The organism is Lysinibacillus sp. FJAT-14222, from assembly GCF_001278875.1.
In the GTDB taxonomy this organism is placed as follows: domain Bacteria; phylum Bacillota; class Bacilli; order Bacillales_A; family Planococcaceae; genus Lysinibacillus; species Lysinibacillus agricola.
Genome location: NZ_LIYL01000044.1, coordinates 115,344 through 167,783, shown reverse-complemented (window position 1 = coordinate 167,783; position 52,440 = coordinate 115,344). Strand labels below are relative to the sequence as shown.

Sequence of the window (52,440 nt, the reverse complement as noted above, 5' to 3'; positions counted from 1 at the left end):
GACGACATTTGTGCTGCATTTAATGTTATTGTTGATGGTTCTAATTTATCTTCTAATGTCAATTTACTCATTTCAGTTACTTTACTTTTAAATACAATTGGTTCTTCCATCTCTTTACCATAACGATAGACTTTTCTCATTCCACGTTGTACATTTGGATTGTAGTTTAATTTACCGTATTTATATAACCTACCAAGCAATTGTCTTGTAATTGTTAAATTATAGTATCCATTTCCAAGATAAGTTACATTGGAAAGCGTTATAGGGAAATCTAGATCATCAATTGATTGCATATCAACAAATTGAAATCTTTCGAATTCTTTAATTTCTCTTTCAGTGAACCAAGTATTCATCCATTCAATATTATCAATTCCTAATTTTACAGTTAATTGTTTTCCGAATAATGCTAATTCTTCTAATGTTAATTTAGATACATTATTTGAGTTGTTAAGTAACATATAAACATTAGACTTTTTAATTCCATGTTTACTATTTAAATGCTCTACAATTAAGTCAAATTCTTTTTTATCTACAGTTGTAGCAAATAAAGAAATTAGACTTTTTACTTCTGTCTCTAAAGATTCTCTATCTTTATTGATTTTCATTTAAAAAACTCCTTTCAATACTATGTTGATTTTACCATTTATCATCTATAATGTCACATAAATTTATTCATTTTGTTATTTTATTCTTGATTTTATTATTTAGTAATAAAAGCATCTCTGGACGCATTTCTTCTAAACATTCTAATAATAATTCATGTGAAGCTGTTTTATATAATTCTTCAGCAGTAGTCATTTTTGCAGATATAATACCTGTAACATTCAGATTGGTTAATCTTAGATATCTCATAGTGGTATTTACATTTTTATGTCGAGCCTTTTTCATTGCTGAATCTATGCAATTTCCATTGTTTAAATAACACATCGTAACGGATAATTTTTTAAATGAATGGAAAGAGTATTCTAAATCTGTATTATTTAATAGCTTATTAGCCCTATCCATCATCCCGACTAATTTTTTGTAAGTCAAAGTAAATAATTTATTCGTATTTCCAATTTCTTTTAGTTGTAACAACTTATTATATAGTTCAAAGGATATCTTGTCTATCCATTCTTCATTGCCTTTTCCTTTATTGTAACCATGAGACTTCATAATAACTCCGTCTTCTACTGGTGTGAAATTTGACCATTCTATCTTTAATAATTCAGATGCTCTAAGTGCGGAGTCTATAGCTAATTCAATAATTAATGATTTCTCTAAGCCCTGTTCTTCTTTTCCAAAATATTCAATGTATTCCATTGATAATTCAAATGGTATCATTTCTATTTCTTCGCCTATGTTCTTAAGCGATTCAATTACTTTCAAATCATCTAAATCATACTTTATTAAATTTTCTCCATCTATTTTCTTTGTCTTTAAATAAGTGATCAATGACTTAATCGCAGATTGTCTACTATTAATCGTCTGATTAGCATACATCCTAGTACCATCTTCTTTTTCTGCATCATATAATGAATCGAAATATTCAAACAAAATTTCTGAACGTAAGTCATGTTCAATATTTTTATCTGTTATATAAATATAATCATTGTTACCTAAGATGTCCTTAAACACTTGATTCAAACTAGACCTATAAGTTTTTTCTGTATTAAAAGACTTTTTACCTTTTACTTTTAAAAACTCTTCTATATAATCTCCTATGTAGTTGCCCATATATGAAGTATTGTGATTAACCATAACCATTATTTGCAACCCCTTTATAATTTCTTTATTAATAATAGTATATCCATTATTTTGTGTATTGTAAAGCATTTTTTATGTATTTTATTATTTATTTTATTTAAGAGCCGACTTTTGATGATCGACTCTTAACGTTTTGTAATATGTTCCTATTATTTAATCTTCAATTAATTGCTTTCTGTCTAGAAAGTTCAATTTCATCATTAAACTCGTATACTGACATATAGATATTTGGACTATCATTCCATAATGATGATTTGCTGTCCAGAGATGTGATTTCCAAAACCCATCCTTCTTTGTCAAAGTTACTTACTACTACTTCAATTCCTTTGTATTTAAAAATACCATTCTCAAGATATTCTTCTAGTTGATTTAAAGAATCTAAATACTTCTTATGTTTTTCATACATAGTATCTAAATAATTTTTGATCATTATAATGACACCCTTTCAGTAAAAGTTAAATTTTATGAAAAGTTACTATCCAACATAATTCTAATTTCACGTAATAGCTCATCAGCATAGTAACTCTTCCCTAGTTGTATATAATCGTCCTCAGAAAGAGTTGAAGCGAAAGGGTTCGGAGAACGTCTTGAATCACTTTCTAATTTTCTGATGATATTTGCAATAATTACACGTTTCTTCATAAATTACATCAGTTCCTTTACTATTTAATTAATTGTTGTTTAATGTTACTGATGACTTTCTGATTGTCTTCTAAGTAACTGAATAAATGGTCAATGTCACCGTAACCATCTTCACTGAAGTCATTCTTAATTGGATTTATCCTTGCTACTTCGATATAACCGTTAGCATCATTATAGTACATGATTACTTTAATGAACTTCTTGCCGTTTTTTCGCTCACATAATATGTATTCAAAATCTTTTGGAGCAATCACATGACTAAATAAATGACCACGTATTACGTCATTTGTATCAATCGATGTCAAAGTTGATCCATTTTCAAAATTTATTTGCATTCTAACTCTCCTTTTCACTTTCCATAATACTTACCTTTTATGCAGTTTTGTTGATAACACCATGAATATCATTAAGTTAAGAGTTGATACCTTTAATCTTCATGTCTAATATATTAAGAGTGTCTCTAATGCCACTTTGGTAACAAGCACCACAAGGTTCAACTTCCATATCTCCTAACTTATAAGTCGATAACAACTTTTCTTCTGGCGATTCTTCGATCACGTAGCCTATCAAACAACATCTTGCAAACTCTTCTGTTGAAAGTTTTTTCAAAGGCAATTTAGGTTCGTAATCCCAACCTTTCACATGCTTTTCGATACAAGCGCTAATATTTCCATTTGGCAAAACTGTTTTCAGAGCCTCTGCAACCTCTTTCGATACTTTCACTTTTTCTGACATACTATTCTCCTTTTATGTATTTAATAATATTTAGTTTTTATTTAACATTACTGGATTTACTTTTTAAAAACTCATACATAGTAGGCGGTACAGTCGGTTCTTTCTCGCCATTAAAGAATAATTGACCGTTTTTTACTTCAAATTCACTGAGTATTTTATTCCCTAGACCTCCATTCAGAGTATATTCTCCTTCTTCTAGATACTGCAATCCAAATCGTACACCATTACTCATAAGTAGAAGCAGCTCCCATCTCCTGTGTCTTCAATTGATCCTTTAACCCAATATAATCATTTATAGCAAACAGTAAATTATCTAATTTTCTTTTAGAACATCGATTTGTTAGCGAGCCATTTAAGCGTACACTTAGCTTGTTTTCTTTTGTCATGGCTTTTCTACACACTCCATTTCAATCAAAGATTCCTATTATTAAATATTTAGTTCATTATCAAATTTTTTTATCACCATTCTCACTTCTTTTCTTAGACCATTGTAAGGTATTTCACAATTTTCACGTAGTCTCTTAATTAGATCAATCAATTCACAAGTCCTAGCTCGTTCTTTTTCAATAATTGTTAGATAGTGTTCATCTATTTCTTTTTTCATTGTAATAACTCCCTTCATTAATATATCTCTTTTATGTAAACATGTTGATATTTAATCTTCACTTGACTCTACATTATGTATATACCAAATTAAATCCAATAAACACTTAGCTTTTAATTCATCTGAACCTAATGTATTTAATTCCATAATGTAGTCAATCAAATCTACATAATTACACTGACTTTCTTCTCTAATATAATCAATTAATTTCTTTTTCAAATGTATTCCCCTTTTTATTTCTTTTAATATCCTAAAGCTCTTTTTGCAATATCTATGAATTCATACACTGTATTTTCATAGTTTTCAGGTTCATCTATTGGTACAGATACATGATGTGCAATTTCTTCTAATGAACTGATTAATTTCTTATTTCCTTCTTCTAAGTCTTCAATCTTATGCAGCAAAGCTAATACTGCATTATCTCCTATATAATTTCTCCAATGCTCTCCATAACGCTTTACTGTAATTACACCATTATTATTAGTAAATTCATATTCCTCTAATTTAATTTTATACATTAATATCCTCCTCATTTTTCATAATACATCTAATTTATGTAATTATTTATATCTCCCTTCTACATATATTTCTTTCATCTGTTTGTAATACTCATCAAATGTTATTTCCCTTACATAGAACTCTGAACCAAGAGTTGATGCTTGTTTTTCAGCTACATGTTTGTGGTCATACGTGTAAATATGGTCATCTCCTCTAAATAATTCATAACTCATTTTTACATATCATCCTCTACAATTTCTTCTTTATCTAATACATACATAGTATCAATTAACTTGAATTGCATACACTTAACACATTTATACTCAATTGACTCCGTGAACTCATCACATCTAAAACACATTGATTTATCCGATGTCATCGTCCCTTCCCTGTTATTTATTTTCGTAATAGATGGCTTTTATGATACTTGAACACTTAGGAATTCATTTAAGCCATCAAAATCCTTATTATCTAGATATCTATCAATCATATTTTCTTTATTAAATTGCATTATTTCAGAAAGTAACTTGATAATTTCATGACTGAACTTGTCTGGCATAGTGTGTTCGCATTTTCTTGACTCCTGAATATCTATAGTAAAATCTTCTCGACCTGTTACTTCAGCAGCATTCGCCTTTCTAATAATGAACTTTGTTGGGTTGCAATTGATCTCAGACTCATTAATATACCCTAGGAAATTTGCTAGTTGTTGTTTGCGTTGACTATCTACCCATACAATATCATTTATCTTAAGATCAGTATCATACGATCTAAAGTAATATGTTTTCTCACTTGTTGGCAAATCACTCAATCCTTCAAAGTTGACTTTAGCAATTAAAATTTTATCAAATGCCTTTAAATTGTTCTGATTATTTTTATTCTTTTCATTATGTATTATTGGATTTATAAAACTATGTATATTTGTAATTAATAATAATTGATATAACGGTAGTCGAATAAAACGTTTATCTTTCTGGAAAACAAAAACCTCAGATAAATTTTCAACTTGCTCTGTATCCAAGTTAACGATCATCTCTTTACATTCGATGGGAATGAAATGGAAAATCTCATTATCTTTTGAAACGGTTAAGTATTGATGAGCAAAAACTAAACGTAATTTATTACCAGTGACTTTTGTATAAAACGGTTTTAAATACTCAATTTTCATCATAATAATATCAGCTCCTTCTTTTATTGTATACATTTTATTTACATCCAGTTGGATTTAATACCATAATAATTTAACACAAATGTATATTCGCCATTCTTAATTTTTTCTTGATTTTGCTTCTCTAATATTTTAAAATCTAACTCTATGCCGAAATGCTCTTTATATTTTTGAGCAAATAATTCTCTACGTTTTCTAATAACTTCACTATATACTTCTTCCATAATCCATCTCCTCTCTATAAAATGCGACTATCATTTAGATATTTACTTTATATAGGCACCTATAGTCTTTGTGATTTTAATTTTTGCAATCCTAATTGGCATCTCAACATCAATATTGCCTTCCAATCCTTTTACAGATACCTCATTAAGAAAAGTACAAACAGTCTTAAAATAATCTAAATTACCACCTTCAAAATAGTCATTATCTTTAATAACTGAAATATCTACCTTCAACGTTTTTGTGTTCTGACTCCAATCAATAGAAGCTCCTTTTGAATCAACTAACCTGTATGCAAATTGCAATTTGAACACTCCTTTATTATGTATTTGTTTTTATAAAATGAAATTATTATTTAATATTTCTTCTAAAATCCTTTTTCCGAGGTGAATTCAATCCATCTAGCAGCTTCGTCTTCTAATACTTTGTTGTGTAAATTAATAATTTCTTCATATTTTTTCTTATCTTCATTAGACCCTTTGACTAATTCGCAGTCCATGAAATACTCAAAATCGTTACCAAATAAATGATAAATACTGTGAGCTTCCTTATTTTCTTTATCATAAATACCTGCATACGTAGATGTATAAACGTATATCCCATTATCTTCTTCAAAGTATTGAGGAGTCATCATGATGGTTTTACTAATTAAATCTTCTCGTTCAAACTCTTTACAGTATTCTTCACCAAATTTAATACTATCTCCACACTCAAATTTAAACATATAGTTACCTCCAATTTATATTTTCAAAACATCATTGTTTCACTTAAATTTAGCATTATTAATCATTTCGTTTTTATTTTTTTGAGCTTTTAATAAGTCTCCACTTAGCTCCATAAAATATTTACATTCAACTACACCAATTCCATTTACGACCTTAGTATCTTTAACTGAAACTCCACACCCACTAACTATCTTATCCATTTGACATTCATAACAAATTGACATTGTTCATTCCTCCTATTTTTATAATATCAACTTTTTATATAATAATCTTATTGCCACCAGTTTAATTCAATTAACCCATTATGATAATCGTTCAATAAACCAAGAAATACAGCACAGATGAATGCAGAGATAACCATTCTGATAAATCCTCTTCTTCGCTTCTTTTTCTTAGGAGGATATCCATCTTCGTCCATAGCACCCATGATATAAAGAAAATGAAATACAGTTGAAAACAAACTTGCTCCAAACAAAAATATAAGTATCGTTACCATCTACCTATCCTCATTTATGTATTTATTTAATTTTACTGTAATCAAAGTAGTTCAGCTCCGAATAACATCCTTTATACTTACTTAACTCGTCTTTCAATGGATTAATTCCTTTTCTAACTTTAGCTAATGCAATAGCTACATCCATTCCTAAATGTGTAAACTCATCAAAATCTACGATTGGCAAATCTTTATTTACTTTATTTACTAACCTTTTGTACTCTTTAGCGAACCCTCTACAAACTACGCCCACTTCACCATGACATCCCCAATTTACATTTTGTTTTCAGGTAAATCCAAAATTTCATTTACTGTTGGCAGACATCCTGTGTTTTCTGCATAAAACGCATCCTCATTTTGAGAAAATGGACATGTAACACATCCTCCTGAGCCGCAGCTTGATCGTTCTTTATTGTAATTCAAACTCATTCTTTATTCTCCTTTATAATATCGAATTATTTATTATTTATTATGTAGGTAATCCTTATTTAACCACTTATGAAAATGTTCATCTTTTTCTTTGTCTAAAACAGTAATTTGAGTCCAATACATCTTGTCGACTTCTACTCCATTAATGAAACCGCCATTTAACCAAACTGTATAATCATCTAAGCAGTATTCATCGATTAATTCTCTATGAAATATCAACTTCGGCTCTGTTTCCACTAATCTTTTTATTGAACTTACTATTTTAGCAACCTTATATTGAAAATCTACCAATAGATCAACATAGTATGCCTCTTTAATTTCTTTTGTGAATTGAATATCAAAGGTGTCTAGATCCTTTACGTACAACATTCCAACTTGAAAATAAATTTTAGAATTAATTACCTTCAAATATAAACCCCTTTCTTCAAATATGTATTTCTTATTTAATTGCACGTAATATTATTTCTTATATTAACAGTAGAATACAGTATATTTTCTTCAATACTGTCAACTTCTTCAACAATTACATTTATTCTACTTTCTTCTTTAAAATTGATATTTTTCATAGCAATAGCTTTTGCGCTTTTCCAATCCGTAGATTTTACAATAAATCCTTTTTCTTCAGTGTTACAGTACCAATCTTTTTTGTAGACATAAAACAATTTAATATCATTACTTACCACTTCTGAATTACTTAAAATATCACTTATTTCATAATAAGAACCTTCCAAGTGTAAAGTTAAATCACTATATCCTTGCTTTTTGATCATTAAGTTCATTGCGCTCCAAATTACATCCTTTGCCTGATTTAATTGAAGTGCAGCTTCTTTTGTAATTTTATTATCCATTGACTACCTCTTTCCAAAAGTATTATTGGTTGGTGATTTCTTTCACATAACCTATTGTTTCGTCTACTCCTTTCCTAAATCCATTGTTATGGACTTGAATAAGTAATTGATTAAAGAAATCTATTTTTATTACTGAATCATTAATTGAATTAAGAGTATTTACATCGTTTTCACTAAGTCCTAGTTTATATAACCTTTCTAATTATCATTTATTTTCTCAATTTCTATATTTAATTTAAATGTTTTATCTAAATTACCACCCATGAAGGTATTTTTATAAATCCACATTGTAACTTCTTTAACCATGGAATCCTTATCGATTATAAATTCCTTCTTACAGTCATTTCCAACATCATTATTATCTATTGACAAACTCTCCTTTCATAAATTCGAATATTATTAAATTACCTTATATACATTAACTGCATTAACTGTAATACTTTCAACAGTTAAGTTATCTTCATAGACTTCTGTAATTTTGAAATACTCATTGTTGTTTACGATAATGTCATTCTCATTTAAAATGTCTGAACTAAAAATAGTGAAGCAGTTATTCTCCTTACTTCCTGATCTCTTATCTACGTATACATAATACTCAAAAAAGTTTTTGCCATTTTTCATTTTAATTTCTCCATTCTATTTTTTATTTTGTAAAATACGAATATCGTTTAATGCTTTAATTCTTATTTAGCACCATTAAATTTTCATTATCATCGAAGTGAATTACAAATACCTCAAATTCCTTATCATAATAAATTTCTTCATCATCAGTTCCTTTTCTACTGATGAACTTTTTTACTAGAATAATCTCTTTTTTAATTTCTTTGATATTACTGTATCTGTGAGGCAATAATGATCCGACATTCCCAAGATATTTTGGTGTATCATATTCTTTGAGCTTTTTTAATCGTCTATTTAGATGATTCTCTCCAAGCTTATTTTCTCCAATTGGTACAATTTGATAAGGTTTACTGAAAGTAAATGCCCATACTTTATTGTCCACTCCGAACCCTTCTTTAATTTCAATCACGTGCTCTCCTCCTAATATTTAGTAATGTTTGACTTCTTAACCTAAGTATAATTAACAAAATACATAAAATCAAGTATTAATTATGTATTTCTTTATTTAATTTTATAAAAGGGAAATATTATAAAAAGAAAAGCCACCCATTTAATAATGAGTGACTGTTAATCATCTATTTTAGATACTTTCTTCATGAGCTTTATTAAAATTAAATCCTTTAAACGAAACGATTCTCAATGAACCAGTACTCGTTTTCTCAAGATACTGTACTTTACAGAATAAGCTTGGTTCTATCCACATTATATCACGTTCTACATTTGTTATTATCTGTTTAGCAATTTCCCTGAAAGCTGTTTTCTCTTCAGGTTTAAAGCCAAACTCTACATTCGCAAGAGGTCTATATTTACCGTTACTTAATTGAGTACCCACTATCATTGTAAAAGGATTCTCTTTATATCCTAAGATAACAGTATCCATTACTTTAAAGTGTTTATACTTCAACCAATCATGTGATCGATGGTTAGTTTTGTAAGTCGAATTACTTCGCTTTCCTACGATACCTTCCATACCTCTATCCTTAGTTAACTGAAATATATCGTTGCCATTGCCTGTGACCGATGGAGTAACAAGTAAACTATTTGAAGGTTCGATTATTGATGATAATATTTCCTTACGTTCTATAAGTGTTTTATTCATATGTGACTTACCAGTAGCTAATACATCAAATGCTATAAAAGTAGCCGCATTAGTTAAAGTTGCTTGATCAATCTTATCTTTATTTGAAAGTCTACCTCTGTAAGCAAAATCTTCAAATACTGATACACCATTTCTCAGTACTACGCCTTCACAATCAATAATTGCTGTGTCTTCCTTAATTGACTTTCCAACAGTTTGTAGCTCTGGAAACTTAGAAGTTACATTGTTGCCATGTCGTGTATATGCCTCTACTCGCTCACCTTGTTTATGCAAAAGGATGCGCCAACCATCCCATTTTATATCGTAAATCCACTCTGGATTATCTATTATTTCATTATTGTTACCCATGTGAAGTAACATTGGTTTAATTGGAGTAAATAACATTACTATTTCCCCCTCATAAACCATTATCTCATGCCATATATACTAAAAACACATGTAAATGAAGGTACTAGTGGTAATTACAAATTCAACTTTTCATTAATATAATTATTTATAAGTTGTTCAACCTTTGTTTTTAAGGCTTGTTGAGCATATCGTAAATCAACATCATCACCTGCTGTAGCAATTTTCACATCACTAAAGTACTCATCTATCTTAGTCCATCCCACAATTCGTATTTTTTGCTGTGCAAGCTGTCTTTTCAGATTAAAACATTCATTACGTAAATCCTTTAATAATGAATCCATTAATGGGAGAAATACATTTTTCAATTTAAATTGTTCTGTCTTCAGATAATCAACCTGCAACGATTTGACAGCTAAATCTAACAATAAAAATTTGTGTACAAGCTGTCGTTGCTCTGAATTAATCATCTATATTTACCATTGATACTTTTTGTATCTGATCAAATGTAATACGTTTTATTGAAATATCCATATCCAAGAGTAATTCCTTATGAAATGCATTAATAGCAGTAATCATTCCTACAACATCATGTAATTTATTGTCACTCCACAAGGTTATTTTGACTTCTTCATGTAATTTATAGGCTCTCTGCACTGTTTGTTCAATCTCTTCTAGTTCCCATTCAGTTAAATCACGTTGTTTATCATGGAATTGCTCTTGCTTCCATTCCTTAATTTTCACCAAATGCTCAGGCAGCATCAATGCTGTCCATTTCATATTTCCACGGTCATTTAACATAAACTCTCTCCTCCAGAAAAAGAACGTTTGTTTGTATATATTATAGAGTATTTGTTCAGATTTATGCAACGGAAATATTACAAATAAAAAAAGAGAGTCAAAAAGACCATCCTCCAAATATGTATTTATTTAAATAAAAGATAACTATTATCAAATCACTTATTCATCATCTCAATCACTTTGGTTAATTCTGACAAAGATATGCTAATTTCTTTACCATGTGAGGCGAAGAACAACACATCATCTGTACCGTCATATTTGGTAATGCTTAGTTTGCCATCTTCAATTTCTACATCATCTACATGTTCAACATTCAACAATACTTCAATCATACTTAATTACCTCTCATTTCTAAAAACTGATTTGTAATTGACTCAGTTCGATCATTCATTATTTGTAGCAGCTCATCAATATGTAACGGTTCTCCAAAAGGTTTATAACTAAGTAATGGTGAATCAACTCCTAAATTTAGCTGATTATCATATTTGTTAGGTTGTGAGTGAATATGACCTGAAACAGACCACTTATTAGGACGTAATCCAATTTCCATTGGGTAATGTGTAAGCCACATATTTTGCTTCTGATATTTCATTTTCATTCCTACAGTATGTAATTCCTTAATATAACCTTCTTCTAACATTCGTTTGACTACTTTATCATCATCATGATTGCCTTGAATCAACACTTTATCTCCGTTTAATCGTGGTAAAATATCAATCCATTTTGAATATCCTCCAAATACAAAATCGCCTAGATGGTAAACTAAGTCACCTTTCTTTACAACTTTATTCCAAGCTTCAATCATACCTACGTTCATTTCTTCTAAAGTTGAGTATGGTCGATTTTCAAATGTTAAAATGTTCTTATGATGGAAATGCGAATCACTTGTAAGCCACGTATTCATATTATAATTTCCTCCTCTATCGTTTCATTGTAATGCTTGTGCCTGCTTTTACATCTCCTTCAACATTACCGCAGCTAACTGAAGTTCCTGCTTTAACTGAACCTTTTATATTTTGGCATGTAATAGATGATCCACTTTTAACATCTCCAAGTACATCTCCTTTGATCGTTGCAGAAGATCCTGTTTCTAATTTATTTATATTTCCATCTACAATAATATGTACGTCTCCTGATAATTCATCTGTCTCAATGACATTACCATCAACATATATTTTATTATTTATTACTGAAATATTATTACCTTTTACATTTACTGTTTTACCATTAATTGTTACTGAATTAAATGATTTTCCAAACATGACTTCATCTCCTTATTGTTTTTCACAAACTATATCTTCATATGCTTCTGGATTTGTTGTTATTGAATATCCAGTAAAGAATACCCCTACAATAAATGATAACAACGCCACTAATATAAAAGCCGAAATCAAACCTACACTAATCCATGATTTTGCAAAATTGCTCATTATGTATTACTCCTTTTAATGTTTTCTAATCCTTCAATAAAGTACAGTAAGTCCTCATATACTTCTGCTTTGATTTCTGCCTTCTTATCATATCTAGCATTATCATATGTATGTGTTAGTGATAATTCAATGTGGTACTTTAACCATTCAAATTTTGTTTTCTTCATATCTCACTACCTTTTATGTATTTTTAACATTTAAATCACAAATATTTTTATCATTCCATTTAATCTTTTTAACGTATTTCTCTTTGTCATTTCTTACCAAATATGAATCTAACCAAATTTTTAAGCTTGTTTCGTTAGGATTTAATCTGCTGCTTATATTCACAGATGATCCTGTATAAACATACTTCTTTTTTAATTCAATTATTTCTCCATTAATCTCCATGCCTAACTTCTTAACATCTTCAACAGGTATTAATTGAAGTACGTATCCTAATATTGCATAAGTTGATGCTAGTAAGAATCCACCAATACCATTCGTATATGTAATTGATGATATATATCCATTTTTAAAATAGTAATCAACTTTAAATGTTTTAGACTTAATAGATGCAATGTGTGATCCCATATATTCTTGACCTTCTTTAGTAAATAATAAAGGGAATTTATATTTACTTTTTTCTCTCTTTTCTAAAAGTAGCTTCCTACCTGATTTAATCTTCAATATGTATATTCCCCCTAAATTTGTACTTCCCATAAATACAGTGCTGTATTGTAAATAAAGGATTTTTTATTGATTTCTACATTATGTATTACCTATAAATACATTATTTCTAATAATATTCTCATTTTATCTAACAATACCGTTCCACTCTTTAAATTTCTTTTTGTTAATAACATCTTCTTTATTTAACAGATAACTACAAGATGATTCGTATGCAAATACAGCACTTTCAGTAGCTAAAACAAAATCATAGTATTCCTGTGTATTTGATTTATATTTTTTAAAGTATAAAGTTGTTAACTTGTTCGAGAACCATGATTTCTTTTTGTAGATAGTGACATCTATACTAGAATAGCTGTGATCAATAGCATCTATCCATTTTTCAATTCCAATTAAATATTTATTACCTTTGGAACTAATGACAGGAAACTTTTTCAATAAAATTCTCTCCATTCAACTTCATAATAGGCTCGTATTATGTAATTATTAATAAGTAATATAAGATATGAGAGTGTCTGTAAATGACTGTTTATATACACTCATTATGTGCATCATCCAAGCTATATCCTTATTTGATTTTTGAAGTTTTAAAAAACGATTAAAATCTTCATCTGACAATTCTAAACTGTATTTGTTAGCATAATTTTTCACTTCATCGAAATGCCATTTCGAATAAGTATCCTTCACCAATTCATCTTCCAAGTGCTCATATTGAATTGCGTACTTCAAATCATCAACCTTCTTTCGTTTACATAATACTTTGTTTTTATTGAAACTCTTTCTTCAAATAATATAGTTGCTCGAAACACCAATCTAAATCAGAAAAATCAGGTTTTCTATAATTATTTTCAAAACAAATTTTACTTTTTTCTGTTTTTCGAACTGAAATACTCATCATAATCTGCTCAATGTTATGTAAAACTTCATTCACTTTATCTTTTATCTCATATTCTATATCGTCTATTTTCCTAACAATTGATACTTCACAATGATGTGTCTTTGGGTGAGACTTTACTTGACGTAATGCCTCATCAATAATGTCTTCTGGTGAAGTGTTCTTATTTAGAATTACACGTACATCCTTCCATAACTTCTTATATCCAACTCCTTTTAATCCACTAAAAATTGATACATTAAACTCGTAAAATTCCATAGTCAATCCTCCAAGTCGTCATAACAACAGCTGCATAATCCACTATGATACTGTTCAGTCCATATTTGTACTTCACAATCATCTCCGCAATTCTTACAAATTATTTCCTCGTGCATAAAATTAACCTCCTAAATTTTATAAAATGACTGTATTATAATAAACCGTATTTATTTACTAACGATAATAATTGTTTTGGTTCTAAGTAATACTTATCGTAATCAGAACGCACAATGAATACCTTGTCAAAATCATCGTATTTATTAATAGTAAATTTAATTTTATTAGAAAAATCCGACCATATTGCAACCTGATTACTAGGAGCATTAAAGCTCGTTCCTTCTAAAAATTTATATACTCCATATAGTTCATTATTTAATTCCTCTATCTTATTAATAGCTAAAATTGCTTCTTCTGTACTCACTCAAAACACTCCTTTTATGTATTTTTAATGATAGAGCGATATCATTGAAAAAATGTGTCTTTAACTATCTCCCAAAAAGAACGCTTATATAATTTATCGCTAATCATTTTTCTAAACTCTGGAATAAAGTTATTCATTTTTTCTATTTCTGCATTTAATAATTCACTGTGGTCTTTATTTTTATTAACTATATCCTTCATAACATAAACACTGTAGTTCTCATCATCATTATGTAAAATACTTTCAACTTTATGTTCTACATCATTTTTTATGTATTTGTCACCTATCTTCATTTCATTTCCTGTATATAACCACTTTTCCTCTTTTTCTTCTCTAACATATTTTATAAAAAGAGCATATCTAATTGAGCCGAAATACACATATTGTACGTAGTATTCCGAACCTTTATAATCTATCCCACGGTTACATTTGAAATAATTTTTCTTATCGTAACTAGGGTAATTTTCAATGTATTTTGCTAGTACATACCAATCTCTCATTGACTCCTCCATTTCTTTTTATAAAAATCCAATATTATTTAACTTCAAATGATTTAATTACATTCCATTCTAAGGCGAACTTCTGGCGTTCTTCTTTACTATATTCAAGTGGGTTCATATGATTCAACCATTCATTTGGATAGCCTAATGCATTGATATAGATATTTGTTCCATCCGTATTGTAATATTTATTTTGTTCATGAACATGTCCTGTTACTACATGTTTAGCTTTGATATTTTCTAATTCATTTAAATAACATGATGTACTATCATATTTAATATGACTCTGCAAAATATCCGGTGGAACATGGGTAACAAGAATATCTACTTCTTCCATGTACTCGTATTTGAAAGTTTCATATGAATGTTCTGCAACGACATCAAGCTTTTTTATTAATTTAGAATCATTAGAAATATTGTTAAAGAAGTCAATGTCTTTTTGTTCTTGCAGAGGATACCACAAAGTTGATCCGGCTATTTTTATGCGATTATATGAGAACTCTTCAAAATCATATAAATGAGTTACATTATTTAAAGATGGTATCAGCTTCATTAATTCAAACTCTCTATTTATACTATTGTTCTTATATTTTTTATTCTGACCTCCACTAATTAAATAGTAATCATGATTACCCATTACAAAGAATACATGCTCATACTGCTTTGAAAAGTATTCTAAGCACCACTTAGATTGAATATTGTAATGAGATAAATCTCCTGCAATAACTAATACTTCCCCTTTGTTATCCGGCAACAACTTCTCTAAAAATAAATGAGTTTTGTTTTCCCATTTACCGTAATTTCCGTTATGTCGAATATGAAAATCCAAATGCAAATCAGAAATGTAGTCTACTTTCATTTTGCCAATCCTTTAATATGTATTTTTAATAATAAATCTAATTTATTCAATTCTTGGTAAGTGCTCTTTAAATCTTTCATAATTATCAATAACCCATTTATCTGGTGCTACCCATCCATTAGAAGTATACCTAACCTCTTTATCATATGGCGGTAATTTTGAAATTAAGTAAAGTGCAGAACCATGTTCGAACGGTACATTTTTCTTATTCCAAATTGACTCGTACCCATAACATTTATCTGCATCTGAAGATATAAGTGATTGAGAATAAGGAATGTGCTCATTTAAATTAAGATTTCTTAGGACTATTTGAAAATTAACATCTAACCATTCGTAAGTATTCACTACAATAACCTCCTGCCATTTCAATAATAAGTCTCTTTAATTAATTTTAATTATTCTCATACATCTCAATTAATTTGTCGAATTGTTCTTCCAAGTCTTTCAATTTGTTTTGAAATTTGATATTTTCACAAGTAGCTCCAATACTATATCCAATAATTAACGTAGATATAATAAGTATTATTCTTTTTATTTTTTCTAATGATAATCTAATTTTCATTATTTTTTCCACCTTATTTTAATTTAAAATGGACAGAAGTTTCTATTATTAGTGATTTCTTTATACGTTTCTTCTGTTACATTCGTTACTATATATCCGACATCTTTAAAACGTTGAATCATTCGACTCTCGTCATCTGCGATCCTATTATCAATTGTTATGACAGCAATTCCTTTTGGATTAAAAATAATTGTATATGGTTTATTCATAAACTCTCTCCTTACATGTTATAATTTATTTGAGGTGTTCACTTGGATAATAAATTTGGAAATAATTTAAAATATCTAAGAAAATCTAAATCATTAACTCAACAAGAGATGGCTGATATTTTAAGTATTCCAAGACAAGGTTACGCTAAATATGAGAACAGCTTAGGTGAACCAGATATTTCAACTCTCACTAAACTAGCTGATTATTTTAATATTAATGTCGATTCAATTCTTGGTAGACATTCTAATTGCGGCAATTTAAATTTGGATAGCACCAAACTATCTAGTTTTTATGAATAATTATTACACTCTGACGAGGAATTGATTGATAAAATTATCACCATTTGGAATGTTATTAAAAAGTAGCATTCCTACTACATCATTTGTTAAACAATAAATAGTTTATGCCTGCACTTATTAATCAACTTTTTATTCAAATGAGTGTAACTGTATATTTTCTTCATTTCTTGTTTTTCTTCTAATCGTTTCAAGCTAGCACTTCTCCATCCATAAGGGAAATAACTACCCTCTCTTTCGCAAATGACATTTAGAGATATCCCACTAATTGAACTTTTTATTTCTACTATATCTCCAACATGATAATCCTTGTATCCACTGTACGTACCTATAACTCCGCAGCTACCAGTTAACACATGTTCTAACTTATTAATTACAATATGATTCACTGTATTAATCTTCCTCCTTAATTATGTAATTAGAAACCTTTTAAGGTTAATATAACGATGACAATAGGAATAAGTGCTATTATCATTCCTAACATACAACCGAAACGCTCTCTTTCTTTCAAGTCCACGTCACAACTCTCCTTTCATGAAAGTTTAGTATTACGTAATTACTCTAAATAACCGATCTCTTTAGCATAATTGATTATTTCTTCCTGTATTTCATCACCGTGACCCCAATCACCACTGTACAAACCACCATAACCATGTTTACCATTACTGGATTTACCAGTTCGTACGAATATACTGAAATCGCAAACCAATGCCCATAAAGTACCTCCATGTGAGAATCCGTCATGTGGATATCCACTGTATGCATAAACTTCTTTACTCGTGTATGCGTCTACAAAATAAATTCTGTTATTTTTCAATTTCAGGTAAGCTGTTTGTGGTTCTCCAGTCATCCTATTTCTCTCTCGATAGAAAAACCTACGACCACGTTCTGAAATAAATTTTATTAGATTATTGATAGCTGCTAGTCGCATTTCTTTTGTTTCGTTCAACTACACCACTCCTTATTATGTATTTAATTTTATAAAAGCATGATATTACTTAATATTCTTCACTTGCTCAATTACTTTATTGTAAGTAATTAATTTAGTTAAATATATATCTAAATAATCCCCATTTCCTTGTAACCCTTGTGATTCACTTATTGCTTCACCATTTTTAATTACATTCTCTAAATTATTTAAAGTATTTCTTAGGGAATTGATTTGTGCTAATACTCTAAGTTCAGCCTGATCTCTTTCAGCTTCCATCATCATTAAAGTTGATTCTTTATTCATTTTAAATTCCTCACTTTCTTTTTATGCAATCTAATTAAACAGTAACCCATATATCATGCTTATCGCACAAGTCATAAAACTGTGAAAGCCTGTCATCCACTAATTCATCAATATTGCTAATCCAATTTTCACCTTTTATATAATCCATTAACGCAGCTTCTCCTGCATATGTGTCAGATTCAATTGTTCCAAGCAATTCTTCAAATTCTTCTTTGTCATACTCATCTAACTTAAATGAATTTGAATTATTTGAAATACGTTTTACTATACTTTCTAATTCTTGTAGAATTTTAAATGATTCTCCTTCATCAATCAATACTCGTAAGTGCTTTCCGTTAACTTGTGATTTCCATTCTCTCATTTCGATTCTTCCTTTTCCAAATAGATATTTCCTTTAATTTCATAACTCTCACCACATTCTAATTGTCTCCAAGATTCAAAATCATCTCTCTGCTCATACCAACCTATAGGCATCCCAAGACAACCTTCTACACTGTTATCTACCCATGTAATAATCCATTTTTTATCAGACCCTTCAATTGTCGTATAATCTCCTTCGTAAATAATATTACCTGAAGCATCTCTAAAGCTTCTTAACTCAGTCACGTTTACTCCTCCTCTTAATTTAAATAATATATTGGTTTCATTTAATTTCTATTTGCTAAAACTTCTTGATATGCTTCAGCATAATTAGACATCTGTCCTTCAGTAAGTACTGGATCAAATTCAGTTGCAAATTGCTGCAAGCGACTAGCAATATCAATTAAGAAATTAATATCATCGTAATTAATCTCACTCATTAACCCATTTTCTGATAATCCTTTTATGTATTGAATTCTTTCTTGTTCGTTCATCATTTCAATCACTCCTTTTATTATTTAACTAAATATTACCACACAAATTTGTTTATTACAACATATTTTATGTATTTTATTATATAAAAAAGAAGTAAGATAAATTCATCCTACTCCCAATACTTTATTTTAATTTACTTAACGTGACCATATCACAAAATTACGCTTCATCTCGTTTTTACAACGACGTGAATATTCTGCGCTTTCGTACTTATCCCAAATTGTTTCCCCTTCTACTTCTGACAAATACTTTCTTCCTGCGTTTAAACTATTAGCTACCTTTTCATGATATTTAAATACATTAACTGACTTAGTATTAGAATTGTTTGAAAAGAAACCCATAATATAACAACACTCCTTTTCCGTTGATTATAACATAACTACTTCTTAATTGAACGAAGTGTAATTATAAAGGCTTTAGCTAATATCAATTCTTCATCAGTTGCATACTCTCCATCACCTAATGAAATACGATCATTTTGTGATCGATTGCTAGGATGTGTATTTTTGCTATATTTAGTATTCATGATAGTATCAAATTCGTTACGTATACTAACTGGTGATTTTTCTCCATAAGTTTGAACGGTATCAATAATAGTCTCTTCTCTTAGTCTAAATAATTCTTCTTCTGAAACTTGATAAACTGCAGCCAATTTAAGCAGTAAGTCTGAAGACGGCATTCTCTTTGCACGTTCACATAAACTAATGGCTTGAGCTGAATATCCTGTACGATTAGAGACTTCCTCCATAGTAAGCTTATTTGACTTACGGAACACTTTTATACTTCTCCCAATTATAGGACTTAAATAATAAAACTCTCTTGAATCAACATTTTTATTATTTGACATAAAATCACCCTTCTGTTTAAAAAGCTAATAAATAAACTAGCTGTTTATGTAGAAGATATCATTTTAAACTTCTTGAGTCAATTTCACATCATTAATATTAAACAATACAAATATATTATTAAGTATTAGTTTTCACTCTTCATAATCTTTAAGGCTCTTTTAATTTTCAGCAATTCTTTAAAAGTTTGTAAAAATTCTTTTTCGGTATCAAGTTTAATATCTGTTCCAAAATAGTACTGTCTATTTATTAATTTTGATATCTTTTGGGAAGTATTCCAATCTAAATCAAATTTCTTATCATTACCATCTGATTTTAGTTTAATTATATTTGGATTTTCATAATTTATTGCAGTTATTGTATTTTTCAATATCTTGTTATAATCCATTATCCCACTCCTATAATCTATATTCAGTCCATTCATATGTAATACTTTCACTTACCCCATCCAAATTTTCCTCAGCAAATTTCATAATATCTTCACTGTGCTTTAATTTATTTAAATTACCAAAAGCTCTTTTTTGTAATTCTCAATCCTTTTTATCATCGTATGATTTTATGTATCCTTTTATTGAATCATCATAAGAAGATGGCTTTTTATTACTTATTTCATAAACCTTAAAACGATCATCATAGCTTAGATACGATTGTCTATCAAAAAATAAATCAATTATTACCTCTAATGAATAATTATGATATTTCTTGTACATTCGCTTCATTTCACTTATTTTATTTGAATAAACATTTTTGTCATAACTAGATACGTAAAATATAGGGGTTCTTTCTGTCCCATTATCTCTAGTACCTCTACCAGTTTTAATTACTATACTACCTTTAAAATCTCCAGTTATATTAATAGTTAGTATCATATTATTTTCTTCACAATCAGACTTCTCATATCTGTTTTCATATTTAATTTCTGATATAACTGACTCTACGAGTTCTGTACTATCAATGATAGGCGTAATCTCTTTCTTTAATTCTTCTCTACTAATTGGACTGAATCCATGAATTATCTTTTCAAGATTATCAGCCAGTTCCCATACAGCATAATGCTTTTTTCTTTCACTACTTAAGATTTCTTTAAACCTTTTTTCCCATTTAGCCAAAAAATCACTCCTTTAGTTTTTTATAAAACGTGACTATTATTTAACTTTATTCATATAGCATAATTTAATTAACTCTGCTTTTTCTTCTGTATTAAATTCCATAGATTTATCAATCAATTCTACAAATTTCAAGTCTTTATTCTCACGATTCAAAAGGTATTCTTTTTGGACTTCTTTATTAAACTTCAGTAAGTACAACTCAGAATATCCATTTTCTGAAATACCTTGTTTTAAACTTTCACCAACATGCTCGCTTTTAAGGAGTTCTGGATACTTTCCGACAATTGATTTGTAATTAATAGCACCACTTTTAGTTGGAGACAGCAATTTTAATACTTTATCTATAGGAACGTCTTGATAGTAAACTAACTTCATAAAATACGAAATGTGTGATGCCTCGTTATGTAATTTTTCTAGTAATAAATCGAATAACTCATCATCTTCAATCAGTAGTTTATTTTTCAGAAGTAATTGGAAAGGAATTTCTACATAAGACTCACGCTTGAATACAGTCTCCAAATCAAAGTTATGTCTGCGATGGTACGTATAATAAAAACCCATGTTACCTTCGTAAATTTGACCGTTACATACATATAATTGACCTGAATTATTCAAACATAACTTTAGTTGCTGTTTATTATAATGACTAGGAAGTATTATATCTTTTGCCCAGTTAGGGTACTCGATATTGAAAATGTTAAATAGATTTAAAATTTCATTTTTATTGTCAAAGTAGCGACAGAGGATTTTAAACCACATTGGAATTTCTTCACTACGCATACCACTAAATGAAATATCAGTAGGATTATAATTCAAGTTGCAAATAACCGCACTTTCAATTGTCTCAATAGTTATGTTATCAGAGAATGATTTTATCGCTTCTAGTTGTTTTAATTTAGAAAGTAGCTCACTACTTTCAGCTTTTAATTTTATATGATCATCACTTAGTTTTACATAATTCTTTTTTAAATTCTCATATTTCCCAACATAGCTCTCTACTTGAGCTTCTACTTCCATTTGAATTGCTTTTGCAATAACATCATTAACCATTACTCCATTCCTCCGTTTTATGTATTTTTAAACTTTAATAAAAGAATCAATTTATTTAATTAATCACAATACGGAACAACAACTCCATCTTTCACAACCATCATTTGAGTTGGAGCAGAAGATGTGCTGCTACCAGTACCTCTGACATATGTATAGTAGCAACCTGTATCTTTATGTTTTAGTATAACTGCGTCACCATTGTGTACTCTATCTACTGACATTACATTCATCTCACCTTGATCACTAGCGTATACATTTCCCTCATCACTTTGACTACATCCAAATAAAATTGTAAATCCTAACATTCCTACTAATACTAATTTTCGTTTCATTATGTATTTCCTCCTTTAATAATACTTCCAAAAATCAGCAAACCATTCGTAATTATCTTTGTTGTCGGAATCCCAAATAGAAACTCCGTTTTTTAATCTTCTTACTTTCCCACCATTCTCCCACCCTTGAGCTTCCATTGCTTCTACATGCATATCTCTTTCTTCTCGTGTGTTATATGTAAATTCCAATATCTCTTGATGCATTATTTGTTTCATTCATAATTCCTCCTTTTAATAAAACTCCTCTTTTACTTAATAATTATCTTTAAACGATCCGATTACTTTTACTACCGATTCGATGACTTTATTGAAGAATTCCTCATTATACGAATCTAAATCTCCTGTCAACCTACTGCCCCACATAATACGTAATTCATCTGGAGAAAATCCCATTGTATCATCACAATTCATTGATAGTTCCTTGATGAAATTTCGCTTATCATAATTAATACCATCATTTAAATAATCGATAATCTCTTGCAGCTTTTCATTCATTTACCTCTTCCTCCTTTAGTTTTATAAAACGGTTCTATTAACTAATTTAATTACTTCTTATAATCATATTAACACCACATTTTACTCATTTCAATATATTCATGTATTTTATTATATAAAATAAACATGTCCTTTTTGAAGCAGCATAATTAAATTGTTTAGTGCATATAATAAAGGTTGATATATCTTAATTTTAAAATCAAAGGATGTGATAACTTTGGAAATACTTACTCAAGATTCTTTAGATAAACAAATGTTAGAGAAATATAATTTAAATAATTGTGTAAATTCAACCACAATTAAAGAAAGCTTTACTGTTAGATTAATTGCATATGCATTAGTATTATCCTCTGGTTATATGATGAAAATTGAATTGTTCGATTATTCATTATCACTAAATAAAACATTTATACTTGTTATTTTATCCTTTTTATTGGTTATCCCCATACATGAGTTATGTCATTATATTCCTTTTAAAGCGTTTGGGTATGAGCCTAAATTAAATATATTATCCAACACTGTTAACGGAGCAATAAAAAGAGAAGATTTGATGATTATTTCAATATCACCATTAATGATTATTTCTTCCTTCTTAGTTATTTTAATGACTATTTTTACTTCTTTCATACCACTGCTCGTAATGATCCTTGGAATTCATTTGCTCACTTGTATTAATGATCTAGCACAATTTAGTATAGCGAAGAAATTCCAAAAGTGCTGTTATATAGGAGTTGCTAACAAAACTGAGTACAGAGGATATTTATAAGTTCTGTACTCAGTAACTTCAAAAATATTTATCTTTATTTAATACTATCCTATTATTTAATACCTTAACTGACCTACTACCTCTTCCTTATTTAATTGCTCACCCATCTGTAATAGTAAATTTCTAAAAGGTACAAAATCACCGTAATTAGAGTATCCTGCTGAATATGTATATGTACGTGGTTTACGTAAGTTATGTCGTTGATATTCTATGTAGCGTTTAGCTTCGTCTACCCCATTTATATTGTGCATTGTTATCAATTACCTTTACGAATGTATATTCATTTATCTTATTGAACTCTTCCATGACTTTATTAAAGAAACTTTCGTTGATATCCTTACGATTCAATATTTTACTTATCTTTCTTGCTTTAGACTTGAAATTTGTAAAATATTTGATTGCACGATATGGATCAATATACTCTTCAGTATCTACATAATCAGCAATGACTACGTATGATTCATTGTCATAAATGCTTTTGCATTGATATTTATAAATTTCTTTTGAGAGTAACTTTGCAGCATATTCTGGAGTCACTTTACGCTTAAGCCGTTCGTATTTATACTTCTCAAATTTATCAATTAGCCATGCTAACGGATACATGATTTTGTAATATGTATTGAGAGATTTTGATTTAAATTTTTTAATCTTCTTATGTGTTGAAGGCTTCATATTAATTCCCCTTATTTATGTATTTTTATAATAAATCACTTTTATGGAAATAGTTCATGCGTTAATTCAGATATATCTAAATCGATTTCTTCATTTGAATAATATTTATTTAGAACTTTATTTACTTTATTGATATACTTTTTCTTTGAAATACCATCTATGTGATAACTGTGCCACACTTCCGATATTTCATGAATATATCCTCTAAGAACTTTTATCTCATTAGCTAATTCTTCTTTAGTAGGACTTGTTTCAATCACCTGAATCCCCCTTATTTTCTACTTACAAATTGTTCATAATTGTTAATTGCCTTACTTACATCATCAAATGTGAATCCGTCTGGACAAGGTGCAATATCACCTATGTCAAACTCACCATCAAGTAAAAAACTTGTCTAGCAATTTATCAGCTTCTCTAGCTTTTATAATATTGTCTGAAATATGAGATCCACTCCACCACATATAAAACTCTTTATCTTTATAATACCATTTACAATAATATGAGTTATCTTTCCAATAACAACCTAAAGATTCCCATCTTTTAGTGATTTCTATATATTCCTCTGCGTCCAATTCCCATTGTAGTTTTTGTTTCGGTTTTGTTAACTTCTTTATTTGTCTTTCTATTGCTCTAACTTTCATCTTGAAATCATATGTATTGTCTAAACTTTTATAATGATTCAATAGAAATTCACACTCTACTAAATCACAATTGTATGGACTTTTATTGATTAACTCTAATATATTCAAGGTGCATTCAATCCTTTTGTTATGTATTTTTTTATATAATATTCAGTTATTATTTAATTGCGTTTAGCTTAGTTACTAATTTTTCAAGAGTTTTAAAATCCCTACAATCTAAAGCTTCATCAATTAATTTTTGAATATCTTTTGTGCTATCAACAGTCGTTTCACTTATAATTGGGGCAAGAGAATTTACTTGTTTGATATATGGAAATTCATTTTCTTTTATCCACAATTCTGTTTTGTTATTGGTAATTATAATGTCTCTATCTCCAACAGTATTAGTTATTTTGTAATCAACTCCTTCGTAAAATCCATTCTCTTCAGCATTATCTACTCTATTAATGTTCACTATAGCTATGTGATCTCCCACTTTATATTCACATCTTTCTGCAATTGTTATATGTTCAATATTAGGCATATCTGAATCAAATAGCAGAATACTTTTTCCATAAACCTCAATATAAAAAGGCACCTTTAGATACTCCTAATTTTGTAACGAAATAAGGCACTCCATTTTCTAATGCTTTCCTATTTTCAGATGACGATATTTTTTCTTTGTCATTTATGATTACAATATCTCCTTCATACACTACATCATTGCTCATAGGTTCTCTCCTCCTAATCATTCTTATAATATCTATCTTTTATTTAACTTTTAATATTATTTGCAATTGATTTTAGCTATCTTAATGCTTTTCGGTACACTTTATATATCCAATTAATATACGTTCTCTACGGTTTAATTAAAGCTTATTTTACCTAACCCCAAATCTGTTAATTATGTAATCATCATTCGACATTTCATATGTATATAATTCAACATCAAGCTTATTTAGGCTCACCAACATGTCTTCACGATAATCTGGTGCTACTACTAACATCCTAGTATTTCCTTTTATTTGTGTTGGATAATATAAGCATTGATAAGGTAATCTTTTATCATTATTTACAGATTTCAACTCGATAACACACTTACTACCGTTTTTATCTCTCGCTACGATATCGATAAATCCATGATCTACAGGTACTTGTCTATCGATAAAAGTCATTCCTTCTTCAATTAAACTTATGTTATTTTGTAAATAATCCTCTAGTTTTCGTTCGTCATCAGTAGTTCTTGGATTATTTTTGATCTTCGGTAGGATTATCCTGTGTTTGTCCTTTATTGGAAATATGAATTTTTCAGTTAAAATTTTATAATTATTATTTGCTTTTAATTCTTCTAACGCTCTTGTCATAGTTTCCTCGGAACAATTTAAAACTGAAGACATATTCTTAGTAGACACAAAGCTAAAATAATATTTATCCTGATTCTCTAATTGAAGTGTACGATAATAATTTAAATAAAAAATAATCCATATTACTCTGTGTTTATTGAAAATTAAATCAGGTAATTCCACCTTCCACATCTCTTCTGGTACTGTAATCCTTTTTACAATTAAGATTCCTCTATTTGTAATTACGTAATCTTCTATTATATTCATTTTTTTAATTATCTCTAAATTTTTATTAACGGTTCGATTATCAGTTACACCCAATAGATACTTTAATTCACTATTTTTTATTTTATAATCAGAACCATTGGTAAAGTTTTCGCTATTTATTATAGCGAAAATAATTGTAAATACGACATCTGTAATCATTCTATCTTCATTTAAGATGTATTTTAACGGCATTTTATACTTCATTAAATCCTCCTTTTCTATGTTCATTTTTAACATTGAAATTCCCTTACCCCGATTCTTGCAACCCTTAAGGAGTTAAAATGCTAATTCGACGGATAAAATATGCTAATCGCCCTTGCATAAATTGGGGTGTATAAAGAACAAGATACATAATATACATTAAGAACCAGTATATACGATTTCATTTTCTATCGAAAAGTGAGAATCGTAATTACCTTTTTCTTCTTCCTCCTCTATCTACAATTAAACATTAAATAAATTAACACGGTAATGGTTATTGAATCTTGTGAATCTATTTTCATCTAATGGATTATCAAATTGTACCTCGTGTTTAGTTATAGTGATTAACTTTAACTTTTTTAATTGGGTATTGTATTTAGTCAAAGTATCGTCACTTATTTTTAAATCATCTCTAATAGATATGTACGATGGATAACAGTAGTCTTGTGATATGTCATTTCTGTTTATGTATGATTCATAGTAATACATCAAGCGATATCCATGATGACCTATTTCTTCAATTCTATTTAGTGATTTTAAAGGTAGCTGCGTGAACCAATCTTTTCTGTATGGATACAACAGTTCAACTTTTAATTGTCCATTGGTTGGAAATTTACTTATCTCATTCTTAATTAACTTTTGGTCATAAAGCACTTTAAAGCATCTTTTTAATGTTCTATTGTCATTGATACCTAAATTATTCTTCATAACGACATGATCAATTTGAAGTATAGGGTCATTCTTATCACGAGAACGAAATTTCTGATAAAGTAAAAATGCATAAATAGCAAATGACTTCTCATCAATTTTAAATCCAATATTTCTAACAACTTCAGTTGGTATTTGTAGCCGAATTGTACTCTCCTTACTCATTCAATTAATATCCTTTTATGTATTTTATACTTTAATAACATTTTACTGTTTTAACCAATAATAATTCTTCCCTTATCATCATGATTCCAGGAATAACGATTTCCACAATCTTCACACTTCATCAACTGTTCATTTACTCCAATTTTATCAACCTTATCGTAAACTTTTTTAGATTTTTCTCCCTTTTTAGTTATTCTGTAATGAACTTCTGTGTATTCTAATTCGACAAATAACAGCTTTCCACCACAACTACATGTGGGTGTTTGATACGCCATGTATAATCGTCCTTTCTTAAATAAATTTTCTCGTTTAGTAGTTTTTAATAATATGATTTACTGCATTTCTAAAAACTTTTAATTTTTCTATGTATGATAAGCAGTAATAAGCTTTATACACTTCATTCGGAACAGTATCGTACTCTCCTTCTAATTCAATAATTGCAGTTTCGTATGACTGCGTGATTATCCAATCTCTAACTATTTTCATATTTGCATTCACTGTATATCGCTCCTACATACTATATTTATTCAATATGAATCAAGGACTTCAATCATTTTCTCTTTTATGTACTTCGGAATAGAACTTTGTTTCATTATTTCAAACCTATTGTCATGAATTCTTGTTGTTCTACCACTATAACTAAACGCTCTAACACCATTTTCGAATTTGACAATTCCCCATTTACCATCATTAAAAACAATTTCTCCCACATAAACCCTCCTTGACATTTTTTTCATACCGATCTGCTGTTTCGATTAACAAAGTGCAAAAATACTTCTTCAATTTCAGCAATATTCTCTTCAATATCCCCTTCGTTGTTATTAATAAATGCAAGACCTTCTGTTGAATTTTCTTCCTGATAGTCACCATACTCTTGATTTGCAGTTAAGTTTTCATAAGGGACTCCGTATTCTTCAAAAATTTCCACCAATTCATCGTGTAAAGACTTCGCCTTAAGATTCGCTTTGTTATATTGACGTAGCTTTTGTTTTATTTCATACGGCATATTTCTCAAGATCATTCACCTCACTTTCTATAATAGATGTGTTTTATCTAACTATGATAATTATTCATCTTCTGTAGTAGCATCTATAAATTCCTCATAATCCATCCAGTTGTTAGTAGTCCATTCAGCAAGGAATCCGTAATGACATCCTTCATGTAAGTAATCTTTTGAGCTGCCCCCTCGCACATCAGTACAAACAATATCACTCCCATCATCTTTGAATGGTTTACCACAAGATGAGCATTTTACTTCTTTTATTTTTGACATAATTTCTCCTTTTTTATTTGATAATAGTTCTACTGATTTTCACTTTCTTTAATATCAAGGATTCTAAATTCTGAAGAATCCTCTTCCCAATCATCTTCGTATTCACCATCAAATGCCTTTTTCTCGGCTTCTTCTAATGAATCAGCTTCAACTATCATTATACGAGTAGACTTTTGCTCATATTGGACTTCGAATTTCATAACTGTTTCTCCCCTTTTCTAATAGTTCTATTAATGTTAGTCTTCTAGGATTTCAATATTATCTAAATCAAATTTAGGAATCCATATTCTATGCAGTGTTGATTTTTCACTTTCACAAATCAAAGCCCATTCATTAGGAAATGGATCGTCATCATCCATTAACCATGCATATCTAAATATTAAAGTTTTACCTATCTCACTTTTAAATTCTTCTTTTAAAGTATCTAAATTTTTTGGATTAAATACACCTTTAACACGTTCATACATATAATCACTCCTAATTTTAATAATAGTTCTATATCATTTATTTAAGTTATCAAAAGCTTGTTTGATATCATCTATATTTTCAAATTCACCAATCGCCAATTTCATTAATATGCCATTTTCATTTACAATATCATCATAAGAGTAGCCACTTAAATTCATCCAATTTTTAATTTCAGAGATCAATTTCTTCTGTTTTGCATCTAGCTCATTCAGTTGTAAAGCCTTCTTTAAAATATAATTTGGCACAGGTTGTTTTGACATTCGCTTCACCTTCCTTTTAATAATAACTTCATTTTATCTTATAATTTCACTGTATATTCTTCATAAATATTAGAATAAGTAACTATCTCTTTGAGATTGTAGTGGTCAATTAGTGATTTTAAAATATCACAAAAAGCCTCTAACGCAATGTACACAACCTCTGAATTATCATATTGTTCTTTGTCATAATTTAATTTAAAAGTATCTATAAATTTTGCGATCGAATCATTACCGTGTGTTTCACCACTATACTTCATGTAATAATATCCATACTTATCTTTTTTAAAATATTTAAATAACCTTGAAATTGAATTAGTACCACTACCACAATACCATTTATATTTATCTTTAGAAGAAATGAATGGTTTTTTACATTCATTTAATTCGTTTTTATCAATAGGTGGCACTTGTTCTGGATACATCTTTTTAGTTTTTTCGTATATCTCGATCCAAGATTTTAAATTTGATAATTGAAAGTCTTCAGCTCGGTTCATTGAATCTTTTTCTAAAATGTATCTCATATAAATAAATTTTTCTAATATGCTCCTACATAAACTATAAGTGCCATGATAAGCTTTATTTTCAACCAATACTACCAATGATTTCAATTCCAAAAATGCATTGCTAGATAAGAATATTAAAGATTGATCTAATGCATTTATATCCTGTTTATTTTCTACTGAATGCTCATAAATTCTATAGTGAGCTTCTCTTACTTCACTCATGATATTGTTTAAATCCATCTTCTCTACTCCTATAAAATCACTGTTTTATTTTACTTGAAATGATACGCAAATTTGTTCAATGGAGTACCATTTGTATAGAAATCATCTAAAGCATCATAAGCTAAGTTAACTACAGTCATTATATCGTTTCCATAGTTTGAAAAAATATAAATGAAAGCCTCGTTATCGTCTAGATAATCTTCTTTGTTCAATGGATCTTGAAAATACATAACTTGATATGAAATATCAATACCTCCATCAAAACCATCTATTCCATACCCAATTACGTCAAAAATTATATTAATAACACCAATTACTTCTACTTCATCGAAAAAGTCTAGCTCTAAAGTGTACGATGTGATATATCCTTCCATCGAATGTTTTTGAAATTCACTTAGGTAATCATCACTCACTGCAAATCTGATATCTGCCATAAAGTATCTCCCTATCGTTTAGATAAAAGACTTCTATTATCTAGTATTCCTCATCATGTAAATGCCAACTATCTTTACAATTAGGGCAAGTTTCTAACTTCCCTGATCCGTAATCATCAGCAACGTGAATTAAATCCTCTTCTTTACCTTCCCAATTACAATTTTCACATTTGATATTCATAATTACTTCCTCCTTATATTTTATAAAATGCTGATTTCATTGAATCCAAAACGTAGTATTAGTGTTGTTAAATGAAATACCATCGCCTACAATTTGTTTAATCATTTCTATACAGTGCTTAGATAGGTTAATTGGATGATGCTCTGTATCAATCAATGAGTTTGGTTTAAGTTTAATCTTATAAATATCACCGACATATTGACTTTCTTCATGATTAATCACAAGTATATCTCCATCTACTTCAAAATTTTTTTGAATTTTTTCTAACTGAACATTTGTTAATTTTGCCATTATTTCATTCCTCCATTTTAAATAATATTATACTTTTATAGATCAATTTTAATTGATACTGAAATGGTATACAACTTCCAACTACAAATTTAAATTAGTATTTATAATTAGTCGAAGCCACCATTTATTCTAAACCTGATATTACCATAATCACAAATTACAAGTCAATGTATTTTGTGTATTTTATTATTTAATTTTACACTTCAATCTTTACCTTTTGAATATAGAACTCGTCTAAATGCTTTGTAATTGATTCTAATCGTCCTAACACATTTACCTTCTTAATTCCCCATGAACCTGCAAACTCTTTATAATTAGTCGGTATCTCATCCGATTTATCTTGTACTGTGTCGGAGAAAAGTTTCAACCACTCAATAAGGTGTTGCTTATTATAGCCTTTATCATCAAAATGTTTCATTGTATATATTAATGTAGGTAAATTGATCTTTCTTAATAAAAACTTGTCTGAATCATCTCCATAAGCATCATGTAAAACAGACATAGCTTTTTCTAAAGCTTCAAAAATCACTTCATTCACTTCTTCATGTAGTCTTTCAGCATACTTTGTTAATTCATCACTAGCAAATGACTTCAACTCATATTCTTCATCAAATAACATTAAAGTTTGAAGTAATACTGCTTGATCTTCTCCTTTACGTTTTTGTGATGGAGTAAAATATGCATTCTTCGTCATAAATGGGTGTTCTGATAATTTATTTAGTTTAATAGATGCGCTTACACCCATAACTGCTTTATTCTTCTGGTGAACACTTAGGTACACACCATTATTTAAACGATAGTATAATTCTACTTTCTGTTCTTCTGTTATATCGCTTAGATAATACATATTTAATGTCTTAGTTTGAAATTCTATTTTAACTGGTTCAGGTAAATCTTCGTATTTCATTTTACCAATACTAAAATAAGTACCATCAACGTTCACTGATGGAGTATCTGGATGTAAAGCATATTCACCTTTAAAGTACGAAACTAAGTTTGTAATACGTTGTTTACCATCAAGAACACAATAGGTATTTGCTGTTTTACCATCTTTAGTTTCTACTTCTGCAGCAGTAACTACTGGAGGAATAAAATAATCAACAATTAATGATTGTACTAGTAATGATTTTTGCATTAGATTCCATTGCTCATCTGCTCTTTGAATTGGAAAATCAAAATTCAATCTTTCATCTTCAATAAGTTTCTCAAATTTATTAACTGACATAGGCATACTTGCTTTAATCATTTTCCTCACTCCTTAAAATTCTGTTGATTTTAATTTTCAAAATCACACAATTAAAAAATCAAGATTCTATCTATCTCTATTTTCGTATTATAAAATTCTACAGATTTCAATTTTTAAAAATGTAAAATTCTACGATTTTGATTTCTTAATTCTATAGTTTTGAGATTTCGTTTTATGAAATTCTGTGCATTTCAATTTTTACTTTAGGGAATTCTACAGATTTCAAATTTCATTTTTACAAATTCTATATTTTCTGAATTTCATACATAGGCTTATAGTTTCTTCGCATTTTATATATCAAGATCATAATTGATATTACCTCTCCCAACACTTTAATTTGAATAATATTGAGATATTAAATAAACACATATAATAAATAGCTTTTGGCATTGCTAGCGTAATCGTAGACTGGAGTTTTTGTTCTCTGTGTCACTAAATACCATTCACTACAAAACGTTATGTATATGTTTATTTAAAGTTTAAAAAATAAGCGTCATTACACCACATATTAATATACTTTTTACTCTACTGATTAGCCAACAACTTCATATAACCTTTTTGCAGCTCTTTCATTTGATCTTTATAGTAATCGGTTTCATCTTTAGTGAAACTTGGTGTAAACAATGTAGGTAGCTCTACTTCTTCATTTGAATTATTGATCGAAATTTCATATCGCGCTAAGTCATATTTATCAACTAACTCAAAGCCGTACTCTTCATTTATATTATTAATACACTCTTCTCTTACTGATTCATTCATATGTAATAAAGTATTATAAACCTCATATTTATCATAGTTAATCTCTGAATTGTACCCAACTGAATTATTTACAACTAATTTTAATTGATTTATCATTTTCCGTTCTCCTTTTTATTTATTTTGTTATTTTATTTTCCCCTCTTAAGTATATCACATCAACTTAACTTGTATAACTGAAAATTGGATTATTTTTCATATTCCATTCGAAATAACAATAACTAATTAATGGGTGATATGTGTTTTTTAGTTATCTACTTCGTTAAATCAGCTACTCACAGACCAGCAATTTTGTTAGGTTATTTCAAATAAACTTCATTAAACTCTTGTGCATCAATACTTTTAAGTTCTTTCAGAAATTTAACTTACAAGTAAGCTATAAGTAAATTATATATATCTTATAAGTAAGATACAAGTGTTTTTTAAAAATAATCTACTTAATTTTAACTTTTCATCCATTTTTGCTTATTTATTGGTTTAAAATCGTGTTTCTTATTAGAGAGAGGTTGGCGAATCATCTTCCGTTGAATCTACACTTACAGCTTTAAATGATCCGAAGAGGCTGTAAATACTTCTCTGGTGCTGCCTATTATTTATTTCTTAAAGAGAGAACTTAATGAATCTCTTCTTATTAATGTAGAAATTAACTATTTAGCCTATTCAATTCACATTAGTCATCAAGATTTGCACTAAATTGAAATTTATTAGATGTAACATGCGACTACCTCTAAACCTCCTTATGTTCATACAAGTACATCAACCACCAATAACTCAATGTTAAAATCAACTTTCCACTTTTGATAAACCACTAGCAAAATATATTCATGAAAAAATTTCAGCTCTATTCTCCGCACGCTGTTATTAATTATGAATTTTTCATTTGAGATTTCTGGAAAAGTCGTGGCGATATTTTTCACTTTCTGTTATATATTAGAGATTTTTATTCTGAAATTTGAGGAAAGATTAAATATCTAAATTGATTCCTGTGAATATGAATGTGATCCAACACATATGCAAATATTTGTTCTCATTTGCTGTTTTTGTAAAGATCACATTTTGAGTTTTACTCATTTAATAGGAAGAAACTCAAAATAATTTATGTTATGCTTCTAATAAACACTGTAATATCAACGTTTTGAACAGATCAATAAAAATTAAATAATAAAATACATAAAATCCATTGACGAATATAATCTATACATGGTAATATAAGGACAGTTAAGAAATACAAAATAACTTACTTCCAAGTAATATTAAAATTAAGACTTGAAATTAAGTTATGAAAGACTTGCACTTTAAATAACAAAATACATAAAAATAAGTACTTTATAAAGTCACCTAGTCGCCAAGACCTCTAACGAGTGAGCGTACAAAGCAACAAAGTAGCGATGACACGAGCATAGGTAATTTTATAAAGTACTTACTTAATAGGAGGAAAATATAATGAAAAAATTTAATGTTGCTGAAAATATTATGGTTGTTACGTCTAAGGGTTTTAAAAATTCTATCCAATCGGCTGTAGATTTCACGTCGAGAGAGCACAACTCGTACGGTCAAACTATATATGATCGTTCATTTATCGCTACTATCGTAACATTCAATCCAGTAAATGAAGAAGTTGAATACTTCGCTGTTCGTGAGTTTGTAGACACAGACAATACCAAACGTATCAGCGAATTAATTCAAGATACAATTGCTCGAATTTCATCTAAAGAAGAGTATGTACAAAATGAATTAGTTGCTATTATTAAAGCTTCTGATTTTGAATATTATGGGCATGTAGGCTATCTATCTAAAGAAGAACAGGAAAACCGTAATTTAAAATTAGAAAATAAATTTATGTCTTTGTATATCAATATTATCAGTCAAAACAATGATAATAACCAAGGAATTGAAGTATTAGAATTATCCATTCGTTCTTTCAACTGTTTAAAACGTGCTGGATATAACACAGTACAACAAGTAAAAAATGCTACTCTTGATGAAATGATGAAAGTTAGAAATTTAGGAAGAAATTCTTTAAATGAAATAGAACAGATTTTAAATATTAAATTCGTATAGTCAAACGAACTCGTCACAGCGAGTATAAACAGGCATTAAGCTGTGAGCGTTCCCTCTTCTTGAGGGAGGTTGCAACACAAAATACATATACACTTAGGAGAGAATTAAAATGAAATTACAAAACAAAATCAGCGTATTATCTACTATGAAAGCTAAAGAGTTGCAGGAAGCAGCAAATAAAGAAGGTTTAGCATGGTATAACCGTGAAGAAAAACGCAAAATGCATAAAGGTGAAATTATTACAATGTTGACAGATCACTACACTGAATTAGCTAAGTTAGAAGTTAAAGTAGAAAATACACAAAACAATGAATTAGAAATTGAAAATTCAACAACAGTACAACTTGTATCATATTTTAAAGAATTAGCTTCTAGTGTGGTATCAGCTGCTAAAGAAGATTATCAGCAAGCTACACAACAATTAACTAGTGTAAAACAGTTATTATCAGATGCAATGGTAAAACTTAATGACAAGCTAACTGACAAGCGAAACAAGCTTTTAGCTCGCAATTGGGCTTTAACTATCAACAATATTAAATGCATCTTATCAACAGCTGAACGAAAAATTAGTGCTGCAGTTTAATTAAAAATACTATTTTATAAAAATAATCAAGTAAAGGGTGTATGGAGAATGAATATAGAAATAAAACAAAGCGAATTACTTTCAATTATGGATGGTTTTAATGGTTTAAATTCAGAGGTTGAAACTACATGGAATTTATTGTGTAGGTGGAATGATATACACAAAGAAGCGAACGAAAAACGAATGATTGAAAGTATTGAAAGATTTAAAAACAAATAAACTTTAATTAAAAACAGTATTTTATAAAATAAAAAGATTGGAGAATATAAGAAATGAGAAAAATTAATTATAAGTCAATACCTGCCTATTTAGAATTAAGCAATAGAGAAATTGGTGCAAAACTTAAAAAAGAAGAAAAATCACATGAAAGCTATGAACATGATTTAGTTTTTGAAAATGGCTTAGTATTAACGTTAGAAATTAACTATGATACAAACAAGTGGGATTATGCAAATCATTATATTAATGGGTACAAAGCTGTCTAATTTCATAATAGTAAATATTATATAAATAAATACATAAAATAATTTGTATTTATTCCGAATTTAGACTACAATAAATTAGATAATAAAATACATAAACAAAAGGAGAATATTAATTATGAAAACAACAATTAATCGCATCGAATTATTAGAAGGTCTTAAAAAGCTAGGACATTTTATTGACAGTAAAACAAAACTACCTATCCTATCTGGTGTAAAAATTACAACAACAGAAAATAACACGTTACAACTAATTGCAGGAAATCAAGATGCAATGGCAAGTGTAGTGATCGATACGTTACAAACAGAAACAAGTGGATCACTGGTATTAGAATATAAGAAGTTGAATGACTTTTTAAAGAAATCAAAGGCACTTGATATTGAAATTGATATGCTAGTAGATAATAAGGCAAATATAAAAGCAAGTAACATTGATTATAAATTAATGTTTACAGATGCAAACAAATATCCTTTACTACCTAGCCTTGAATATGAGCGTATGACAATGGACGTCAACGAGTATAGACGCATGATTAACAATACAACTTTTGCAGTAGCTAAAAGCGAATCAAGACCAGTTTTAAAAGGTGTATGTGTACGTACAGACAACTATAACCATATCGACTTTGTAGCGACTGACTCGCACAGATTAGGACGTTATACAGTGCCTAGTCAATTAGATAACATTGATACAGTTATTGACGGTAAAACACTTGAAAAATCTGTAAAGATGTTAAATAAGAAAACTGAAAGTATTGAAATTGGATTTAATCAAGATTTTACAATAGTTCAGTTTGACAATGTGGAGCTATGCATTAAAAATATTGAAGGTAACTATCCAGATTTTAGTCGCTTAATTCCAGAAGATTTTAGAACAGAAGCAATTATTAATAGTAGTCAACTAGTCGAGTCAATTGACATGTTAAAAACTATTGCCAAAGATGATCATAATCATGCCGTAAAAATGCAGTTAAACGGTAAAATTGAAATGTTAGCGGAAAGCTTTGAAAGTGGATTAATGACTGCAAATATCGAAGGTGAAAAAACTGGAGAAGATTTAAAAATTGCTATGAGTGCTATTTATTTAAATGAAGCAGTAAAAGCAATTAATGAAGAAAATACACAATTTAAATTCACTGGTTCTATGCGTCCATTTATTGCACTATCTAATGACAATAAAGCTATGCAATTAATTTTACCAGTACGAATTGCTTAATTAAATATTGGAGGGAATTTCTTCCCTCTTTTCCTACTATTAAAATAATAAAATACAAAAAGGATGGTAAATAATTATGAAAATCAAAAATATTTTACTTTCAGTCGTTACAGCTTTTACACTATTCACTGGAGCAGCTACAAATAATGATACCTTAGCTAAAGAAATAAAAGAGACTTCAAATAAATATACTCATGTTCAAACGAACAACTTAAAAGACAATCAAACTGAATTATTCTATATATACAGTAATGAAATTGGACACTACTTCCTTGATCCAAAGGCTGAATTCGAAAATGTAATTTATGTTGGGATTAATGATTATAAAATAGATGAGAATTTTAAAATTGATACCACTTCCATTCATCGTGGTAAAAAGTTTATTGGTACATTTGTAGATGATTCTTTATGGGAATTAACAGGATTGGAGGCTGTTGATGAATGAGTATGTATAATCAATTTGTAAATGTAATGCAGAACAATATGTTAGAGCCTTTATTTAGTGACTATGAATCTTCTATAAATTTATATAAAGATCAATACAACAATAACGAGACCAACTTTAATTATGCTACATGGTTAGATAATCACATTGCACATGCAATTATTGACGGTTATTAAAATAAATAAATTGGAGTGAATTAAGAATGAAGTTAAATCGTGTACAGGCTGAAATTATTTACTTTTCACTACTTCATACATTAAGAGAATGCAATATAGAATATGATGAAAAACACGAACAGCTTCAAAATGAAATTATTGATAGAAACGACGTAACGGACATTTTGGATCAATTAGACTTGTTTTATGATTTTATAGTAGCTGAAAATGAAATTACTTTTGATGATTAAAACTTAAACTAAATGATATAACCATTTCATTGTATGTCCCCTACCATATCCATAAAGTGAGGTGAACTAAATCTTGATGCAAAAATGTATAGCTACAATTGACAATTATTTTTGGACTCCAGAAGATGCTCCACAAGACAAAGTGTCATTCTATAAGATAGCTTTATCTGTCAACGCTATAGCAATTTTGATGTTCATATTTGTAATCGCTAAAATTAATTAATAAAATACATAAAACTAGTTGTAATTTATCTGTAGTAGTGTATAATAAGTATTAACAAATATATTAATTGGAGGTTGAAACAAATGAAAGAAATCAATGTAAGTAACCCAGAGATTACAATTAATGGCTTAGAGTTTTTACAAGACCATGACCTTTATGAAATACAATTCAGTAACTTTGTTGGTAGCTTTTCTTCTGTAATGAATTACCTTTATAAAATGGCAGTAGTAGTAGAAAAAGAATTTAATGATACTCATGGATACGAAATCATTGGAGAATATGCAAGTGTTGGAAGTTTGAGAAAAAACGGTTTAAAAGTTCCAAATGAAGCTGTTGCAATAGATCAGGTCGTTAGAATGAACGTATTTAATTATGATGAAGCATACGTAATAGAAGTTGATGAACTAAAAGGAATTGTATCTGAAATGTACCATTTAATTGAGTCATACACAAATTGACTGAAGTTTATGAGCATAACGAGTCATTAAGTTGACTGCTTGAAAGCTAATCTAAGTAAGTAAATTAGTAAAAGTTATTTATTTAGATTAGCTTTTAAGTCCGAAAAGATTTTATAATATATGCTTTTTATAAAAATAAATACATATAATGAGGAGTGTTAATTTGGCTAGAAGAACAAAAGAAGAAATGTTTAGAATGAAAAATGATGTTACTTATTATCTACTACAAACAAAACTTGACCCACACAGTGCTCATGAATTAATGATCAAAGAGCGTTTAGAAAATGGTCAAATGATTCCATACTATATCAAAGGAGTGAAGGACTTCATCAGTACATCTCATGATTTAGCTTTAGAGTTAAACAGAGAGGAATTGATGAGAAAGAAAGATAAAGAAAAGTTTAAACAAAAGCAAGATATTGTGGATTATGTGCTAAAATTATCACTACAAGATATAAAACAAATATATAATGAAAGAAAAAACAAACTACCAAAGCACGAATTTTTAGAACTACACTCACTTCTAATACTAAAAGCTGTTGAAGGAGAAATAAAAAAGAATGATGTAAACGATATTATAATTAATTTATTCCAGAGAATAGCGTGAAATTGGATAATACTTATACAAGTATAATACACGTTCTTATGAATCACCTATCTACTTCTTTATGAATATGGTAGGTTATTTCCGTATATTTGTACGTGCTATAAATAAAGAAATTCAAAGTATGATAGAAAGCCCTTTTAGGACTCTCTATTTGAAACATCTTTCGATACTTCTTCTGCTATCGTTCGATCATATACAGTAAGAAGAACATCGTCTTCTGGAGGATAATCGTCATCTAATTCTAAGTAGTAACAATCATGCATATGAGCTAATCGCAAAAGATACAATAAATCATTCGGAATCTTAGAGACTTCTGTTTTCTCAAGATCAACCATAATAAAATAACCATGATCATCTTTTGGATATATCAATAAATCTAAATTTTCAATATGATTTTTTAATATATATCTTGTGGTAGATGATATGTGCAATGTGGAAAATGTTAATATGTTTCGACTTAAAATTTTAACCATTCCTTTCGCTAGTTCAGAAAAGTATTTTATCATTTCGTTTTCAAATAATCAATATTATCATACTGAAGGACGTGTATTTTTAAGATAATTAATAAAATACAAAATGAAAAGGAGTTTTAAAAATGAAAATTAAAATAGTAAAAGAAACAGGTTGCTTTATGTACCTTGATGAAAATAATAACATGACAGACCATTTCTTTCTTAATATGTACCGTTTTGATCAATTACCTAATGAATTATTAGAAGCACTTAAAACACGCTTAGAGATGGAAAAAGTAATTCCTTTAGGAATATACAGTAATCTTTTTGACAACAGTTTATATTTAGTGTGTAAAAATAAGAAGTTTATCAATGATGATTATGCATTTACATTTAAGTATTCACCAGAAGGAATTGAAAAGGCTTTAGGACATGACTTTTATAATGAAAACATTAATAATACTAATAGAGGTTTCATCTCTCTACATGACTTTAGAGAAGTTAAAACTGTGGTTTAATTGCCTATGATTACACGTAAAGTACATCATAAGTGTATTTATTCGCAAATTAAATATAGAACCACCTCCCCACTACCTACTACAAAATTAAAATTTGAAAAGTGGAAATGTGAACCGCTTCATAATGGGTAGTTACATTTTATAAACGTATGTAATGATGATATAGAAGAAAGTTTACGTGGAATAGAAATAATAAATGGAAAAGTAATTGAAATGATTAAAAAGACTGATGAAGAATATAGAATCAGATTTAAAAATAATAGAGTCTACAAGTTGAGTAAGTATAATTAGTTTAAATTTTAAATAATAAAATACATAAATAGTATTGTGTTTTATGCATTTATGGTATATAATAGAATTATATTAAAGGAAAGGAGTTGAAAAAGTGAAGTATGGATATTGAACATATTATTATGATAACAGGCTCAATCGTAGCAATCTTTAAAGGAATTACTTCTTCCTTAAAAGACATACATGATATGAGGACAAACAAAAAGCGACCATCTTCTAAGCCGTCCGCAAAACGCAAGAAGAAAAGTCGCAAATAAGTCGGAGGGGATTTATTCCCCTTCCCTATTGATAATAATATTACCATACTCGCTTAAAATATGCTAAAGAAAATCGGTTATCTAAATTTATTTTTCATTGTGTTTCTGCCATTCTTGATGTATCAATGGATTGATTTCGAAAATTTGAATGTATTTGATTGGGTTATTATTGTATTGTATGGAATACTTGTGATTGTATTTATAGTTAGAATTGTAATTGCTGCGATCGGATCAAAGGGAAATTAAAAATGAGAGTTATAATATTTTGAGCAGCTTAAATAAAATTAGCTGCTCTTTTCTTTTAGTTTTTTTATTTAACAAAATACATAAAGTGGTTGTAATAAACCGAACTACGTGGTATACTATATTTAAGTTAAAGATTTACATAAAACATTCACAAGGTTGTAGATGCAACACGGCATCAAACCTAAAGGAGAAAATTAAAATGGCAGCATTACAAACAGAGGCAATCAAAGAATTAACTAAAGGTTTAACTCAAATTAAAGTAAATGGTGGAGATGCTGAAGACTTTATTTACTTGGAAGATGGTAGTGACTTAGATCATGACAACTATGATATTGCTTTAACTGCATTAGGCTTTGATGGAACGCATAAAGAAACGGACTTTGACGCAGCACTAGAGAACTTCTTTCTAAACATTGTTATTTAATTAAATACAAATTTTAAAACCACCTCACCAGTGGTTTCTTTTTACGTTACTGTCACTTATGATTAGTCATTATGCAATTAGTGATATAAATACATAAGAAAGGATTGTTGTATATTTGAATATAATTAGAGCTGATACAATGTATAGCTGCTCCACTTCCGCATTCGCAAGAATAAAATAAAATTGAAAAGGATGAGTAACTATTACTATTGATGAGATTTTTGATAAGTGTACCAATCAAGGCTTTAAAGCAAGCAAAAGAAATAATTGGGTATGGATTAATGGAACTGATGGACGTTATAGCAAGTATACTGAAGGTAAAATATTAGAAGAGTTAGGATTCAAGTTTGCTAAGAAAAAGAATAAATATTATTGCATTGTAGAAAATACATATGGAAACGAAAGATTGGATAATGTTATGAAGGTTTATAATAGTAGGAATAGTCAAAGGTGATTAAGTGGAGATATACTGCCTCGAGCAACATAAATACATAAAATAAAAAAGTATGTAACTTTGACGGTTGTAAAAACCACAAGATATGTAACTTTGACGGTTGTAGTTAAATACTACGCATATCCATACAAACATTGACTATTATACCTATTTTAGTGTATGAATCGTATCTTAATCACAATCTATTAGTAGTGTATTTAACTTTAATTAAAACTATAACAATTAAGAATAGGAGATATAAAATTATGAATCATATTAATTATGACAAATACAAAGGTGAAACAAGAGAGAAAATGATTAAGCAAAGCCAAAACTTTATCATTAAGGATAATAAAGCGTATGACCTATTAACTGGTGAAGATATTAGTCATCTATATCAACATCAATGGCTTATACCAGTTATGAACAAAGTAACCATTAATAGTAAAGAAGCATTTAAATCATTAAAAGTGTTAGGTGAACATGAAGCAATGAATGGTCAATTTGTATTTGCTTTCTTTACATTAACAAAAAGCATAACAGATATGTTTCCAGATATAAAGAAGCCTGACATCGCAAGATTAATGTATCTTGGTACACTTATAGAATGGGAATCAGGGATGCTTAAAACAGGTAAAGGTAAGGCTACAACATCTGTAACGCGTTCAAATTTCCATGAAGTTGTAAAGTTGAGTAAGAACCGATCATATGTATTACTTAATCAATTTATAGATAGTAAAGTATTAATTGAAAATATACATAACGAATTAATTATGAATAAAGAATTATTCTATCGTGGTCATAAAGAAAACTTTAATGTAACAGTTAAGAATAAAAGCTTTACTAGAATGTTCAGAAAGACTGTACAAGATTTATTTAATAATGCAGATGGTAGACAGTTAAGCAGTATTGCAAATATTTATATGGTACTTCCTTTCCTTAACCTACATACAAATATAGTCAGTCATAATCCAGATGAAACTGATATAGATAAGATTATCCCTATGACATTAGGTGAGTTATCAGATGTATTAGGTTATAAAGATTACAGAAAACTAAAGACAACTCTAAACAATGTAAAGATAGGTGATGAATATGCATTTGGATTCTTCTTCTTTGATAAAGATAAAAGGTCAATGAAGATAGTTGTTAATCCTGATATAGTATTTGCTGGAGATGGTGAGCAACTAGGATTAGTCAAATTAATGTTTAATAAAAACAAACCTAAACATTAAAGATTAAGATCAAAAGATTAAGTGCCTGCGCGTAACAATAAAAAGACATTGTTACTTACTTCTCACACATAAACGAAAAGAGTGTTTATGTATTCGATTACCTATTACTTAATTAAATACATAAAGAAATAATCAATGGTTGTTAGATGTATACTTAGCATACAATGATGTAAGAGAAAGTATCGCCTCTTCATATACATTATTACTAGACAACATTAACAAGATGTATATGGATAAACAAGCTATTATCGCTCCAGTATATAAGTTATATAGTATGTATGACTATGGTAGAGATAAGAAGCTTGATAGCTTTATTAGTGTGATTGATAACATGGATATAGATAAACCTATACCGATTAGCGAGGTTAGTCAGTCGTTTAAGAGGTATATTAATAGGCATTATGAGGATAAAAAAGATTTAATAAATAAATATTTAAATTTTAAAGGTTATGAAATTCTAGAAATTAAAGATAGATACTCTGACAACAGCAAATATATAAAGAAGATAACTTAACCGTCTCGATTTACTTCTAAGAAATAGATAAAACGGTACAGTTAAATTTTATTATCTAAAAAGTAGTGAGTTGAAATATACTTGCTACTTTTTTATTTTGTATATAATGGAATTTTATATTTATTGAATTGAGTAGTTGGAATGTGATTATATGTAGGTAAAGTTATATGAATTAGTAGCTTATTACAGGTTATAGATAATAATTAGATACTAATTAGTGTATAGATTAGTACAGTACAATTATAAATTATCAACAAAGTTATACACAAGTTATTAACATTATCCACAAATTGAATTGTTAAATTAGAACACCTTGAGCCAACGCTGTCTGTTATACAACGAATATAATAACACGTCACGTATTTCAGCCATTTATAAAAGCTAATAAATCAATTTTATATAATATAGTTATACTTTTATGGTTATAGGAGTGTATGTTCGTATTTTATAATGAGTTATTAGCGAGTTGTAGGAGTGTGAGTGGTAGTTTTATGTACCATTTATTGTCAGTTATAGGTAAAATAATATACATTATATCCTTTAAACACTGGATATGGGGGGTGTCTTTACATCTTGAGGTTGAATGAGTGATCAGATATCCACGCTACCACATCTATCCACACAGGTTGATAATTTTTTCGATTTTACATTTCTATAAATTTACCTCCACTCTCCTACTATATAATCCAATATACCTAAAATTAGTCCAACTTACCTATTTTTCACTTTTACTTCTACTCGTAATCGTAATCGTAAAATACTCATAATATCCTTACCAGTATTGAATATTAACGTATAGTAAATTAGTCACAATTAACACATCTACACCACTTTCCACCCTATTAACACCTCTAAAACCCTTATAAACATTGAACATTTACGACTAAACATAGACGACTAATTTATACTTAAACTATACAATACACATAAAAGCCTTATAAATATTGAATATAAGCTTAATTTTGCAGCTTCAGATAAATATAAAAAAGACTCGAAAATAATCGACTATTTAGCATCAATTCCATTGTAAACTCTACGTTTCTTTTGCTGAAAGTAGATCAATTTACGAGTAATGGTGATTTTGATGTTAATCGTCTTTTCGAGTCAAATTATTTACCTATTTTTTAAATATAATAATCCATAGTATTTAACTTGTGATATTTATCTAACATTTGTATCAATATATTGATATGTATTAATTCTTATCTAACTTAAATAATTTCCCCTTTCAACGATATCTAGCGCATAATTTAAAACATTTGTTTTTGGTATATCATCTTTAGCACACATTGCTAATAATTTTAAAGACTCCTCTGGATGTGTGACTGATAATTTACTAATAACCAAAAGTAATGCAGACTCTACAGATTCATCTTTCTCTATTTGTACCCTCTTTACAGTATCCATTTTAATCACTCATTCCCCTTTCTAATTATATATCAATAATTATTGGAAACTTTTCTATAAATTACAAGTATAAAGTTAAAAAAGTCAGATATAATTTAAGGTCTGACATATCCTTCATTAATAGATAATACTACAATCCAAATAGGAATGAAATGATATTCTGTATATTTCTACATGTTTCGACAAAATTTCTTACCAATTAATAGAAATTTGTTATTTATGAATAATTTGTATTTTATTAATTAAATTTATTTAGTAATTTGACTAGTAGATTAGATAGTTTCGCAGTATTATATAAACAAGAACACAAATTAAATAACAAAATACATAAAATATTGTTTTTAAATTTAATTGTGTTATAATTTAATAAAATACATAAAAAAGGAGATTGATATATTGAAGAACTATGAAACAATTAATGAAGAGGTATTTGAAATGAACATGGCAAAGGAGGACAATTTCAACAATAGTGAAGTACTATACTATCTAGAGGAAATGATTAGTATGGGTGCGGAAGAGAATTATGAATCAGAAGCATATCAAGATATTAAGCAGCATGGAAAAGTTAAGAGTAGTTCCTTGAAGAAGATTAAGCGTAACATGTTTAAGTTATATAATGAGAAGTTTTGATAGGAATACATATGAAGTATGAAATTGCTACTAATTAATACAGTGTTGTTATAACAGAAATGATACTTACTATTAGAAGAGTTTAAAGCCTTGTTAAATCAATTGGAATTAATTAAAAAAGGTATACATAAGTGGTACGTAGTTAAGTCTTGAAATTTAATATAATAAATACATAAAATTATATTAAATACTAACCAAGAGGATACTGATACATAACATACATAATTTTATAGGAGGATTCATTTGTTAACTGCTAAGGTCGGTAAAGAAATAATAAACTGTTTGGACACTAAATACGATAGATATAGATTAAAACAATGGTCTAGTAAAGGCATTCTTAAATGTCCTGTATGTAATGAAAAATATGAGTACTGTCATGGAGAAGTTGTTCCTCCGTATTTTAGACATGTAGTGAAGGAATGTAATGGGTATTATTCCGAACAAGAAACAGACGAACATAGAAGTGGAAAAATACTACTTTATGAGTGGATTAAAAATCAAGAAGGAGTATCTGAAGTAAATTTAGAACATTGGATACCAGAAACCAAGCAACGTCCCGATATCTATTTTGAATTTAATAATGAAAAGTGTGTAATTGAATTTCAATGCTCCCCTATCGCAAGCGAATTTATCATTCGTAGAGAATTGTATAGATTGGCAGGAATACATGATATTTGGATCTTAGGAATTGATAAATATAATATTGAAATTTGTTCAGGAGAACCAAACCATATGAAGCGCTATAAACTTATAGAGAAAGAACTATTAAACAATAGTTTAATTTATCTTGACGTGAAAAGAAAAGCTATAATTACCGATTTAAATATTTTAGATATAAATAAAAAATTAGAGAATTCTATAGCATATTTTCAACTTTCTAATAAAAAAGAGTTTGACTTGTTTAGCGAATATCTAAGCAACAAAATGAGCTTCGTGATAGAGAGTATCAATAATTTTATATTTGATAATGGTATTAAGATAAACAACGAGCTGAATTCAATGTTAAGCGATATTAAAGATACTTACATCAATAACTATGATGATATTATGAAAGATAGAAAAAGAAGACATGATAATCTTTTGAAATTTAAGGATAAGTACAATAATGATGAAATAGTCAGTACCTATGTTGGAGAAATAGGAAATGACACTACACTAAACGTGTTGCTGATGGAAAAAATTTATTTTAAGACTTACAAATCTACACTATATAAATTTGTAACAGAAGATGGTGATTTACTAACATGGCTAACTTCACTACGTCCAAATATTAGTGTAGGCGATTATGCAGTATTGTCAGGAAAAGTAAAAGCACATTTAGAATATGAAAATATAAAACAAACAAGAATGGTAAGATGTAAAACAATTAAGTTTTAGCTTAGTAATGGGAGGATGGTTAGTTGCGTAAACAAATACAATACTTAACAATGAAATTCGAATCAGATAGATTAAAAAAGTTTAACTATGATATTAGTATTAACATTGATGAGGCTATCGATAATAAAGAATTAATTGCGGTATTTGAGAATCAATTAATTGATACGATTCTAGATATCACTAAGCGTCATATTGATGTTAATAGGCTTAAATATTTAGAAAAAGAAATACATAAATTGAAGAATTCGACCAGTGACGATGGTAATGGTGAGAAACTTCAAGATTTACAACTAAAATTAAATGAGTTAATTTACGTTCCAGAATACATAACTATCGAGATGAGCAACAAAACACAATACAAGAGATTATATAGTAAAGGGGTACTAATTAATGGCGTTAAATATAAACGATTCAATTCCAGTGCTTCTCAAGCAAGAGTTAATACTGTCCTATTTATTGCAGAAACTGTATTTGATGAATTAAGGTATCGTACTGACAATGGTAGGAATAAAATCGTTCCTATTGCTCCTGCTAAATTAAATGCTTACAGAGGCTTATATGGTAGCTCTAGATATAAAGTAACTACACCTAACTTCTGTGTAGTGAAGGATTTTGAAAGTCCAACTTCATTCAATGTCAACTTTGTAACTGAAACAGATTACAGCGAAGATGATGAAATTGAAGAAAAATCCATTACAAAGATGTTTAATCGTTTCGATGGTCAAGGATTGATATCTCCTAAACAAGCTGAGAAATGGGCTAAGGAATTAGAAATTGACTATATCCCATCACAATTCTGCATTAGGGGCAGTTTTCTCAAAGGAATGCTTACTGTATTTGATATACATGAATGGGTTGAAGAATTTAATGAAGGTAATTATATAATAGAGTCTATTTATAAGGACGATAGCGATAATCCAATGTTGGTTGATTTAAGATGTGTAGATGTAATAATCACCGAATCTCAGCTAAAATTGTGGGATAGTTGGTCTTCTGTTGACCATTACCGTCAATGTTGTGTGGAGAATAATATGTCATGGGGCATTAGTATATATGCCCCTAAATATGATAAAACATTCTTCTATCAAAATTATCAATTCTTACAGACACTGAACTTAGATGATAATGATGTAGCTACTATTACAGATAAATTTGTGAAGTGGATCAAAGGTGTTACTTCTGAGAATGTGTATTACACAATGCTATTTCTTGTAGGAATGAATGCAAATGAAGAAAAATTTAATCAGTTCCTAAACAGTAAAAACGCTAGTTGGATTAAAGCTTTAATTGTTGAACCTAAGCTAATAAAAGATAAATACATAAGAAACAAAATTTATAATATGCTCAAAAAGAAGATTCAGAATGCTTCTATTGGTCAAATAATTGTTGATGGTAACTTTCAGGTTATTGTATCTGACCCTTTTGCTATGATGGAGGCAGTGTGTGGAAAAGAAGTGAAAGGTTTGCTTGCCGAAGATGAACACTACAGTAACTATTGGAATAATCTCAACATCGAAGAAGTTGTAGCAAGTCGCAGCCCCCTCACCTATCGTAGTGAGCATGTGTTGCTGAAACTAATTAAGAATGATGATACCGAAAAGTGGTATAAATATTGTTACAGTGGGATTATTTTAAATGCTCATGGCAATGAAACTGATCGTTTTGCAGGAAGTGATTTTGATTATGATATCATCGCTACTACATCTGATAAATCAGTAATCAAAGGAGTTTATCGTAAAGAATTACCAGTTGTGTATGAAGCACCTAAACCATCTAAGGTGATTCCTACTGAGAACGATTTGTATAATGCCGATACATTTAGTTTTAATAGTATTATTGGAGGACTAACTAATAAATCAACTTCTGGATATGCGTTACTAGCTAATCTATCTCCTGAATCTGAGGAGTATAAAGTCACTCTTAGGAGAATCAAGTCAATTACTAAGGCTCAATCGGCTCAAATTGATAAAACTAAAATTGGACAAGAAGTTAAAGGTATAGTCCCTAAATGGGTAAAATACCAACTGCCCATTAAAGATGAAACCGAACAAGAACGATATGAACGAGAGTTGAATAATAGGATTTTACTTGATAAACACCCTTATTTCTTTATGCATCTATACAGTAATACAAAAAAGAAATACAAAGATCATGTGAAGAAATATGAAATTTTATCATTACAGCGATTAGGAATAACCCTAACTGAACTAAAGAGCGTTAAACGTATGAATGACGAACAATTAAACTTCATAGATGAATTTTATCGTAAATCACCAGTAATTGAATCTGATTGTGTAATGAATAAAATTTGCAAACGTATCGAGTCGGTTGATTTCGAAATAAAGAAACTACTGAAACTCGACGAATGGTTTGATGACTATGAATCGTTCATGAATAAAGATATTAAGTTTAACCAAGATACATATAAGAAAGTGAAAAAGAAATATTCAGAATTCAACTCTATGATTAGAAATGAAATGAATAATACACAAGTTAGTGTTAAAACTACCTATGATGAAAGTGTCGCACAAGATATTAATATTGTTCGAGAAAGATTAAAGGTTGAGTTGCTTGGAGTATGTAACAACGAGAAAGAATTAATGAATTACGTGATTCATATGATCTGTGTTGATAACAAAACGTCAAATAAAGATATAATGTGGTCACTGTTTGGTGATGAGATTGTTGATAATTTAAAAAGTAATAAAGATTATTTATACCTCCCTATCCAAGATGAAGATGGTGAAATTGAATATTTGAATAAAAAATATACTGTTAGAAAGGTGGAATTGTTTTAATGGGTATGAATAAATACTATAAAGAAAAAGAATACATAGAAGAGTTATTGAAAAAGAACAAATTAGACACTGGAATTAGAGGTGATTTAAAAACTTTAGCTAAGTATTACAAACATCTTGGTCAAGATAAAGACGCTATCGAGAAATCACTGTATGAGTTTTGTGAGAAGAAATGTAAAGGTTGGTTCAATAAGGTTAGGCATTACAAGATGATTGATAATGCGATTACTTATGCTTTAAAGGATGACAGTGTATTAATTCAAATTGAATCAATTGAAGTGACGAAAAAAGAAATGGAATTTATTGAGTCATTAAAATATGAAGAATTAGAAAAGAAGATTATTTTCTCATTGCTAATAATCAACAAATTAAATAATGCTAGAGCAAAAATGCGAGGCATTGATTCTAAAAATAACTATTTTGGTGGTTCTGGAGAATATAGTTATAAGTCATTGATGGATACTTTAAATGAAAAACTAACTCGTACATATCGTGAAAAAGGAATACATAGAACAATTAAGCAATTTAATGATGATGGATTGACTCGTACTACTAATCGACTATCTTTAGAGTTGTTGTTTTTAAATCAAATTGAGGAAGATGAGGAAACTATATTTGAGGTAAATGACTTTGACAATATTGGATTAGCTTATGAGTACTATTATGGAAGCAAGAAGGTGAAAAAGTGTATTGAGTGTGGAAATTTAATTAGAAACACTAACTACAAAAATCAATATTGTAATTCATGTAAAATTATAAAAATTAAGGAGAAACATGTCAGATATAATAATAAAAGAAAATAACGACCGTTGCTTATACCCAACAAACCCAATGATACTAATGGTTTCAAGCGACGATGACAAATAGTATATATGATAGAGAATGAATCTGTCAAATTAATTAAATACATAAAACAAAAATCAAATGGATAAAAGGAGAAATTAAAATTATGGCAACTAAAACAGAATTGGTATCAAAAGTACAAGAGGTAAATTTAGCACGTACAGGAGAAAAGCTGTCTAATGATGAAGCCACTCTTCGCACAGAGGATGTAATTAATGCAATTGAACAAATGTTAGTAGGAGGTTCTGATGTAACCCTAGGATTTGCTAAAATTGTTCAGGGAGTACAAGCAGCATGTACCAAAAAAAATCCACAAACCGGTGAACCTATTGAAGTTCCAGAAAAACGAGTTACAAAGTGGAAAGCAATGCCTAAGTTTAAAGAAAAGTTAAACAGTTAATTTTAAATACATAGCAAATTCATACAGGCGTTTTAATACTTGGATAGAGTTAGTGGTAGGGTTATCCCCTACTCTTCTCTATCCTTTTAATTTTAATTAAAAATCAATATGTGGATAAAAGGAGAAATAAATATGGCTAAGAAGACCAACCAAGTAGGATTCAAAGGTATTTTAGATGTAAATTTTAATGAAGGATGCTCTACTATTACGGAAGTAACAAAAGAAGTTGAATACGTATATGATTTCTTTAAAGAACTTGCTAATTTTAATGGTAAAAGCGTGACTATTTCGATTAAAGAAGATAATGAAATTGCGCCAATTGAAGATTAAGGAGTGATTAAATGACTTCTTATGACTTAAAACGTAAAGAAATAGAAAGCTTTAAAGATTATCACATACGCCTATACACTAATTTAGATAATTATGATATTTCATCTGATGAAGCTACCATACTTTTAAATAAGGAATATGGTTCTAATTACAGTGAATCCAAGTGGCGTAAGGATTATGGTCAGTATTTGAATTGGAAGGACTACATCGAGTCTAAATTAATTGGAAATAATGATTTACCTTCATATAAACAAACAAACGAAATCAAAGGCGATGGAACTCATTCATCTGATAAGCTTATTCGCATTAATGAAAATGATAAATTAGATAATAAGACTATCTTAGAAGCTCATGGATTCGATATTAATGAGTTTGATTTAGTAAATGCAAAGAATTCCATTTGGAATCAATCTATCGATAAGACTTTATATT

At 28.8% G+C, this 52,440-nt stretch carries 102 protein-coding genes and 1 pseudogene (2 of these 103 running past the window's edge); 23 read left to right on the top strand and 80 right to left on the bottom strand.

Features of this window, described 5'->3' with window-relative positions; all coding sequences use genetic code 11:
- From AN161_RS18190 to AN161_RS18025, 43 genes and pseudogenes are all read right to left on the bottom strand, one after another.
- Positions 1-605, bottom strand: partial view of a hypothetical protein gene (locus AN161_RS18190; protein ID WP_053595753.1) — the beginning only. Its footprint begins 742 nt before the window's first position; the window shows 605 of its 1,347 coding nt (coding positions 1-605); it begins with the start codon at positions 603-605; its stop codon lies beyond the left edge, outside the window.
- Between the two features lie 67 nt (positions 606-672).
- Positions 673-1,746: a site-specific integrase gene (locus AN161_RS18185; RefSeq protein ID WP_053595752.1), complete on the bottom strand. Its 1,074-nt coding sequence runs from the start codon at positions 1,744-1,746 to the stop codon at positions 673-675.
- 160 nt (positions 1,747-1,906) lie between these two features.
- The gene (locus tag AN161_RS18180) at positions 1,907-2,176 is read right to left on the bottom strand and encodes a hypothetical protein (protein ID WP_053595751.1); all 270 of its coding nucleotides are present in this window, start codon (positions 2,174-2,176) and stop codon (positions 1,907-1,909) included.
- Positions 2,177-2,208: 32 nt separating this feature from the next.
- Positions 2,209-2,388, bottom strand: coding sequence for a hypothetical protein (locus AN161_RS18175; RefSeq protein ID WP_053595750.1), 180 nt, complete (start codon positions 2,386-2,388; stop codon positions 2,209-2,211).
- A gap of 20 nt (positions 2,389-2,408) precedes the next feature.
- Entirely contained in the window at positions 2,409-2,723 is a 315-nt protein-coding gene (locus AN161_RS18170) for a hypothetical protein (RefSeq protein ID WP_053595749.1), read from the bottom strand.
- A gap of 76 nt (positions 2,724-2,799) precedes the next feature.
- A complete protein-coding gene (locus AN161_RS18165; RefSeq protein WP_053595748.1) occupies positions 2,800-3,123 on the bottom strand; it encodes a hypothetical protein in 324 nt (107 codons plus the stop codon).
- A 37-nt stretch (positions 3,124-3,160) separates the two neighbouring features.
- On the bottom strand, positions 3,161-3,355 hold the full coding sequence (locus AN161_RS18160; protein ID WP_053595747.1) for a hypothetical protein: 195 nt from the start codon (positions 3,353-3,355) through the stop codon (positions 3,161-3,163).
- Entirely contained in the window at positions 3,348-3,509 is a 162-nt protein-coding gene (locus AN161_RS29830) for a hypothetical protein (protein ID WP_158003059.1), read from the bottom strand. Before AN161_RS29830 ends, AN161_RS18160 begins: the two co-directional genes overlap by 8 nt.
- A gap of 41 nt (positions 3,510-3,550) precedes the next feature.
- Complete coding sequence (locus AN161_RS29825) at positions 3,551-3,727, bottom strand: hypothetical protein (RefSeq protein WP_158003058.1); 177 nt, start codon at positions 3,725-3,727, stop codon at positions 3,551-3,553.
- Positions 3,728-3,778: 51 nt separating this feature from the next.
- Entirely contained in the window at positions 3,779-3,946 is a 168-nt protein-coding gene (locus AN161_RS29820; protein ID WP_158003057.1) for a hypothetical protein, read from the bottom strand.
- 23 nt (positions 3,947-3,969) lie between these two features.
- Positions 3,970-4,245, bottom strand: a complete 276-nt coding sequence (locus AN161_RS18150; protein WP_053595745.1) for a hypothetical protein — start codon at positions 4,243-4,245, stop codon at positions 3,970-3,972.
- A 42-nt stretch (positions 4,246-4,287) separates the two neighbouring features.
- On the bottom strand, positions 4,288-4,458 hold the full coding sequence (locus AN161_RS29815; RefSeq protein WP_158003056.1) for a hypothetical protein: 171 nt from the start codon (positions 4,456-4,458) through the stop codon (positions 4,288-4,290).
- Positions 4,459-5,111: 653 nt separating this feature from the next.
- Positions 5,112-5,396 (bottom strand): annotated as a pseudogene (locus AN161_RS18145) (transcriptional regulator); the annotation flags it as partial.
- A gap of 38 nt (positions 5,397-5,434) precedes the next feature.
- Positions 5,435-5,617, bottom strand: coding sequence for a hypothetical protein (locus tag AN161_RS18140; RefSeq protein ID WP_053595744.1), 183 nt, complete (start codon positions 5,615-5,617; stop codon positions 5,435-5,437).
- Positions 5,618-5,659: 42 nt separating this feature from the next.
- On the bottom strand, positions 5,660-5,920 hold the full coding sequence (locus tag AN161_RS18135) for a hypothetical protein (protein ID WP_053595743.1): 261 nt from the start codon (positions 5,918-5,920) through the stop codon (positions 5,660-5,662).
- A 62-nt stretch (positions 5,921-5,982) separates the two neighbouring features.
- Positions 5,983-6,339: a hypothetical protein gene (locus AN161_RS18130; protein ID WP_053595742.1), complete on the bottom strand. Its 357-nt coding sequence runs from the start codon at positions 6,337-6,339 to the stop codon at positions 5,983-5,985.
- Between the two features lie 39 nt (positions 6,340-6,378).
- A complete protein-coding gene (locus tag AN161_RS18125; RefSeq protein WP_053595741.1) occupies positions 6,379-6,564 on the bottom strand; it encodes a hypothetical protein in 186 nt (61 codons plus the stop codon).
- A gap of 47 nt (positions 6,565-6,611) precedes the next feature.
- Positions 6,612-6,836, bottom strand: a complete 225-nt coding sequence (locus AN161_RS18120; RefSeq protein ID WP_053595740.1) for a hypothetical protein — start codon at positions 6,834-6,836, stop codon at positions 6,612-6,614.
- A gap of 22 nt (positions 6,837-6,858) precedes the next feature.
- Positions 6,859-7,086: a hypothetical protein gene (locus AN161_RS18115; protein ID WP_053595739.1), complete on the bottom strand. Its 228-nt coding sequence runs from the start codon at positions 7,084-7,086 to the stop codon at positions 6,859-6,861.
- Between the two features lie 20 nt (positions 7,087-7,106).
- A complete protein-coding gene (locus AN161_RS29810) occupies positions 7,107-7,262 on the bottom strand; it encodes a hypothetical protein (RefSeq protein WP_158003055.1) in 156 nt (51 codons plus the stop codon).
- Positions 7,263-7,295: 33 nt separating this feature from the next.
- Entirely contained in the window at positions 7,296-7,670 is a 375-nt protein-coding gene (locus AN161_RS18110) for a hypothetical protein (RefSeq protein WP_053595738.1), read from the bottom strand.
- Between the two features lie 35 nt (positions 7,671-7,705).
- Positions 7,706-8,110, bottom strand: coding sequence for a hypothetical protein (locus AN161_RS18105; RefSeq protein ID WP_053595737.1), 405 nt, complete (start codon positions 8,108-8,110; stop codon positions 7,706-7,708).
- Between the two features lie 198 nt (positions 8,111-8,308).
- Positions 8,309-8,482: a hypothetical protein gene (locus AN161_RS29805; protein ID WP_158003054.1), complete on the bottom strand. Its 174-nt coding sequence runs from the start codon at positions 8,480-8,482 to the stop codon at positions 8,309-8,311.
- A 27-nt stretch (positions 8,483-8,509) separates the two neighbouring features.
- Positions 8,510-8,731 carry a hypothetical protein gene (locus AN161_RS18100; RefSeq protein ID WP_053595736.1) on the bottom strand — a complete coding sequence of 74 codons (222 nt, stop codon included), beginning with the start codon at positions 8,729-8,731 and terminating at the stop codon, positions 8,510-8,512.
- A gap of 55 nt (positions 8,732-8,786) precedes the next feature.
- Entirely contained in the window at positions 8,787-9,140 is a 354-nt protein-coding gene (locus AN161_RS18095) for a hypothetical protein (RefSeq protein WP_053595735.1), read from the bottom strand.
- A gap of 171 nt (positions 9,141-9,311) precedes the next feature.
- On the bottom strand, positions 9,312-10,214 hold the full coding sequence (locus AN161_RS18090; RefSeq protein WP_053595734.1) for a DNA ligase: 903 nt from the start codon (positions 10,212-10,214) through the stop codon (positions 9,312-9,314).
- A gap of 77 nt (positions 10,215-10,291) precedes the next feature.
- Positions 10,292-10,645, bottom strand: a complete 354-nt coding sequence (locus AN161_RS18085) for a hypothetical protein (protein ID WP_053595733.1) — start codon at positions 10,643-10,645, stop codon at positions 10,292-10,294.
- On the bottom strand, positions 10,638-10,976 hold the full coding sequence (locus tag AN161_RS18080; RefSeq protein ID WP_053595732.1) for a YolD-like family protein: 339 nt from the start codon (positions 10,974-10,976) through the stop codon (positions 10,638-10,640). Before AN161_RS18080 ends, AN161_RS18085 begins: the two co-directional genes overlap by 8 nt.
- 155 nt (positions 10,977-11,131) lie before the next feature.
- Entirely contained in the window at positions 11,132-11,308 is a 177-nt protein-coding gene (locus AN161_RS29800; protein ID WP_158003053.1) for a hypothetical protein, read from the bottom strand.
- Positions 11,309-11,310: 2 nt separating this feature from the next.
- Complete coding sequence (locus AN161_RS18075) at positions 11,311-11,880, bottom strand: metallophosphoesterase (protein ID WP_053595731.1); 570 nt, start codon at positions 11,878-11,880, stop codon at positions 11,311-11,313.
- Positions 11,881-11,896: 16 nt separating this feature from the next.
- Positions 11,897-12,238, bottom strand: coding sequence for a hypothetical protein (locus AN161_RS18070; RefSeq protein WP_053595730.1), 342 nt, complete (start codon positions 12,236-12,238; stop codon positions 11,897-11,899).
- A 12-nt stretch (positions 12,239-12,250) separates the two neighbouring features.
- On the bottom strand, positions 12,251-12,406 hold the full coding sequence (locus AN161_RS29795; RefSeq protein WP_158003052.1) for a hypothetical protein: 156 nt from the start codon (positions 12,404-12,406) through the stop codon (positions 12,251-12,253).
- Positions 12,406-12,573 (bottom strand): hypothetical protein, encoded by a 168-nt coding sequence (locus AN161_RS29790; protein WP_158003051.1) that lies wholly within the window; start codon positions 12,571-12,573, stop codon positions 12,406-12,408. The genes AN161_RS29795 and AN161_RS29790 overlap by 1 nt, the downstream gene beginning before the upstream one ends.
- Before the next feature lie 13 nt (positions 12,574-12,586).
- Positions 12,587-13,075, bottom strand: a complete 489-nt coding sequence (locus AN161_RS18065; RefSeq protein WP_053595729.1) for a hypothetical protein — start codon at positions 13,073-13,075, stop codon at positions 12,587-12,589.
- A gap of 126 nt (positions 13,076-13,201) precedes the next feature.
- Positions 13,202-13,513, bottom strand: a complete 312-nt coding sequence (locus tag AN161_RS18060) for a hypothetical protein (protein WP_053595728.1) — start codon at positions 13,511-13,513, stop codon at positions 13,202-13,204.
- A 48-nt stretch (positions 13,514-13,561) separates the two neighbouring features.
- Complete coding sequence (locus AN161_RS18055; RefSeq protein WP_053595727.1) at positions 13,562-13,804, bottom strand: hypothetical protein; 243 nt, start codon at positions 13,802-13,804, stop codon at positions 13,562-13,564.
- A gap of 37 nt (positions 13,805-13,841) precedes the next feature.
- Positions 13,842-14,228: a hypothetical protein gene (locus AN161_RS18050; protein WP_053595726.1), complete on the bottom strand. Its 387-nt coding sequence runs from the start codon at positions 14,226-14,228 to the stop codon at positions 13,842-13,844.
- A 151-nt stretch (positions 14,229-14,379) separates the two neighbouring features.
- Positions 14,380-14,649, bottom strand: coding sequence for a hypothetical protein (locus tag AN161_RS18045; protein ID WP_053595725.1), 270 nt, complete (start codon positions 14,647-14,649; stop codon positions 14,380-14,382).
- Between the two features lie 41 nt (positions 14,650-14,690).
- Complete coding sequence (locus AN161_RS18040; RefSeq protein WP_053595724.1) at positions 14,691-15,149, bottom strand: hypothetical protein; 459 nt, start codon at positions 15,147-15,149, stop codon at positions 14,691-14,693.
- Between the two features lie 34 nt (positions 15,150-15,183).
- The gene (locus AN161_RS18035) at positions 15,184-16,008 is read right to left on the bottom strand and encodes a metallophosphoesterase (protein ID WP_053595723.1); all 825 of its coding nucleotides are present in this window, start codon (positions 16,006-16,008) and stop codon (positions 15,184-15,186) included.
- A gap of 42 nt (positions 16,009-16,050) precedes the next feature.
- The gene (locus AN161_RS18030; RefSeq protein ID WP_053595722.1) at positions 16,051-16,353 is read right to left on the bottom strand and encodes a hypothetical protein; all 303 of its coding nucleotides are present in this window, start codon (positions 16,351-16,353) and stop codon (positions 16,051-16,053) included.
- 46 nt (positions 16,354-16,399) lie between these two features.
- The gene (locus AN161_RS29785; RefSeq protein ID WP_158003050.1) at positions 16,400-16,570 is read right to left on the bottom strand and encodes a hypothetical protein; all 171 of its coding nucleotides are present in this window, start codon (positions 16,568-16,570) and stop codon (positions 16,400-16,402) included.
- 23 nt (positions 16,571-16,593) lie between these two features.
- Positions 16,594-16,779, bottom strand: coding sequence for a hypothetical protein (locus AN161_RS18025; RefSeq protein ID WP_053595721.1), 186 nt, complete (start codon positions 16,777-16,779; stop codon positions 16,594-16,596).
- Positions 16,780-16,821: 42 nt separating this feature from the next.
- Between AN161_RS18025 and AN161_RS18020 the strand changes: the two genes are divergently transcribed.
- Complete coding sequence (locus AN161_RS18020) at positions 16,822-17,079, top strand: helix-turn-helix transcriptional regulator (RefSeq protein ID WP_075807289.1); 258 nt, start codon at positions 16,822-16,824, stop codon at positions 17,077-17,079.
- 86 nt (positions 17,080-17,165) lie between these two features.
- Here the strand turns inward: AN161_RS18020 and AN161_RS18015 are convergent, their stop codons facing one another.
- The 13 genes from AN161_RS18015 to AN161_RS17950 all read right to left on the bottom strand — a co-directional run bounded on the left by AN161_RS18015 (position 17,166) and on the right by AN161_RS17950 (position 22,996).
- Positions 17,166-17,465, bottom strand: a complete 300-nt coding sequence (locus AN161_RS18015; protein ID WP_053595720.1) for a hypothetical protein — start codon at positions 17,463-17,465, stop codon at positions 17,166-17,168.
- 167 nt (positions 17,466-17,632) lie between these two features.
- Positions 17,633-18,025 carry a hypothetical protein gene (locus AN161_RS18010; RefSeq protein ID WP_053595719.1) on the bottom strand — a complete coding sequence of 131 codons (393 nt, stop codon included), beginning with the start codon at positions 18,023-18,025 and terminating at the stop codon, positions 17,633-17,635.
- 45 nt (positions 18,026-18,070) lie between these two features.
- Complete coding sequence (locus AN161_RS18005; RefSeq protein ID WP_053595718.1) at positions 18,071-18,310, bottom strand: hypothetical protein; 240 nt, start codon at positions 18,308-18,310, stop codon at positions 18,071-18,073.
- 34 nt (positions 18,311-18,344) lie between these two features.
- Positions 18,345-18,671 (bottom strand): hypothetical protein, encoded by a 327-nt coding sequence (locus AN161_RS18000; protein WP_053595717.1) that lies wholly within the window; start codon positions 18,669-18,671, stop codon positions 18,345-18,347.
- Complete coding sequence (locus tag AN161_RS17995) at positions 18,668-18,916, bottom strand: hypothetical protein (protein WP_053595716.1); 249 nt, start codon at positions 18,914-18,916, stop codon at positions 18,668-18,670. Before AN161_RS17995 ends, AN161_RS18000 begins: the two co-directional genes overlap by 4 nt.
- Before the next feature lie 41 nt (positions 18,917-18,957).
- Entirely contained in the window at positions 18,958-19,167 is a 210-nt protein-coding gene (locus AN161_RS17990) for a hypothetical protein (protein ID WP_053595715.1), read from the bottom strand.
- Between the two features lie 377 nt (positions 19,168-19,544).
- Positions 19,545-20,012: a helix-turn-helix transcriptional regulator gene (locus AN161_RS17980; RefSeq protein ID WP_053595713.1), complete on the bottom strand. Its 468-nt coding sequence runs from the start codon at positions 20,010-20,012 to the stop codon at positions 19,545-19,547.
- A 125-nt stretch (positions 20,013-20,137) separates the two neighbouring features.
- Positions 20,138-20,398 carry a hypothetical protein gene (locus AN161_RS17975; RefSeq protein ID WP_053595712.1) on the bottom strand — a complete coding sequence of 87 codons (261 nt, stop codon included), beginning with the start codon at positions 20,396-20,398 and terminating at the stop codon, positions 20,138-20,140.
- 142 nt (positions 20,399-20,540) lie between these two features.
- Entirely contained in the window at positions 20,541-21,119 is a 579-nt protein-coding gene (locus tag AN161_RS17970) for a hypothetical protein (RefSeq protein ID WP_053595711.1), read from the bottom strand.
- A gap of 36 nt (positions 21,120-21,155) precedes the next feature.
- Positions 21,156-22,169: a hypothetical protein gene (locus AN161_RS17965; RefSeq protein ID WP_053595710.1), complete on the bottom strand. Its 1,014-nt coding sequence runs from the start codon at positions 22,167-22,169 to the stop codon at positions 21,156-21,158.
- 59 nt (positions 22,170-22,228) lie between these two features.
- Positions 22,229-22,501, bottom strand: coding sequence for a hypothetical protein (locus AN161_RS17960; protein ID WP_053595709.1), 273 nt, complete (start codon positions 22,499-22,501; stop codon positions 22,229-22,231).
- 15 nt (positions 22,502-22,516) lie between these two features.
- Positions 22,517-22,717: a hypothetical protein gene (locus tag AN161_RS17955; protein ID WP_053595708.1), complete on the bottom strand. Its 201-nt coding sequence runs from the start codon at positions 22,715-22,717 to the stop codon at positions 22,517-22,519.
- A gap of 36 nt (positions 22,718-22,753) precedes the next feature.
- Positions 22,754-22,996, bottom strand: a complete 243-nt coding sequence (locus AN161_RS17950) for a hypothetical protein (RefSeq protein ID WP_053595707.1) — start codon at positions 22,994-22,996, stop codon at positions 22,754-22,756.
- Between the two features lie 217 nt (positions 22,997-23,213).
- Here AN161_RS17950 and AN161_RS17945 point away from each other — a divergent pair, with 217 nt between their 5' ends.
- A complete protein-coding gene (locus AN161_RS17945) occupies positions 23,214-23,762 on the top strand; it encodes a DUF3267 domain-containing protein (RefSeq protein WP_053595706.1) in 549 nt (182 codons plus the stop codon).
- 56 nt (positions 23,763-23,818) lie between these two features.
- Here AN161_RS17945 and AN161_RS28985 read toward each other — a convergent pair whose 3' ends face one another.
- From AN161_RS28985 to AN161_RS17855, 22 genes are all read right to left on the bottom strand, one after another.
- Entirely contained in the window at positions 23,819-24,013 is a 195-nt protein-coding gene (locus AN161_RS28985) for a hypothetical protein (RefSeq protein WP_143114912.1), read from the bottom strand.
- Positions 23,982-24,434, bottom strand: coding sequence for a hypothetical protein (locus tag AN161_RS17940; protein WP_053595705.1), 453 nt, complete (start codon positions 24,432-24,434; stop codon positions 23,982-23,984). The genes AN161_RS28985 and AN161_RS17940 overlap by 32 nt, the downstream gene beginning before the upstream one ends.
- A 41-nt stretch (positions 24,435-24,475) precedes the next feature.
- Complete coding sequence (locus tag AN161_RS17935) at positions 24,476-24,694, bottom strand: hypothetical protein (protein WP_053595704.1); 219 nt, start codon at positions 24,692-24,694, stop codon at positions 24,476-24,478.
- A 117-nt stretch (positions 24,695-24,811) separates the two neighbouring features.
- Entirely contained in the window at positions 24,812-25,183 is a 372-nt protein-coding gene (locus AN161_RS17930; RefSeq protein ID WP_053595703.1) for a hypothetical protein, read from the bottom strand.
- Positions 25,184-25,232: 49 nt separating this feature from the next.
- On the bottom strand, positions 25,233-25,652 hold the full coding sequence (locus AN161_RS17925) for a hypothetical protein (protein WP_053595702.1): 420 nt from the start codon (positions 25,650-25,652) through the stop codon (positions 25,233-25,235).
- Positions 25,636-25,785, bottom strand: a complete 150-nt coding sequence (locus AN161_RS29780) for a hypothetical protein (protein ID WP_158003048.1) — start codon at positions 25,783-25,785, stop codon at positions 25,636-25,638. Before AN161_RS29780 ends, AN161_RS17925 begins: the two co-directional genes overlap by 17 nt.
- 150 nt (positions 25,786-25,935) lie before the next feature.
- Positions 25,936-26,868: an endonuclease NucS domain-containing protein gene (locus AN161_RS17920; protein ID WP_053595701.1), complete on the bottom strand. Its 933-nt coding sequence runs from the start codon at positions 26,866-26,868 to the stop codon at positions 25,936-25,938.
- Positions 26,869-27,108: 240 nt separating this feature from the next.
- Positions 27,109-27,738, bottom strand: coding sequence for a hypothetical protein (locus AN161_RS17915; RefSeq protein WP_053595700.1), 630 nt, complete (start codon positions 27,736-27,738; stop codon positions 27,109-27,111).
- 50 nt (positions 27,739-27,788) lie between these two features.
- Entirely contained in the window at positions 27,789-28,013 is a 225-nt protein-coding gene (locus tag AN161_RS30695; protein WP_053595699.1) for a hypothetical protein, read from the bottom strand.
- Positions 28,014-28,047: 34 nt separating this feature from the next.
- Entirely contained in the window at positions 28,048-28,236 is a 189-nt protein-coding gene (locus AN161_RS17905) for a hypothetical protein (protein ID WP_053595698.1), read from the bottom strand.
- Between the two features lie 29 nt (positions 28,237-28,265).
- The gene (locus tag AN161_RS17900) at positions 28,266-28,448 is read right to left on the bottom strand and encodes a hypothetical protein (protein ID WP_053595697.1); all 183 of its coding nucleotides are present in this window, start codon (positions 28,446-28,448) and stop codon (positions 28,266-28,268) included.
- Between the two features lie 23 nt (positions 28,449-28,471).
- The gene (locus AN161_RS17895) at positions 28,472-28,753 is read right to left on the bottom strand and encodes a hypothetical protein (protein WP_053595696.1); all 282 of its coding nucleotides are present in this window, start codon (positions 28,751-28,753) and stop codon (positions 28,472-28,474) included.
- A gap of 51 nt (positions 28,754-28,804) precedes the next feature.
- Entirely contained in the window at positions 28,805-29,011 is a 207-nt protein-coding gene (locus AN161_RS17890) for a hypothetical protein (RefSeq protein WP_053595695.1), read from the bottom strand.
- Positions 29,012-29,040: 29 nt separating this feature from the next.
- Complete coding sequence (locus AN161_RS29775) at positions 29,041-29,211, bottom strand: hypothetical protein (protein ID WP_158003047.1); 171 nt, start codon at positions 29,209-29,211, stop codon at positions 29,041-29,043.
- Between the two features lie 36 nt (positions 29,212-29,247).
- A complete protein-coding gene (locus AN161_RS17885; protein ID WP_053595694.1) occupies positions 29,248-29,478 on the bottom strand; it encodes a hypothetical protein in 231 nt (76 codons plus the stop codon).
- Between the two features lie 33 nt (positions 29,479-29,511).
- Positions 29,512-29,739 carry a hypothetical protein gene (locus AN161_RS17880; protein WP_053595693.1) on the bottom strand — a complete coding sequence of 76 codons (228 nt, stop codon included), beginning with the start codon at positions 29,737-29,739 and terminating at the stop codon, positions 29,512-29,514.
- 38 nt (positions 29,740-29,777) lie between these two features.
- Positions 29,778-30,482: a DUF5677 domain-containing protein gene (locus AN161_RS17875; protein ID WP_053595692.1), complete on the bottom strand. Its 705-nt coding sequence runs from the start codon at positions 30,480-30,482 to the stop codon at positions 29,778-29,780.
- A gap of 32 nt (positions 30,483-30,514) precedes the next feature.
- Positions 30,515-30,898 carry a hypothetical protein gene (locus AN161_RS17870; protein WP_053595691.1) on the bottom strand — a complete coding sequence of 128 codons (384 nt, stop codon included), beginning with the start codon at positions 30,896-30,898 and terminating at the stop codon, positions 30,515-30,517.
- A 40-nt stretch (positions 30,899-30,938) separates the two neighbouring features.
- Complete coding sequence (locus AN161_RS29770; protein WP_158003046.1) at positions 30,939-31,079, bottom strand: hypothetical protein; 141 nt, start codon at positions 31,077-31,079, stop codon at positions 30,939-30,941.
- Positions 31,080-31,115: 36 nt separating this feature from the next.
- Entirely contained in the window at positions 31,116-31,370 is a 255-nt protein-coding gene (locus AN161_RS17865; protein ID WP_053595690.1) for a hypothetical protein, read from the bottom strand.
- 196 nt (positions 31,371-31,566) lie between these two features.
- Positions 31,567-32,616 carry a DUF262 domain-containing protein gene (locus AN161_RS17860; RefSeq protein ID WP_053595689.1) on the bottom strand — a complete coding sequence of 350 codons (1,050 nt, stop codon included), beginning with the start codon at positions 32,614-32,616 and terminating at the stop codon, positions 31,567-31,569.
- Between the two features lie 525 nt (positions 32,617-33,141).
- On the bottom strand, positions 33,142-33,471 hold the full coding sequence (locus AN161_RS17855) for a hypothetical protein (protein ID WP_053595688.1): 330 nt from the start codon (positions 33,469-33,471) through the stop codon (positions 33,142-33,144).
- 1,344 nt (positions 33,472-34,815) lie between these two features.
- On the opposite strand from AN161_RS17855, the gene AN161_RS31115 reads away from it, so the two are divergent.
- From AN161_RS31115 to AN161_RS17810, 9 genes are all read left to right on the top strand, one after another.
- Positions 34,816-35,433 carry a DNA-directed RNA polymerase subunit alpha C-terminal domain-containing protein gene (locus AN161_RS31115; protein ID WP_053595687.1) on the top strand — a complete coding sequence of 206 codons (618 nt, stop codon included), beginning with the start codon at positions 34,816-34,818 and terminating at the stop codon, positions 35,431-35,433.
- Positions 35,434-35,542: 109 nt separating this feature from the next.
- Positions 35,543-36,016 carry a hypothetical protein gene (locus AN161_RS17845; RefSeq protein WP_053595686.1) on the top strand — a complete coding sequence of 158 codons (474 nt, stop codon included), beginning with the start codon at positions 35,543-35,545 and terminating at the stop codon, positions 36,014-36,016.
- A gap of 48 nt (positions 36,017-36,064) precedes the next feature.
- Complete coding sequence (locus tag AN161_RS29765) at positions 36,065-36,235, top strand: hypothetical protein (protein WP_158003045.1); 171 nt, start codon at positions 36,065-36,067, stop codon at positions 36,233-36,235.
- A gap of 53 nt (positions 36,236-36,288) precedes the next feature.
- Positions 36,289-36,501 carry a hypothetical protein gene (locus tag AN161_RS17840; protein ID WP_053595685.1) on the top strand — a complete coding sequence of 71 codons (213 nt, stop codon included), beginning with the start codon at positions 36,289-36,291 and terminating at the stop codon, positions 36,499-36,501.
- A 115-nt stretch (positions 36,502-36,616) separates the two neighbouring features.
- Positions 36,617-37,714 carry a DNA polymerase III subunit beta gene (gene dnaN, locus AN161_RS17835; RefSeq protein WP_053595684.1) on the top strand — a complete coding sequence of 366 codons (1,098 nt, stop codon included), beginning with the start codon at positions 36,617-36,619 and terminating at the stop codon, positions 37,712-37,714.
- Positions 37,715-37,790: 76 nt separating this feature from the next.
- Positions 37,791-38,159: a hypothetical protein gene (locus AN161_RS17830; RefSeq protein WP_053595683.1), complete on the top strand. Its 369-nt coding sequence runs from the start codon at positions 37,791-37,793 to the stop codon at positions 38,157-38,159.
- 202 nt (positions 38,160-38,361) lie between these two features.
- Positions 38,362-38,565 carry a hypothetical protein gene (locus AN161_RS17820; RefSeq protein WP_053595681.1) on the top strand — a complete coding sequence of 68 codons (204 nt, stop codon included), beginning with the start codon at positions 38,362-38,364 and terminating at the stop codon, positions 38,563-38,565.
- A 306-nt stretch (positions 38,566-38,871) separates the two neighbouring features.
- Positions 38,872-39,246, top strand: coding sequence for a hypothetical protein (locus tag AN161_RS17815; protein WP_053595680.1), 375 nt, complete (start codon positions 38,872-38,874; stop codon positions 39,244-39,246).
- Between the two features lie 163 nt (positions 39,247-39,409).
- Positions 39,410-39,853: a hypothetical protein gene (locus tag AN161_RS17810; RefSeq protein WP_053595679.1), complete on the top strand. Its 444-nt coding sequence runs from the start codon at positions 39,410-39,412 to the stop codon at positions 39,851-39,853.
- Positions 39,854-39,990: 137 nt separating this feature from the next.
- Here AN161_RS17810 and AN161_RS28980 read toward each other — a convergent pair whose 3' ends face one another.
- Positions 39,991-40,188, bottom strand: coding sequence for a hypothetical protein (locus AN161_RS28980; protein WP_143114909.1), 198 nt, complete (start codon positions 40,186-40,188; stop codon positions 39,991-39,993).
- A gap of 260 nt (positions 40,189-40,448) precedes the next feature.
- Between AN161_RS28980 and AN161_RS17800 the strand changes: the two genes are divergently transcribed.
- The 5 genes from AN161_RS17800 (at position 40,449) to AN161_RS17785 (ending at position 44,223) form a co-directional block, all read left to right on the top strand.
- Positions 40,449-40,823: a hypothetical protein gene (locus tag AN161_RS17800; RefSeq protein WP_053595677.1), complete on the top strand. Its 375-nt coding sequence runs from the start codon at positions 40,449-40,451 to the stop codon at positions 40,821-40,823.
- Between the two features lie 392 nt (positions 40,824-41,215).
- The gene (locus AN161_RS29760; protein WP_158003044.1) at positions 41,216-41,371 is read left to right on the top strand and encodes a hypothetical protein; all 156 of its coding nucleotides are present in this window, start codon (positions 41,216-41,218) and stop codon (positions 41,369-41,371) included.
- A gap of 445 nt (positions 41,372-41,816) precedes the next feature.
- Complete coding sequence (locus AN161_RS17795) at positions 41,817-42,041, top strand: hypothetical protein (protein WP_053595676.1); 225 nt, start codon at positions 41,817-41,819, stop codon at positions 42,039-42,041.
- Between the two features lie 699 nt (positions 42,042-42,740).
- Positions 42,741-43,709, top strand: a complete 969-nt coding sequence (locus tag AN161_RS17790) for a hypothetical protein (RefSeq protein ID WP_053595675.1) — start codon at positions 42,741-42,743, stop codon at positions 43,707-43,709.
- 229 nt (positions 43,710-43,938) lie between these two features.
- Positions 43,939-44,223: a hypothetical protein gene (locus AN161_RS17785; protein ID WP_143114907.1), complete on the top strand. Its 285-nt coding sequence runs from the start codon at positions 43,939-43,941 to the stop codon at positions 44,221-44,223.
- Positions 44,224-45,429: 1,206 nt separating this feature from the next.
- Here AN161_RS17785 and AN161_RS17780 read toward each other — a convergent pair.
- On the bottom strand, positions 45,430-45,630 hold the full coding sequence (locus AN161_RS17780) for a hypothetical protein (protein WP_143114904.1): 201 nt from the start codon (positions 45,628-45,630) through the stop codon (positions 45,430-45,432).
- Positions 45,631-46,026: 396 nt separating this feature from the next.
- Between AN161_RS17780 and AN161_RS17775 the strand changes: the two genes are divergently transcribed.
- The 7 genes from AN161_RS17775 to AN161_RS17745 form a co-directional block, all read left to right on the top strand.
- Positions 46,027-46,260 (top strand): hypothetical protein, encoded by a 234-nt coding sequence (locus tag AN161_RS17775; protein ID WP_053595672.1) that lies wholly within the window; start codon positions 46,027-46,029, stop codon positions 46,258-46,260.
- Between the two features lie 243 nt (positions 46,261-46,503).
- Positions 46,504-47,637, top strand: a complete 1,134-nt coding sequence (locus tag AN161_RS17770) for a competence protein CoiA family protein (RefSeq protein WP_053595671.1) — start codon at positions 46,504-46,506, stop codon at positions 47,635-47,637.
- Positions 47,638-47,660: 23 nt separating this feature from the next.
- Positions 47,661-50,435 (top strand): hypothetical protein, encoded by a 2,775-nt coding sequence (locus AN161_RS17765; protein WP_241774598.1) that lies wholly within the window; start codon positions 47,661-47,663, stop codon positions 50,433-50,435.
- Entirely contained in the window at positions 50,435-51,238 is an 804-nt protein-coding gene (locus AN161_RS17760; protein ID WP_053595670.1) for a hypothetical protein, read from the top strand. The genes AN161_RS17765 and AN161_RS17760 overlap by 1 nt, the downstream gene beginning before the upstream one ends.
- A 146-nt stretch (positions 51,239-51,384) precedes the next feature.
- Positions 51,385-51,678 (top strand): HU family DNA-binding protein, encoded by a 294-nt coding sequence (locus AN161_RS17755; protein ID WP_053595669.1) that lies wholly within the window; start codon positions 51,385-51,387, stop codon positions 51,676-51,678.
- Positions 51,679-51,810: 132 nt separating this feature from the next.
- Complete coding sequence (locus AN161_RS17750) at positions 51,811-52,008, top strand: YonK family protein (protein WP_053595668.1); 198 nt, start codon at positions 51,811-51,813, stop codon at positions 52,006-52,008.
- Positions 52,009-52,019: 11 nt separating this feature from the next.
- Positions 52,020-52,440, top strand: the beginning of a protein-coding gene (locus tag AN161_RS17745; protein WP_053595667.1) for a hypothetical protein. Its footprint extends 812 nt past the window's final position; only the first 421 of its 1,233 coding nucleotides appear in the window; it begins with the start codon at positions 52,020-52,022; its stop codon lies beyond the right edge, outside the window.

Excerpts from the sequence above, each read along its gene's own strand:
- AN161_RS17980 (WP_053595713.1), bottom strand. The coding sequence starts at position 20,012 with ATGTCAAATAATAAAAATGTTGATTCAAGAGAGTTTTATTATTTAAGT.
- AN161_RS17830 (WP_053595683.1), top strand. The coding sequence starts at position 37,791 with ATGAAAATCAAAAATATTTTACTTTCAGTCGTTACAGCTTTTACACTA.
- AN161_RS29765 (WP_158003045.1), top strand. The coding sequence starts at position 36,065 with ATGAATATAGAAATAAAACAAAGCGAATTACTTTCAATTATGGATGGT.
- AN161_RS17990 (WP_053595715.1), bottom strand. The coding sequence starts at position 19,167 with ATGATGAACGAACAAGAAAGAATTCAATACATAAAAGGATTATCAGAA.
- AN161_RS29790 (WP_158003051.1), bottom strand. The coding sequence starts at position 12,573 with ATGAAGAAAACAAAATTTGAATGGTTAAAGTACCACATTGAATTATCA.
- AN161_RS17790 (WP_053595675.1), top strand. The coding sequence starts at position 42,741 with ATGAATCATATTAATTATGACAAATACAAAGGTGAAACAAGAGAGAAA.
- AN161_RS17845 (WP_053595686.1), top strand. The coding sequence starts at position 35,543 with ATGAAATTACAAAACAAAATCAGCGTATTATCTACTATGAAAGCTAAA.
- AN161_RS29800 (WP_158003053.1), bottom strand. The coding sequence starts at position 11,308 with ATGATTGAAGTATTGTTGAATGTTGAACATGTAGATGATGTAGAAATT.
- AN161_RS18140 (WP_053595744.1), bottom strand. The coding sequence starts at position 5,617 with ATGGAAGAAGTATATAGTGAAGTTATTAGAAAACGTAGAGAATTATTT.
- AN161_RS17780 (WP_143114904.1), bottom strand. The coding sequence starts at position 45,630 with ATGGATACTGTAAAGAGGGTACAAATAGAGAAAGATGAATCTGTAGAG.
- AN161_RS29770 (WP_158003046.1), bottom strand. The coding sequence starts at position 31,079 with ATGAATATCAAATGTGAAAATTGTAATTGGGAAGGTAAAGAAGAGGAT.
- AN161_RS17855 (WP_053595688.1), bottom strand. The coding sequence starts at position 33,471 with ATGATAAATCAATTAAAATTAGTTGTAAATAATTCAGTTGGGTACAAT.
- AN161_RS18050 (WP_053595726.1), bottom strand. The coding sequence starts at position 14,228 with ATGGAATTTTACGAGTTTAATGTATCAATTTTTAGTGGATTAAAAGGA.
- AN161_RS17960 (WP_053595709.1), bottom strand. The coding sequence starts at position 22,501 with ATGAAACGAAAATTAGTATTAGTAGGAATGTTAGGATTTACAATTTTA.
- AN161_RS31115 (WP_053595687.1), top strand. The coding sequence starts at position 34,816 with ATGAAAAAATTTAATGTTGCTGAAAATATTATGGTTGTTACGTCTAAG.
- AN161_RS17860 (WP_053595689.1), bottom strand. The coding sequence starts at position 32,616 with ATGATTAAAGCAAGTATGCCTATGTCAGTTAATAAATTTGAGAAACTT.
- AN161_RS18005 (WP_053595718.1), bottom strand. The coding sequence starts at position 18,310 with ATGAATAAAGAATCAACTTTAATGATGATGGAAGCTGAAAGAGATCAG.
- AN161_RS18090 (WP_053595734.1), bottom strand. The coding sequence starts at position 10,214 with ATGTTATTTACTCCAATTAAACCAATGTTACTTCACATGGGTAACAAT.
- AN161_RS17840 (WP_053595685.1), top strand. The coding sequence starts at position 36,289 with ATGAGAAAAATTAATTATAAGTCAATACCTGCCTATTTAGAATTAAGC.
- AN161_RS17940 (WP_053595705.1), bottom strand. The coding sequence starts at position 24,434 with ATGAAGCCTTCAACACATAAGAAGATTAAAAAATTTAAATCAAAATCT.
- AN161_RS17785 (WP_143114907.1), top strand. The coding sequence starts at position 43,939 with ATGGATAAACAAGCTATTATCGCTCCAGTATATAAGTTATATAGTATG.
- AN161_RS17975 (WP_053595712.1), bottom strand. The coding sequence starts at position 20,398 with ATGGATTATAACAAGATATTGAAAAATACAATAACTGCAATAAATTAT.
- AN161_RS18040 (WP_053595724.1), bottom strand. The coding sequence starts at position 15,149 with ATGAGAGATTGGTATGTACTAGCAAAATACATTGAAAATTACCCTAGT.
- AN161_RS17885 (WP_053595694.1), bottom strand. The coding sequence starts at position 29,478 with ATGTATGAACGTGTTAAAGGTGTATTTAATCCAAAAAATTTAGATACT.
- AN161_RS29825 (WP_158003058.1), bottom strand. The coding sequence starts at position 3,727 with ATGAAAAAAGAAATAGATGAACACTATCTAACAATTATTGAAAAAGAA.
- AN161_RS18120 (WP_053595740.1), bottom strand. The coding sequence starts at position 6,836 with ATGGTAACGATACTTATATTTTTGTTTGGAGCAAGTTTGTTTTCAACT.
- AN161_RS18080 (WP_053595732.1), bottom strand. The coding sequence starts at position 10,976 with ATGTTAAATGACCGTGGAAATATGAAATGGACAGCATTGATGCTGCCT.
- AN161_RS18185 (WP_053595752.1), bottom strand. The coding sequence starts at position 1,746 with ATGGTTATGGTTAATCACAATACTTCATATATGGGCAACTACATAGGA.
- AN161_RS28985 (WP_143114912.1), bottom strand. The coding sequence starts at position 24,013 with ATGCACAATATAAATGGGGTAGACGAAGCTAAACGCTACATAGAATAT.
- AN161_RS29795 (WP_158003052.1), bottom strand. The coding sequence starts at position 12,406 with ATGAGCAATTTTGCAAAATCATGGATTAGTGTAGGTTTGATTTCGGCT.
- AN161_RS18180 (WP_053595751.1), bottom strand. The coding sequence starts at position 2,176 with ATGATCAAAAATTATTTAGATACTATGTATGAAAAACATAAGAAGTAT.
- AN161_RS17865 (WP_053595690.1), bottom strand. The coding sequence starts at position 31,370 with ATGGCAAAATTAACAAATGTTCAGTTAGAAAAAATTCAAAAAAATTTT.
- AN161_RS18025 (WP_053595721.1), bottom strand. The coding sequence starts at position 16,779 with ATGAATAAACCATATACAATTATTTTTAATCCAAAAGGAATTGCTGTC.
- AN161_RS29780 (WP_158003048.1), bottom strand. The coding sequence starts at position 25,785 with ATGAGCAATGATGTAGTGTATGAAGGAGATATTGTAATCATAAATGAC.
- AN161_RS18170 (WP_053595749.1), bottom strand. The coding sequence starts at position 2,723 with ATGCAAATAAATTTTGAAAATGGATCAACTTTGACATCGATTGATACA.
- AN161_RS29810 (WP_158003055.1), bottom strand. The coding sequence starts at position 7,262 with ATGAGTTTGAATTACAATAAAGAACGATCAAGCTGCGGCTCAGGAGGA.
- dnaN (WP_053595684.1), top strand. The coding sequence starts at position 36,617 with ATGAAAACAACAATTAATCGCATCGAATTATTAGAAGGTCTTAAAAAG.
- AN161_RS17815 (WP_053595680.1), top strand. The coding sequence starts at position 38,872 with ATGAAAGAAATCAATGTAAGTAACCCAGAGATTACAATTAATGGCTTA.
- AN161_RS18125 (WP_053595741.1), bottom strand. The coding sequence starts at position 6,564 with ATGTCAATTTGTTATGAATGTCAAATGGATAAGATAGTTAGTGGGTGT.
- AN161_RS29785 (WP_158003050.1), bottom strand. The coding sequence starts at position 16,570 with ATGAAAATTAGATTATCATTAGAAAAAATAAAAAGAATAATACTTATT.
- AN161_RS17800 (WP_053595677.1), top strand. The coding sequence starts at position 40,449 with ATGAAAATTAAAATAGTAAAAGAAACAGGTTGCTTTATGTACCTTGAT.
- AN161_RS29760 (WP_158003044.1), top strand. The coding sequence starts at position 41,216 with ATGGATATTGAACATATTATTATGATAACAGGCTCAATCGTAGCAATC.
- AN161_RS17915 (WP_053595700.1), bottom strand. The coding sequence starts at position 27,738 with ATGAGTAAGGAGAGTACAATTCGGCTACAAATACCAACTGAAGTTGTT.
- AN161_RS29830 (WP_158003059.1), bottom strand. The coding sequence starts at position 3,509 with ATGACAAAAGAAAACAAGCTAAGTGTACGCTTAAATGGCTCGCTAACA.
- AN161_RS18130 (WP_053595742.1), bottom strand. The coding sequence starts at position 6,339 with ATGTTTAAATTTGAGTGTGGAGATAGTATTAAATTTGGTGAAGAATAC.
- AN161_RS17950 (WP_053595707.1), bottom strand. The coding sequence starts at position 22,996 with ATGAATGAAAAGCTGCAAGAGATTATCGATTATTTAAATGATGGTATT.
- AN161_RS18105 (WP_053595737.1), bottom strand. The coding sequence starts at position 8,110 with ATGGATAATAAAATTACAAAAGAAGCTGCACTTCAATTAAATCAGGCA.
- AN161_RS29815 (WP_158003056.1), bottom strand. The coding sequence starts at position 4,458 with ATGAGTTATGAATTATTTAGAGGAGATGACCATATTTACACGTATGAC.
- AN161_RS17920 (WP_053595701.1), bottom strand. The coding sequence starts at position 26,868 with ATGAAGTATAAAATGCCGTTAAAATACATCTTAAATGAAGATAGAATG.
- AN161_RS18175 (WP_053595750.1), bottom strand. The coding sequence starts at position 2,388 with ATGAAGAAACGTGTAATTATTGCAAATATCATCAGAAAATTAGAAAGT.
- AN161_RS30695 (WP_053595699.1), bottom strand. The coding sequence starts at position 28,013 with ATGGCGTATCAAACACCCACATGTAGTTGTGGTGGAAAGCTGTTATTT.
- AN161_RS18100 (WP_053595736.1), bottom strand. The coding sequence starts at position 8,731 with ATGAAAAATGGCAAAAACTTTTTTGAGTATTATGTATACGTAGATAAG.
- AN161_RS18085 (WP_053595733.1), bottom strand. The coding sequence starts at position 10,645 with ATGATTAATTCAGAGCAACGACAGCTTGTACACAAATTTTTATTGTTA.
- AN161_RS29775 (WP_158003047.1), bottom strand. The coding sequence starts at position 29,211 with ATGAAATTCGAAGTCCAATATGAGCAAAAGTCTACTCGTATAATGATA.
- AN161_RS17880 (WP_053595693.1), bottom strand. The coding sequence starts at position 29,739 with ATGTCAAAACAACCTGTGCCAAATTATATTTTAAAGAAGGCTTTACAA.
- AN161_RS17750 (WP_053595668.1), top strand. The coding sequence starts at position 51,811 with ATGGCTAAGAAGACCAACCAAGTAGGATTCAAAGGTATTTTAGATGTA.
- AN161_RS17870 (WP_053595691.1), bottom strand. The coding sequence starts at position 30,898 with ATGGCAGATATCAGATTTGCAGTGAGTGATGATTACCTAAGTGAATTT.
- AN161_RS17890 (WP_053595695.1), bottom strand. The coding sequence starts at position 29,011 with ATGTCAAAAATAAAAGAAGTAAAATGCTCATCTTGTGGTAAACCATTC.
- AN161_RS28980 (WP_143114909.1), bottom strand. The coding sequence starts at position 40,188 with ATGGTTGATCTTGAGAAAACAGAAGTCTCTAAGATTCCGAATGATTTA.
- AN161_RS18070 (WP_053595730.1), bottom strand. The coding sequence starts at position 12,238 with ATGTTTGGAAAATCATTTAATTCAGTAACAATTAATGGTAAAACAGTA.
- AN161_RS18165 (WP_053595748.1), bottom strand. The coding sequence starts at position 3,123 with ATGTCAGAAAAAGTGAAAGTATCGAAAGAGGTTGCAGAGGCTCTGAAA.
- AN161_RS17955 (WP_053595708.1), bottom strand. The coding sequence starts at position 22,717 with ATGAAACAAATAATGCATCAAGAGATATTGGAATTTACATATAACACA.
- AN161_RS18150 (WP_053595745.1), bottom strand. The coding sequence starts at position 4,245 with ATGTATAAAATTAAATTAGAGGAATATGAATTTACTAATAATAATGGT.
- AN161_RS17760 (WP_053595670.1), top strand. The coding sequence starts at position 50,435 with ATGGGTATGAATAAATACTATAAAGAAAAAGAATACATAGAAGAGTTA.
- AN161_RS18035 (WP_053595723.1), bottom strand. The coding sequence starts at position 16,008 with ATGAAAGTAGACTACATTTCTGATTTGCATTTGGATTTTCATATTCGA.
- AN161_RS17965 (WP_053595710.1), bottom strand. The coding sequence starts at position 22,169 with ATGGTTAATGATGTTATTGCAAAAGCAATTCAAATGGAAGTAGAAGCT.
- AN161_RS18000 (WP_053595717.1), bottom strand. The coding sequence starts at position 18,671 with ATGAGAGAATGGAAATCACAAGTTAACGGAAAGCACTTACGAGTATTG.
- AN161_RS17795 (WP_053595676.1), top strand. The coding sequence starts at position 41,817 with ATGGCAGCATTACAAACAGAGGCAATCAAAGAATTAACTAAAGGTTTA.
- AN161_RS17875 (WP_053595692.1), bottom strand. The coding sequence starts at position 30,482 with ATGGATTTAAACAATATCATGAGTGAAGTAAGAGAAGCTCACTATAGA.
- AN161_RS17755 (WP_053595669.1), top strand. The coding sequence starts at position 51,385 with ATGGCAACTAAAACAGAATTGGTATCAAAAGTACAAGAGGTAAATTTA.
- AN161_RS18160 (WP_053595747.1), bottom strand. The coding sequence starts at position 3,355 with ATGAGTAATGGTGTACGATTTGGATTGCAGTATCTAGAAGAAGGAGAA.
- AN161_RS17820 (WP_053595681.1), top strand. The coding sequence starts at position 38,362 with ATGAAGTTAAATCGTGTACAGGCTGAAATTATTTACTTTTCACTACTT.
- AN161_RS18075 (WP_053595731.1), bottom strand. The coding sequence starts at position 11,880 with ATGAATACGTGGCTTACAAGTGATTCGCATTTCCATCATAAGAACATT.